Source organism: Pectobacterium artocarpous, assembly GCF_046159765.1.
Lineage (GTDB): Bacteria > Pseudomonadota > Gammaproteobacteria > Enterobacterales > Enterobacteriaceae > Pectobacterium.
In genome coordinates this window covers 1-57,671 of the sequence record NZ_JBJXVK010000012.1, presented here as the reverse complement: position 1 = coordinate 57,671, position 57,671 = coordinate 1, and the positions used below count along the sequence as shown (strand labels likewise).

At 52.0% G+C, this 57,671-nt stretch carries 49 protein-coding genes and 1 pseudogene; 30 read left to right on the top strand and 20 right to left on the bottom strand.

What is annotated here, in order from left to right:
• Positions 1-130 precede the first annotated feature (130 nt).
• Both ACKQAD_RS09645 and ACKQAD_RS09640 read left to right on the top strand, forming a co-directional pair.
• Positions 131-397, top strand: a complete 267-nt coding sequence (locus tag ACKQAD_RS09645) for a helix-turn-helix domain-containing protein (RefSeq protein ID WP_409159962.1) — start codon at positions 131-133, stop codon at positions 395-397.
• Positions 397-1,717: pseudogene (locus tag ACKQAD_RS09640) on the top strand (type II toxin-antitoxin system HipA family toxin). The gene ACKQAD_RS09645 and the pseudogene ACKQAD_RS09640 overlap by 1 nt, the downstream one beginning before the upstream one ends.
• Positions 1,718-1,749: 32 nt before the next feature.
• Here ACKQAD_RS09640 and mnmE read toward each other — a convergent pair.
• The 5 genes from mnmE to rpmH all read right to left on the bottom strand — a co-directional run bounded on the left by mnmE (position 1,750) and on the right by rpmH (position 5,619).
• Positions 1,750-3,114, bottom strand: coding sequence for a tRNA uridine-5-carboxymethylaminomethyl(34) synthesis GTPase MnmE (gene mnmE, locus ACKQAD_RS09635; RefSeq protein ID WP_409159961.1), 1,365 nt, complete (start codon positions 3,112-3,114; stop codon positions 1,750-1,752).
• Between the two features lie 128 nt (positions 3,115-3,242).
• On the bottom strand, positions 3,243-4,877 hold the full coding sequence (yidC, locus tag ACKQAD_RS09630) for a membrane protein insertase YidC (RefSeq protein WP_409159960.1): 1,635 nt from the start codon (positions 4,875-4,877) through the stop codon (positions 3,243-3,245).
• A gap of 2 nt (positions 4,878-4,879) precedes the next feature.
• Positions 4,880-5,137, bottom strand: a complete 258-nt coding sequence (gene yidD / locus ACKQAD_RS09625; RefSeq protein ID WP_071821043.1) for a membrane protein insertion efficiency factor YidD — start codon at positions 5,135-5,137, stop codon at positions 4,880-4,882.
• On the bottom strand, positions 5,101-5,460 hold the full coding sequence (gene rnpA / locus ACKQAD_RS09620; RefSeq protein ID WP_071821045.1) for a ribonuclease P protein component: 360 nt from the start codon (positions 5,458-5,460) through the stop codon (positions 5,101-5,103). The genes yidD and rnpA overlap by 37 nt, the downstream gene beginning before the upstream one ends.
• Positions 5,461-5,478: 18 nt before the next feature.
• Positions 5,479-5,619, bottom strand: a complete 141-nt coding sequence (gene rpmH, locus ACKQAD_RS09615) for a 50S ribosomal protein L34 (protein ID WP_015842368.1) — start codon at positions 5,617-5,619, stop codon at positions 5,479-5,481.
• Between the two features lie 672 nt (positions 5,620-6,291).
• Here rpmH and dnaA point away from each other — a divergent pair.
• The 4 genes from dnaA to gyrB all read left to right on the top strand — a co-directional run bounded on the left by dnaA (position 6,292) and on the right by gyrB (position 12,461).
• On the top strand, positions 6,292-7,689 hold the full coding sequence (gene dnaA, locus ACKQAD_RS09610) for a chromosomal replication initiator protein DnaA (protein ID WP_409159959.1): 1,398 nt from the start codon (positions 6,292-6,294) through the stop codon (positions 7,687-7,689).
• A 4-nt stretch (positions 7,690-7,693) separates the two neighbouring features.
• Complete coding sequence (dnaN, locus tag ACKQAD_RS09605) at positions 7,694-8,794, top strand: DNA polymerase III subunit beta (protein WP_039346582.1); 1,101 nt, start codon at positions 7,694-7,696, stop codon at positions 8,792-8,794.
• A gap of 145 nt (positions 8,795-8,939) precedes the next feature.
• The gene (gene recF / locus ACKQAD_RS09600; RefSeq protein ID WP_409159958.1) at positions 8,940-10,025 is read left to right on the top strand and encodes a DNA replication/repair protein RecF; all 1,086 of its coding nucleotides are present in this window, start codon (positions 8,940-8,942) and stop codon (positions 10,023-10,025) included.
• A gap of 18 nt (positions 10,026-10,043) precedes the next feature.
• Positions 10,044-12,461: a DNA topoisomerase (ATP-hydrolyzing) subunit B gene (gene gyrB / locus ACKQAD_RS09595; RefSeq protein ID WP_409159957.1), complete on the top strand. Its 2,418-nt coding sequence runs from the start codon at positions 10,044-10,046 to the stop codon at positions 12,459-12,461.
• 139 nt (positions 12,462-12,600) lie between these two features.
• On the opposite strand, the gene ACKQAD_RS09590 is transcribed toward gyrB, so the two are convergent.
• From ACKQAD_RS09590 to ACKQAD_RS09580, 3 genes are all read right to left on the bottom strand, one after another.
• Positions 12,601-13,788 (bottom strand): MFS transporter, encoded by a 1,188-nt coding sequence (locus ACKQAD_RS09590; RefSeq protein WP_409159956.1) that lies wholly within the window; start codon positions 13,786-13,788, stop codon positions 12,601-12,603.
• 201 nt (positions 13,789-13,989) lie between these two features.
• Positions 13,990-15,177 carry a mannonate dehydratase gene (gene uxuA, locus ACKQAD_RS09585; protein WP_409159955.1) on the bottom strand — a complete coding sequence of 396 codons (1,188 nt, stop codon included), beginning with the start codon at positions 15,175-15,177 and terminating at the stop codon, positions 13,990-13,992.
• A gap of 43 nt (positions 15,178-15,220) precedes the next feature.
• Positions 15,221-16,528 carry an MFS transporter gene (locus ACKQAD_RS09580; protein WP_409159954.1) on the bottom strand — a complete coding sequence of 436 codons (1,308 nt, stop codon included), beginning with the start codon at positions 16,526-16,528 and terminating at the stop codon, positions 15,221-15,223.
• 275 nt (positions 16,529-16,803) lie between these two features.
• Between ACKQAD_RS09580 and ACKQAD_RS09575 the strand changes: the two genes are divergently transcribed.
• The gene (locus tag ACKQAD_RS09575) at positions 16,804-17,493 is read left to right on the top strand and encodes a FadR/GntR family transcriptional regulator (RefSeq protein WP_409159953.1); all 690 of its coding nucleotides are present in this window, start codon (positions 16,804-16,806) and stop codon (positions 17,491-17,493) included.
• A gap of 52 nt (positions 17,494-17,545) precedes the next feature.
• Here the strand turns inward: ACKQAD_RS09575 and ACKQAD_RS09570 are convergent, their stop codons facing one another.
• On the bottom strand, positions 17,546-19,549 hold the full coding sequence (locus ACKQAD_RS09570; protein ID WP_409159952.1) for a methyl-accepting chemotaxis protein: 2,004 nt from the start codon (positions 19,547-19,549) through the stop codon (positions 17,546-17,548).
• Between the two features lie 264 nt (positions 19,550-19,813).
• A complete protein-coding gene (locus ACKQAD_RS09565; RefSeq protein ID WP_409160015.1) occupies positions 19,814-20,827 on the bottom strand; it encodes a LacI family DNA-binding transcriptional regulator in 1,014 nt (337 codons plus the stop codon).
• A 209-nt stretch (positions 20,828-21,036) separates the two neighbouring features.
• Between ACKQAD_RS09565 and ACKQAD_RS09560 the strand changes: the two genes are divergently transcribed.
• The 5 genes from ACKQAD_RS09560 (at position 21,037) to yidA (ending at position 25,438) form a co-directional block, all read left to right on the top strand.
• Complete coding sequence (locus ACKQAD_RS09560; RefSeq protein ID WP_409159951.1) at positions 21,037-21,342, top strand: PTS sugar transporter subunit IIB; 306 nt, start codon at positions 21,037-21,039, stop codon at positions 21,340-21,342.
• A gap of 16 nt (positions 21,343-21,358) precedes the next feature.
• Positions 21,359-22,672, top strand: a complete 1,314-nt coding sequence (locus tag ACKQAD_RS09555; protein WP_409159950.1) for a PTS sugar transporter subunit IIC — start codon at positions 21,359-21,361, stop codon at positions 22,670-22,672.
• Positions 22,659-22,991 (top strand): PTS lactose/cellobiose transporter subunit IIA, encoded by a 333-nt coding sequence (locus tag ACKQAD_RS09550; protein ID WP_409159949.1) that lies wholly within the window; start codon positions 22,659-22,661, stop codon positions 22,989-22,991. The genes ACKQAD_RS09555 and ACKQAD_RS09550 overlap by 14 nt, the downstream gene beginning before the upstream one ends.
• Positions 22,992-23,024: 33 nt before the next feature.
• Positions 23,025-24,467 carry a 6-phospho-beta-glucosidase gene (locus ACKQAD_RS09545; RefSeq protein WP_409159948.1) on the top strand — a complete coding sequence of 481 codons (1,443 nt, stop codon included), beginning with the start codon at positions 23,025-23,027 and terminating at the stop codon, positions 24,465-24,467.
• A gap of 155 nt (positions 24,468-24,622) precedes the next feature.
• Entirely contained in the window at positions 24,623-25,438 is an 816-nt protein-coding gene (gene yidA, locus ACKQAD_RS09540; RefSeq protein WP_409159947.1) for a sugar-phosphatase, read from the top strand.
• 143 nt (positions 25,439-25,581) lie between these two features.
• Here the strand turns inward: yidA and ACKQAD_RS09535 are convergent, their stop codons facing one another.
• Positions 25,582-26,478 (bottom strand): LysR substrate-binding domain-containing protein, encoded by an 897-nt coding sequence (locus tag ACKQAD_RS09535; protein ID WP_409159946.1) that lies wholly within the window; start codon positions 26,476-26,478, stop codon positions 25,582-25,584.
• Positions 26,479-26,620: 142 nt separating this feature from the next.
• Between ACKQAD_RS09535 and ACKQAD_RS09530 the strand changes: the two genes are divergently transcribed.
• From ACKQAD_RS09530 to ACKQAD_RS09500, 7 genes are all read left to right on the top strand, one after another.
• On the top strand, positions 26,621-28,171 hold the full coding sequence (locus tag ACKQAD_RS09530) for an ABC transporter substrate-binding protein (RefSeq protein ID WP_409159945.1): 1,551 nt from the start codon (positions 26,621-26,623) through the stop codon (positions 28,169-28,171).
• Between the two features lie 69 nt (positions 28,172-28,240).
• Complete coding sequence (locus tag ACKQAD_RS09525; RefSeq protein ID WP_409159944.1) at positions 28,241-29,125, top strand: dihydrodipicolinate synthase family protein; 885 nt, start codon at positions 28,241-28,243, stop codon at positions 29,123-29,125.
• Between the two features lie 93 nt (positions 29,126-29,218).
• Positions 29,219-30,172 (top strand): nucleoside hydrolase, encoded by a 954-nt coding sequence (locus tag ACKQAD_RS09520; protein ID WP_409159943.1) that lies wholly within the window; start codon positions 29,219-29,221, stop codon positions 30,170-30,172.
• 1 nt (position 30,173) lies between these two features.
• Positions 30,174-31,181 (top strand): nucleoside hydrolase, encoded by a 1,008-nt coding sequence (locus ACKQAD_RS09515; RefSeq protein ID WP_409159942.1) that lies wholly within the window; start codon positions 30,174-30,176, stop codon positions 31,179-31,181.
• Entirely contained in the window at positions 31,181-32,158 is a 978-nt protein-coding gene (locus tag ACKQAD_RS09510; RefSeq protein WP_409159941.1) for an ABC transporter permease, read from the top strand. Before ACKQAD_RS09515 ends, ACKQAD_RS09510 begins: the two co-directional genes overlap by 1 nt.
• Positions 32,155-33,063: an ABC transporter permease gene (locus ACKQAD_RS09505; protein WP_409159940.1), complete on the top strand. Its 909-nt coding sequence runs from the start codon at positions 32,155-32,157 to the stop codon at positions 33,061-33,063. Before ACKQAD_RS09510 ends, ACKQAD_RS09505 begins: the two co-directional genes overlap by 4 nt.
• 39 nt (positions 33,064-33,102) lie before the next feature.
• Positions 33,103-34,911: an ABC transporter ATP-binding protein gene (locus ACKQAD_RS09500; protein ID WP_409159939.1), complete on the top strand. Its 1,809-nt coding sequence runs from the start codon at positions 33,103-33,105 to the stop codon at positions 34,909-34,911.
• A 76-nt stretch (positions 34,912-34,987) separates the two neighbouring features.
• Here the strand turns inward: ACKQAD_RS09500 and bhsA (ACKQAD_RS09495) are convergent, their stop codons facing one another.
• Together bhsA (ACKQAD_RS09495) and ACKQAD_RS09490 are read right to left on the bottom strand one after the other, a co-directional pair.
• The gene (gene bhsA / locus ACKQAD_RS09495; RefSeq protein ID WP_409159938.1) at positions 34,988-35,245 is read right to left on the bottom strand and encodes a multiple stress resistance protein BhsA; all 258 of its coding nucleotides are present in this window, start codon (positions 35,243-35,245) and stop codon (positions 34,988-34,990) included.
• A 211-nt stretch (positions 35,246-35,456) separates the two neighbouring features.
• Positions 35,457-36,443 (bottom strand): AraC-like ligand-binding domain-containing protein, encoded by a 987-nt coding sequence (locus ACKQAD_RS09490; protein WP_409159937.1) that lies wholly within the window; start codon positions 36,441-36,443, stop codon positions 35,457-35,459.
• Between the two features lie 152 nt (positions 36,444-36,595).
• Here ACKQAD_RS09490 and ACKQAD_RS09485 point away from each other — a divergent pair, with 152 nt between their 5' ends.
• From ACKQAD_RS09485 to ACKQAD_RS09475, 3 genes are read left to right on the top strand one after another with little or no spacing between them, the layout of a single operon-like run.
• A complete protein-coding gene (locus ACKQAD_RS09485) occupies positions 36,596-37,594 on the top strand; it encodes a carbon-nitrogen hydrolase family protein (protein WP_409159936.1) in 999 nt (332 codons plus the stop codon).
• 2 nt (positions 37,595-37,596) lie between these two features.
• A complete protein-coding gene (locus tag ACKQAD_RS09480) occupies positions 37,597-38,646 on the top strand; it encodes a phenylacetaldoxime dehydratase family protein (protein ID WP_409159935.1) in 1,050 nt (349 codons plus the stop codon).
• The gene (locus tag ACKQAD_RS09475; protein ID WP_409159934.1) at positions 38,643-39,518 is read left to right on the top strand and encodes a transporter; all 876 of its coding nucleotides are present in this window, start codon (positions 38,643-38,645) and stop codon (positions 39,516-39,518) included. Before ACKQAD_RS09480 ends, ACKQAD_RS09475 begins: the two co-directional genes overlap by 4 nt.
• A gap of 91 nt (positions 39,519-39,609) precedes the next feature.
• Here ACKQAD_RS09475 and ssuB read toward each other — a convergent pair whose 3' ends face one another.
• From ssuB to bhsA (ACKQAD_RS09450), 5 genes are all read right to left on the bottom strand, one after another.
• Entirely contained in the window at positions 39,610-40,425 is an 816-nt protein-coding gene (ssuB, locus tag ACKQAD_RS09470) for an aliphatic sulfonates ABC transporter ATP-binding protein (RefSeq protein WP_409159933.1), read from the bottom strand.
• Positions 40,422-41,216, bottom strand: a complete 795-nt coding sequence (gene ssuC, locus ACKQAD_RS09465) for an aliphatic sulfonate ABC transporter permease SsuC (RefSeq protein ID WP_409159932.1) — start codon at positions 41,214-41,216, stop codon at positions 40,422-40,424. The genes ssuB and ssuC overlap by 4 nt, the downstream gene beginning before the upstream one ends.
• 10 nt (positions 41,217-41,226) lie before the next feature.
• The gene (gene ssuD, locus ACKQAD_RS09460) at positions 41,227-42,369 is read right to left on the bottom strand and encodes an FMNH2-dependent alkanesulfonate monooxygenase (RefSeq protein WP_409159931.1); all 1,143 of its coding nucleotides are present in this window, start codon (positions 42,367-42,369) and stop codon (positions 41,227-41,229) included.
• A gap of 57 nt (positions 42,370-42,426) precedes the next feature.
• Positions 42,427-43,449: a sulfonate ABC transporter substrate-binding protein gene (locus tag ACKQAD_RS09455; RefSeq protein WP_409159930.1), complete on the bottom strand. Its 1,023-nt coding sequence runs from the start codon at positions 43,447-43,449 to the stop codon at positions 42,427-42,429.
• Between the two features lie 496 nt (positions 43,450-43,945).
• Positions 43,946-44,203, bottom strand: a complete 258-nt coding sequence (gene bhsA, locus ACKQAD_RS09450; protein ID WP_409159929.1) for a multiple stress resistance protein BhsA — start codon at positions 44,201-44,203, stop codon at positions 43,946-43,948.
• Positions 44,204-44,438: 235 nt separating this feature from the next.
• Between bhsA (ACKQAD_RS09450) and ACKQAD_RS09445 the strand changes: the two genes are divergently transcribed.
• Positions 44,439-45,719, top strand: a complete 1,281-nt coding sequence (locus ACKQAD_RS09445) for a YidR family protein (protein ID WP_409159928.1) — start codon at positions 44,439-44,441, stop codon at positions 45,717-45,719.
• A 38-nt stretch (positions 45,720-45,757) separates the two neighbouring features.
• On the opposite strand, the gene ACKQAD_RS09440 is transcribed toward ACKQAD_RS09445, so the two are convergent.
• Positions 45,758-46,165 (bottom strand): YceK/YidQ family lipoprotein, encoded by a 408-nt coding sequence (locus tag ACKQAD_RS09440; protein WP_409159927.1) that lies wholly within the window; start codon positions 46,163-46,165, stop codon positions 45,758-45,760.
• A 327-nt stretch (positions 46,166-46,492) separates the two neighbouring features.
• Here ACKQAD_RS09440 and ibpA point away from each other — a divergent pair, with 327 nt between their 5' ends.
• The 7 genes from ibpA to ACKQAD_RS09405 all read left to right on the top strand — a co-directional run bounded on the left by ibpA (position 46,493) and on the right by ACKQAD_RS09405 (position 54,871).
• Complete coding sequence (gene ibpA / locus ACKQAD_RS09435; RefSeq protein ID WP_409159926.1) at positions 46,493-46,906, top strand: small heat shock chaperone IbpA; 414 nt, start codon at positions 46,493-46,495, stop codon at positions 46,904-46,906.
• A 156-nt stretch (positions 46,907-47,062) separates the two neighbouring features.
• Complete coding sequence (gene ibpB, locus ACKQAD_RS09430) at positions 47,063-47,515, top strand: small heat shock chaperone IbpB (RefSeq protein WP_409159925.1); 453 nt, start codon at positions 47,063-47,065, stop codon at positions 47,513-47,515.
• Between the two features lie 173 nt (positions 47,516-47,688).
• Positions 47,689-49,347, top strand: a complete 1,659-nt coding sequence (locus ACKQAD_RS09425; RefSeq protein ID WP_409159924.1) for a putative transporter — start codon at positions 47,689-47,691, stop codon at positions 49,345-49,347.
• A gap of 581 nt (positions 49,348-49,928) precedes the next feature.
• The gene (locus tag ACKQAD_RS09420; protein WP_409159923.1) at positions 49,929-51,341 is read left to right on the top strand and encodes a DASS family sodium-coupled anion symporter; all 1,413 of its coding nucleotides are present in this window, start codon (positions 49,929-49,931) and stop codon (positions 51,339-51,341) included.
• Positions 51,342-51,531: 190 nt separating this feature from the next.
• Positions 51,532-53,160, top strand: coding sequence for a sensor histidine kinase (locus ACKQAD_RS09415; protein WP_409159922.1), 1,629 nt, complete (start codon positions 51,532-51,534; stop codon positions 53,158-53,160).
• Positions 53,153-53,875, top strand: coding sequence for a two-component system response regulator DcuR (dcuR, locus tag ACKQAD_RS09410; RefSeq protein WP_409159921.1), 723 nt, complete (start codon positions 53,153-53,155; stop codon positions 53,873-53,875). The genes ACKQAD_RS09415 and dcuR overlap by 8 nt, the downstream gene beginning before the upstream one ends.
• A 102-nt stretch (positions 53,876-53,977) precedes the next feature.
• Positions 53,978-54,871: a hypothetical protein gene (locus ACKQAD_RS09405; RefSeq protein ID WP_409159920.1), complete on the top strand. Its 894-nt coding sequence runs from the start codon at positions 53,978-53,980 to the stop codon at positions 54,869-54,871.
• Positions 54,872-55,256: 385 nt separating this feature from the next.
• Here ACKQAD_RS09405 and ACKQAD_RS09400 read toward each other — a convergent pair whose 3' ends face one another.
• Complete coding sequence (locus tag ACKQAD_RS09400; protein ID WP_409159919.1) at positions 55,257-56,600, bottom strand: 2-hydroxycarboxylate transporter family protein; 1,344 nt, start codon at positions 56,598-56,600, stop codon at positions 55,257-55,259.
• Positions 56,601-57,671 lie beyond the last annotated feature (1,071 nt).

Below are 57,671 nucleotides of genomic sequence, written 5' to 3'. Positions count from 1 at the left end.
TATTGCTTATATTCTATTTACACGCCATAGCAGGTAAATACACATTTAACGGCTATAGCGTGTAATTCTTGTTTTACCTGTTAAAGCGTGTAATATTTATTCTACCGTCTATAACCGGTAGGATAAGAGAATGAAGGTCACCAACAGCCAGCAGCTTAGCAGCTATCTGAAAGATGTTCGTATCACGCAGAAGCTTTCACAAGGGAAAGTGGCCAGTAAAGTGGGTATTCGTCAGGATACGGTATCCAGCTTCGAGCAACATCCTGATTCCACCAAGCTGGAAACCTTCTTTAAAATTCTGTCGGCATTGAACTTAGAACTTACTGTTACGCCCAGGAATGTGGATACCGCCAATAATGAAGCCTCTGTTGCATCATCCTGGAAGGAAGAATGGTAATGGCTGCGCTCGATGTTTACATGAACGGCTATCGGGTGGGGATTCTGACCAAAACGGGCAGTGGGGCACATCATTATTTCCTATGATGCGAACTGGCTAGGGTTGCCGGGGAGTCGCCCTATCTCGCTCTCGATGCCGATGCGTCATCAGCCCTATCAAGGTGATGAAGTTTATAATTTCTTCGACAATTTGTTGCCGGATAACCCGGATATCAGAAGACGTATTGTCGCCAGACATCACGCTGACTCCACCCAGCCGTTTGATCTGCTGGCTAAAGTGGGGCAAGACAGTGTCGGTGCGTTGCAATTGGTGCCGCAGGGTACACCTGTTCGCGATATAAAAAATATAGAATACAAAATATTATCCGAGAAACAGCTTGAAAACATACTGGCGGGATACCTGTCCGATGCCCCGCTCGGGATGATTGATGCAGAAGATGATTTTCGTATCTCTATCGCGGGGGCACAGGAAAAGACGGCACTGCTTTATCTGGATGATCGCTGGTGTCTGCCCCTCAATACCACACCCACTACCCACATCATCAAGCTACCGATTGGTAAAATCGAGAGTCACTCTTACTCAATTGATATGTCTGACAGCGTTGAAAATGAGTATCTGTGCATGCTCATTGCCAAGGCATTTGGGATGCCAGTGCCGCACAGTTTTATGATCAAAGTTGGCAAGATAAAGGCGCTGGCGGTGGAACGTTTTGATCGCAAATACGCCTCGGATGTCAGTTGGATTATGCGGTTGCCGCAGGAGGATTTTTGTCAGGTATTAAACGTTCCTTCCGCACTGAAATATGAAAATCATGGTGGACCGGGTATTTCCGCCATTATGTCGTTTCTATTGGGTTCGGTTGAGCCAGAAAGGGATCGTTATCGCTTTATGCAGGCTCAGGTACTGTTTTGGTTATTGGCTGCAACGGATGGTCATGCGAAAAACTTTTCCCTGTTTATTGAATCTGAGGGGCGATATCGACTCACGCCTTTCTATGACATTATCTCTATGTATCCGGCGATGGGCGGACGGGGAATTGGCCGCAGAGAGGCCAAACTGGCGATGGGATTGACTGGCTCAAGAGGCAAGGAATATGCGGTTGAGCAAATCTTTCCCCGGCATTTTTTCCAGACGGCGAAGGCCGTTGGATTTGCCAGAGAATCAATGGGAAACATTCTGGCGGAGTTTTCACAAACCGTTGATACCGTCATTACGACGGTTGGAAGTCAACTGCCTGTGGATTTTCCTACTCATATCAGTGATGCAATCCTGACCGGATTGCAGGCTGGGTCGAGACAGCTCATGAGCGGATGGGAGTAATTTCCCCGACGAAAAATATCGGGGAGAGCGAATCACTTCCCAATACAGAAGCTCGAAAAGATACGCCCCAGCAGGTCGTCAGAGGTGAATTCCCCCGTAATTTCACTCAAAGCTTGTTGCGCCAGCCGCAGTTCTTCTGCCAGCAGTTCCCCTGCATAGGCGCTGACCAGCTGTTCTTTACCCTGAATTAGATGCTGGGCCGCCAGCTCCAGTGCTTGCAGGTGGCGACGTCGTGCCAGAAAACCACCTTCTGTGTTGCTGGTGAAACCCATAGTTTGCTTAAGATGGTCGCGCAGTGTGTCCACGCCTTCACCCGTGCGGGCGGAAAGACGGATAAGTGAGTGAGTATTCACATCTTCGAGGCCAAGCGTTTCGCCAGTGATGTCAGCTTTGTTGCGCACCACGGTAATTGGCAGCGTTTTCGGCAGGCGTGCCATAAATTCGGGCCAGATTTGCTCAGGTTCAGTTGCCTGCGTAGTGGTACCGTCCACCATGAATAGCACACGGTCGGCCTGCTCGATTTCCTGCCAGGCACGCTCAATACCAATGCGTTCGACTTCGTCGCTGGCATCGCGTAGTCCGGCGGTGTCGATGATATGCAGCGGCATGCCGTCGATGTGGATATGTTCACGTAATACGTCGCGTGTGGTTCCCGCAATATCCGTGACAATTGCCGCATCACGACCCGCTAATGCATTGAGTAAGCTCGATTTACCAGCGTTAGGGCGACCTGCAATCACGACCTTCATTCCTTCACGCAGCAGGCTACCTTGATGTGCTTCGGCTCTGACGGCATCCAGATCGGCCATTACGCCATTGAGCTGTGCTTCAATTTTGCCATCGGAGAGAAAGTCGATCTCTTCATCCGGGAAGTCGATGGCAGCCTCGACGTAGATTCGCAGGTGAGTAAGTGCTTCCACTAACTGATTTATACGGGTGGAAAATACGCCTTGCAGGGAGTTCAGCGCTGAGCGGGCGGCCTGTTCCGAGCTGGCGTCAATCAGATCGGCAATGGCTTCCGCCTGTGCGAGATCGAGTTTGTCGTTCAGGAAGGCGCGTTCAGAGAATTCGCCAGGGCGTGCGATGCGCACGTTGGGCAGTGTCAGAATGCGTTTCAGAAGCAAATCAAGAATAACCGGGCCGCCGTGCCCCTGAAGCTCCAGCACGTCTTCGCCGGTAAAGGAATTCGGACCGGGAAACCAGAGGGCGATACCCTGATCAAGTGTAGTACCGTCGGCATCGCGGAACGGCAGATAATCCGCATAACGGGGCTTAGGGCGTTTACCCAGCACAGCCTGTGCGACCTCGGCGGCTGCCTGTCCTGAAACGCGCAAAATACCCACACCTCCGCGTCCCGGTGGCGTGGCTTGGGCGACGATGGTGTCGGTATTACTCATGATGTTCTCTCTGCATTGATGCCTGTCTGGCAGGCTATTTTACGTGTCGCTGGCTGATAAAGCAGCTGCTAAAAAATAAGGCGGTCAATGACCGCCTTACGCTTTCTATCGGTTAGCCATCAACCGGATTATTTTTTCTCGCGGCTATGCAAACCACGTTTTTCCAGGCCGCGATAGATCAGCTGCTGCTGGAGGATGGTAACCAGGTTGCTGACGATGTAGTACATAACCAAACCTGACGGGAACCACAGGAAGAAGACTGTAAAGATGACCGGCATGTAGGTCATGATCTTCTGCTGCATTGGGTCGGTCACGGTGGTTGGCGACATCTTCTGGATGAAGAACATCGTCACGCCCATCAGGATCGGCAGAATGTAGTACGGGTCTTGTGCAGACAGGTCATGAATCCACAGGGCGAACGGCGCATGACGCAGTTCAACAGAACCCATCAGCATGTAATACAGCGCCAGGAAGATTGGCATCTGAATCAGCAGCGGGAAGCAGCCACCCAACGGGTTCACTTTCTCTGACTTGTACAGCGCCATCATTTCCTGACTCATGCGCTGTTTGTCATCACCAATACGCTCGCGCATCGCCTGCAATTTAGGTTGCAGTAAGCGCATTTTCGCCATTGAGGTGTATTGCGCTTTCGTCAGCGGATACATGATACCGCGCACGATAAAGGTGATGGCAATGATGGAGAAGCCCCAGTTGCCGATAAAGCTATGCAGGAATTTCAGCAACTTAAACAGCGGCTGAGAAATAAACCACAGCCAGCCGTAATCTACGGTCAGATCCAGATGCGGTGCGACAGCAGCCATCTTGTCCTGAATCTCCGGGCCGACCCACAGCGTCGCGTTCAGGTTCTGTTGGCTACCCGCGGCAACCACAACCGGTGCAGCTTTGAAGCCAATAGCGGCCTGGCCGTTACCCAGTTTACTGGTATAGAAGGTGTTAGCGCCTGCCGTCGTTGGAATCCATGCGGTGGCGAAATACTGTTGCAGCATCGCTACCCAGCCACCGTTGGTGGTGATGTTCAGGTTTTCGTCCATGTCGCTGAAGCTATACTTTTTGTACTTGTCTTCGCTGGAGGAGAACGCTGCGCCACGATACGTGTGTAGTGCAAAGTTGCTGCTGCCGGTATCACGGTGCTTAGGCAGATCGATAGACTGCTTTAACTGGCCGAACAGCGTAAGCTCCAGAGGCTGAGCGCTGGTGTTGTTGACGCTATAGTCAACGTTCAGTGCATAACCGCCACGTTTCAGAACAAACGTTTTGGTGTAAACCACGCCGTCAGCAGCGGTGTAGGTCATCGGAATACGCAGTTCTTCCTGACCCTCAGCCAACTCGAAGCTATCTTGCGTGGTGGTAAACAGCGGACGTGGGCCGTTAGCCGGGTTGTCTGGGCCGTTTTTGCCAGTTAAACCGCTCTGAGCCTGATACACAAACTCCGAGGTGGTTTCCAGCAGATGGAAAGGTTTATCTGAACCCAGTGTGTCCGGGTAAGCCAGCAGGTGCGCTTGCTCGACATCGCCGCCACGCGTATTGATTGTCAGCGACAGTACGTCGGTTTTCACCGTGATCAGCTTGCCTTGACCGCTGGCTGGTACGCCCTGGTTGTTAGCATCACCGGTCACTGCGTTCGTCGCCTGCTGTATGGCCTGCGTGGTGGTTGGCGGATTTTTATCCGTTTCCCAAGCCTGCCAAAGCATAAAGGTTACGAATAGCAGAGCGATGAGAAGAAGATTGCGTTGCGAATCCATCGTTAATGTTCTCTGTTATTGTCGGTTTTTGGCGGTACGGGATCATCACCACCAGGGTTCAAAGGATGGCATTTTAATACGCGTTTAAGCGTCAACCAACAGCCTTTTATCATGCCGAACCTGCGTATTGCTTCAATCCCGTATTGCGAACACGTTGGCCGGAACCGGCAATGTGGTCCGAGTAACGGGCTGATAACAAGTTGATAACCGCGTATCAACCCGATCAGGAGTCGGGAGCCAAACGACGGTGCCGACGCCATAGTTTTTCCAATGCTTCCGTCAGGGTGCGGTTATCCAGCTCAGACACCCCTTTTTTCACGAGCACCACAAAATCCATTGCAGGCAATGAATGTTGATGCAGGCGAAAGCTTTCGCGCGTCAGGCGTTTAATCCGATTGCGTTCATGAGCACGTTTTACATGCTTTTTGGCGACGGTAAGACCGATGCGGGGATGCCCCAGCGAGTTCAGGCGGCCGAGAATGGTAATTTGCGGCGTGCCAGCCCGTTGCGGTTGCTGGAAGACGAAAGTGAAATGACTGGGAGTTAACAAACGTAACTCCCTGGGAAATGCGAGCTTAACCACTCGGTGGGTTAGCTTTTATTACTTAGAAACAGACAGACGAGCACGGCCTTTCGCACGACGGCGGGCCAGAACTTGACGACCATTCTTGGTGGCCATACGAGCACGGAAACCATGGCTACGGTTACGCTTCAGTACGGACGGTTGGAAAGTGCGTTTCATGGCGATTTCTACCTAAACTTGGAAAATTATAACTTCACAGTAAACGCGTTTGGCTGTTCGGCGTGAAAATGACCGACGCCTCAATCGCATATCACAGTCTATATAACGGAAAGAGGCAGGATTGTAATAATTGTGCAGTCCTGAGTCAATTAACATCACACTTCACACGCCAGCCATTCCGACTATTTTTGGAATTTCTGCCTGTCAGAGCACAGAAAAGGCGTAGACGCGCGGGCAGGGAATTATACGGACTCTGTTGCAAAGCGCAAGGATCCTCCTACGATCTGTCCGGCAAGATCATGATCGATATCACCGTAACAATTGTGTGTACGAGGGTATGTTTGAGTGCGTTTCACAAGGAGGGGATAAAACGCATACCTGCCGCCCATTTGGCGTGCCGCAGGGAGCCGCGATAAGAATAGCCTGTGGATAAAAAGGATCGAAACTGTGCAGAAGGGGAAGATCTCTTTGGCGGATTAGGTTATGATCCGCGGTCCCGTCAGCGATCCTTTTGATGGATCGTCGGGGTAAATCGCCGCGCTATGTGGTGTGTCTGCTATCTGAATTGTGAATGAAGCAAGTGTGGATAACGCAGGCGCCAAAAATCATGAGTTACATAAATAACGTCTTATTCTTTTCTTTTTGATCGTTCTTGTTCGAGTGGAGTCCGCCGTGTCGCTTTCGCTTTGGCAGCAGTGTCTTGCCCGTTTGCAGGATGAGTTACCTGCCACAGAATTCAGTATGTGGATACGCCCGTTGCAGGCGGAGCTGAGTGATAACACTCTGGCGCTCTACGCCCCCAATCGCTTTGTGCTGGATTGGGTTCGTGATAAATACTTAAATAATATTAATGGTCTGCTGAATGATTTCTGCGGAATGGATGCCCCTTCACTGCGTTTTGAAGTAGGGAGTAAACCGCTGGTTCAGACTATCAGCCAGCCTGAGCAGCCGCATCATAAGCAGGTCAGTGTTACACCTCAGCAGCAGGTACGTTCAGCACCGGTACGTCCAAGCTGGGATAATTCCCCTGCGCAGGCGGAGCATACCTACCGTTCCAATGTGAACCCCAAGCATACGTTTGATAACTTCGTTGAGGGTAAATCGAACCAGTTAGCACGTGCGGCGGCGCGTCAGGTGGCCGATAACCCCGGCGGCGCCTATAACCCGCTGTTTCTTTATGGCGGCACTGGTTTGGGTAAAACGCACCTGTTGCACGCGGTGGGAAATGGCATTATTGCCCGCAAGCCCAACGCGAAAGTGGTCTACATGCACTCCGAGCGTTTCGTGCAGGATATGGTAAAGGCGTTGCAGAACAACGCGATTGAAGAGTTCAAACGCTACTACCGTTCTGTTGATGCACTGCTTATTGACGATATTCAATTTTTCGCGAATAAAGAGCGTTCGCAGGAAGAGTTCTTCCATACCTTCAACGCGCTGCTGGAAGGCAACCAGCAAATCATTCTGACGTCTGACCGCTACCCGAAAGAGATCAACGGCGTGGAAGATCGCCTGAAATCCCGCTTCGGCTGGGGGTTAACTGTCGCCATTGAACCGCCAGAGCTGGAAACCCGCGTGGCGATTCTGATGAAAAAGGCAGATGAAAATGATATTCGCCTGCCAGGCGAGGTAGCCTTCTTTATTGCTAAGCGACTGCGTTCTAATGTGCGTGAGTTGGAAGGCGCACTGAACCGCGTCATCGCGAATGCTAATTTTACCGGCCGCTCGATCACCATTGATTTTGTGCGCGAAGCGCTGCGCGATTTGCTGGCGTTGCAGGAAAAACTGGTTACTATCGACAATATTCAAAAGACCGTGGCGGAATACTATAAAATCAAGGTAGCCGACCTGCTGTCTAAACGTCGTTCCCGCTCGGTGGCGCGTCCGCGCCAGATGGCGATGGCGTTGGCGAAAGAACTGACGAATCACAGCCTGCCGGAAATCGGCGATGCCTTTGGCGGGCGTGACCATACGACGGTGTTGCATGCCTGCCGCAAGATTGAGCAGTTGCGTGAAGAAAGCCACGACATCAAAGAAGATTTTTCCAATTTAATCAGAACTCTATCGTCATAACACTATGAAATTTATTGTTGAACGCGAACGTCTGTTAAAGCCATTACAACAGGTCAGCAGCCCGCTAGGCGGCCGGCCGACTTTACCGATTCTGGGCAACCTGCTGATTCAGGTGACGGAAGGTGCGCTGTCGCTGACCGGTACCGATCTGGAAATGGAGATGGTGGCGAAAGTGGCGCTGACGCAGCCGCATGAGCCGGGTGCCACGACCGTTCCTGCCCGCAAACTGTTTGATATTTGCCGCGGGCTGCCGGAAGGCGCGGAAATCACCATTATGCTGGATGGCGATCGCATGTTGGTGCGCTCTGGTCGCAGCCGTTTCTCGCTGTCTACGCTCCCCGCAGCGGATTTCCCGAATCTGGATGACTGGCAGAGCGACGTTGAATTTTCGTTGCCGCAGGCGACGATGAAGCGTTTGATCGAGGCGACGCAGTTTTCGATGGCGCATCAGGATGTTCGCTACTACCTCAACGGTATGCTGTTTGAAACCGAAGGCGAAGAGCTGCGCACGGTCGCGACCGACGGTCACCGCCTGGCAGTCTGCTCCATGCCGGTTGGTCAATCTTTACCATCACATTCGGTGATCGTGCCGCGTAAAGGCGTGATGGAGTTGGTGCGTTTGCTGGATGGCGGCGATACACCGCTACAACTGCAAATCGGCAGCAACAACATTCGCGCGCATGTCGGCGACTTTATTTTCACGTCGAAGCTGGTTGATGGTCGTTTCCCTGATTATCGTCGCGTCTTGCCGAAGAACCCGGATAAAACGCTGGAGGCCAGTTGCGATCTGCTCAAGCAGGCTTTCTCCCGTGCGGCGATTTTGTCGAATGAGAAATTTCGCGGCGTGCGCCTGCACCTGATTCAGAACCAGCTTAAAATTACTGCCAACAACCCAGAGCAGGAAGAAGCGGAAGAGATTCTGGATGTGCAGTACGACGGCACTGAGATGGAAATCGGCTTTAACGTCAGCTATGTACTGGATGTGCTGAACGCGCTGAAGTGCGACGGTGTGCGTTTGCTGTTGACCGATTCCGTTTCCAGCGTGCAGATCGAAGATAGCGCCAGCCGGGCGGCGGCTTATGTCGTCATGCCAATGCGGTTGTAGAATTATCGGGCTATTTTACTTGCCCATTTGCGATTGGGCAGTGCTCGCAATCCTCACGTACTCTTTGTACGATCCGGTTGCTGTGCGCTGGCCGCACGCAACTGGCCTGCGACAATAACGCCCTCCCATATAAGATATCTGCAACATGGCCCTTACTCGTCTTCTCATTAAAGATTTCCGCAATATCGAAGCGGCCGATCTGGCGCTGGTTCCCGGTTTTAACTTTTTAGTGGGTGCCAACGGCAGCGGTAAAACCAGCGTGCTGGAAGCGATTTATACGCTAGGGCACGGGCGGGCGTTTCGCAGTATTCAGGCGGGGCGCGTAATTCGTCATGATCAGCCGGAGTTTGTGCTGCATGGCCGTATTGACGGTACGGAAACGGAACGTTCTGTCGGGTTAAGCAAAAACCGTCAGGGCGACAGCAAGGTGCGGATTGACGGTAGTGACGGTCATAAAGTGGCTGAACTGGCGCAACTGCTGCCGATACAGCTGATCACGCCGGAAGGGTTTACCCTGCTCAACGGCGGGCCGAAGTTTCGGCGCGCCTTTCTCGACTGGGGGTGTTTCCATAACGAACCCGGCTTTTTCGTGGCCTGGAGCAACATGAAGCGTGTGTTGCGCCAGCGTAATGCGGCGCTGCGTCAGGTGAGTCACTATGGACAGCTTCGAGCCTGGGATCAGGAATTGGTACCGCTGGCGGAACGTATCAGCGAATGGCGCGCGCAGTACAGCACGGCGATTGCTAATGATATCGCCACGACCTGTACACAATTTTTGCCTGAATTTTCTCTCAGTTTCTCTTTCCAGCGCGGCTGGGATAAAGAAAGTGAGTATGCTGAACTGCTGGAACGGCAGTTCGAACGCGACCGTATGTTAGGTTATACGGCGCTGGGGCCGCATAAAGCCGATTTCCGCATCCGCGCCAGCGGCGTGGCGGTCGAGGATATGCTGTCCCGTGGTCAGCTCAAGCTGCTGATGTGTGCGCTGAGGCTGGCTCAGGGTGAATTTCTCACCCGTCAGAACGGACTGCGCTGTCTGTATCTGATCGATGATTTTGCTTCCGAACTGGATAGTACCCGCCGCCGTTTGCTGGCTGAACGGTTGAAAGCCACCCATGCACAGGTTTTTGTCAGTGCGGTTAGCGCTGAACAGATAGAAGACATGGTTGGTGAAAAGGGCAAGATGTTCCGCGTGGAACAGGGTAAAATAACGGTTCAATCACAGGACTAAAATGAGCGAGAAACGTTGATGTCGAATTCTTATGACTCCTCAAGTATCAAGGTATTGAAAGGACTGGATGCGGTACGTAAACGCCCAGGTATGTATATCGGCGATACGGACGACGGTACCGGCCTGCATCACATGGTATTCGAGGTTGTGGACAACGCTATCGACGAAGCGCTCGCTGGCTATTGTAAAGACATTATCATCACCATCCATGCTGATAACTCGGTATCGGTGCAGGATGATGGCCGTGGTATTCCGACGGGGATTCACCCGGAAGAGGGGGTGTCTGCGGCTGAAGTGATCATGACCGTTCTTCATGCTGGCGGTAAGTTCGATGATAACTCGTATAAAGTCTCCGGGGGTCTGCACGGCGTTGGGGTTTCCGTGGTTAACGCCCTGTCGGAAAAACTGACGCTGGTTATCCACCGCGATGGAAAACTCCACGAGCAGACTTACAAACACGGCGTGCCGCAGGCACCGCTGGCGGTGACGGGTGAAACGAATCGAACCGGTACGACGGTGCGTTTCTGGCCGAGTCATGAAACGTTCACCAACGTGGTGGAGTTCGAATATGAGATTCTGGCTAAGCGCTTGCGTGAGCTGTCGTTCCTGAACTCCGGTGTCTCTATTCGCTTGATCGACGAGCGTGAGAAAGATAAAGCCGATCACTACCATTATGACGGCGGCATCAAGGCGTTCGTTGATTACCTGAACCGTAACAAAACGCCAATTCACCCGAACGTGTTTTATTTTTCGACGATGAAAGATGACATTGGCGTGGAAGTGGCATTGCAGTGGAATGATGGTTTCCAGGAAAACATTTACTGCTTTACCAACAACATTCCACAACGTGACGGGGGGACGCATCTGGCCGGTTTCCGTGCCGCGATGACGCGTACGCTAAATACCTACATGGATAAAGAAGGCTACAGCAAGAAAGCCAAAGTCAGCGCCACCGGTGATGACGCGCGTGAAGGGCTGATTGCCGTGGTTTCCGTAAAAGTGCCAGATCCGAAATTCTCCTCGCAGACTAAAGACAAGCTGGTTTCTTCCGAAGTGAAAACTGTTGTTGAATCGCTGATGAACGAGAAGCTGGTGGATTACCTGATGGAAAACCCGTCAGACGCCAAAATTGTGGTCGGTAAAATTATTGATGCTGCACGTGCCCGCGAAGCGGCGCGTAAAGCCCGTGATATGACACGCCGTAAAGGCGCGCTCGATCTGGCTGGTCTGCCGGGCAAACTGGCGGACTGTCAGGAACGTGACCCGGCACTGTCTGAACTGTACCTGGTGGAAGGGGACTCAGCGGGCGGCTCTGCCAAGCAGGGGCGTAACCGTAAGAATCAGGCGATTCTGCCGTTGAAGGGTAAAATCCTGAACGTGGAGAAAGCCCGTTTCGACAAGATGCTGTCCTCGCAGGAAGTCGCGACACTGATCACTGCGCTGGGCTGCGGCATTGGCCGCGATGAGTACAACCCGGACAAACTGCGCTATCACAACATCATCATCATGACCGATGCGGACGTGGATGGTTCACACATCCGTACCCTGTTGTTGACGTTCTTCTACCGTCAGCTGCCTGAAATTGTTGAGCGTGGCCACGTGTATATTGCGCAGCCGCCGCTGTACAAAGTGAAAAAAGGCAAGCAAGAACAGTACATCAAAGATGATGAAGCGATGGATCAGTACCAGATTATGCTGGCACTGGACGGCGCGACGCTGCACACCAATGCTCAGGCACCTGCTTTGGCCGGTGAACCGCTGGAGAAGCTGGTTTCTGAACACTATGCGGTACAGAAGCTGATTGGTCGTATGGAACGTCGCTTCCCGCGTGCGTTGTTGAACCGCCTGATCTATCAACCGACGCTGTCAGCAGACGATTTGAACGAGCGTGAAAACGTGCAGGCGTGGTCGGAATCGCTGGTTAGCAGCCTGAACGAAAACGAAGTGCACGGTAGCACCTACAGCTTTGTTATTCACCATGATGAAGAACGCAGCGTATTTGAACCGGCGCTACGCGTGCGTACGCACGGTGTGGATACCGATTATCCGCTGGGCACAGGCTTCGTCGCGGGTAGCGAATATCGCAAATTGAATCAGTTGGGTGAAAAACTGCGCGGCCTAATCGAAGAAGATGCGTACATCGAACGTGGTGAGCGTCGTCAACCGGTTGCCAGCTTTGAGCAGGCGCTGGAGTGGCTGGTGAAAGAGTCCCGTCGTGGTCTGACCGTACAGCGTTATAAAGGTCTGGGTGAAATGAACCCGGAACAATTGTGGGAAACCACGATGGATCCGACCAGCCGTCGTATGATGCGTGTGACGGTGAAAGACGCGATTGCCGCTGATGAGCTGTTCACAACCTTGATGGGGGATGCGGTTGAACCGCGCCGTGCGTTTATCGAAGAGAACGCCCTGAAAGCGATGAACATCGATATCTGATTCGGTCTACGTTGTTATTTTTATCTAAGCCAGCTCACTGTGGAGCTGGCTTTTTTATGGCGAGCTTCCTGCTCGCCACTCTTTGGGCCGACATCAAGCGATGTTGAAAAACGTTCCCTACGTTTTTTTATTCTTTTTATCAGGCTAATGTACGCCGCTTGGCGCTGCGCATTTCCTGTAGCAGCGTGATAAAAGCCGTGATGAGCATAAAGATGACGGCAGACCAGAAAATGGCGTGAGGGTGACCGTGATCCAGCAGCCAGCCGAACAGCACCGGCCCCGCGGCACCACCAATGTTGAAACCGGTGGAGACAATTCCAAACACCCGTCCTTCCGCCCCCGGCGGTGAAGCGGCGCGTACCAGCATATCCCGCGAAGGGGCGATCATGCCGGAAAGGAAACCGGCAGCGGCCAGCAACGGTACTAGCACGATAGTTGGTAAGGAATACAGGGCAACAATACTGACCAAAACGGCTGTCATGGCCAGCGCTGCTGTTGCCACCAGCCCGTGGCGCTTGGTTTTATCCGCCAGTGCGCCGCCAGCCAGTACGCCAAAGGCGCTGGCGAACAGGAACGCGGTAAGTGCCACGTTAGCCTGTGACAGCGGCAAATCGTATCCCGTGACTAACGCCGTCACCGAGAAGTTCTGGATTGAGCCCGTACTTAAATTCAGCAGCAGGAAGAGAATCAGGAGCGCCAGAATTGGTAGCGTGAACACAGGCGCACGCGATTTGCCCGGCTGGGTGCTTGCCGCCGCCGCAGGCTTCACTCGGCTCGGTTCATCGCGATCGGTCAGAAGCAGCGGTATTGTCAGTAAGCCTATGATGCCGGAAACGATGAAGGCGCTATTGATGCCGGAAAAAGCGGCAATGGACAGTAGAATCCCTGGCGCAATAGCGGTGCCAAGAAAGCCGGAGAAGGTATGTACCGAGAACGCGCGGCCCATACGTTTTTCATCAATCCCGCGTGACAGTAAGGCATAGTCTGCTGGGTGATAAACCGCGTTTGCCACGCCAGCCAACCCCATCGCGGCGACCAGCCAGACATAGCTGCCTGAGAAGCCGAGTGAGAGAAAACAGAGGCTTCCGAGTGCCAAACCTGCGGTTAACGTGCGGCGCGCGCCGATGCGATCCACCATGAAGCCAATCGGTGTCTGCACACAGGCGGAGACAATGTTGAATACGCTAAGCGCAAACCCGAGCTCGACAAAACTGATATCACGCTGGGCTGACAGCAGAGGAATAAGCGCAGGCAGCACCATCATATGGAAGTGACTCACCAAATGCGCTGAGGAGATTTGCGCCAATAATGGAATGTGTATCTTCATTGGGTTACTCATGAAAGGGGAGGAAAGCGCGTCTGTTCTTAATCTTATGCGTCATGAGCTTAGCATACGTTTATATGCTTTAGATCGGTGGGATAAGACAAGCGGTTTGACAAGATGGCAGGCGACGTTTGTGACAATGTGGTGGAGGAAAAGCCGACCTTGCGGAGATCGCAAGGTCGGCTAATTGAGTGACGTTAACAGCTAGTCTTGTGAGAAGAACGTCTTTTTCAATGCCACTTCGACGCCACGGACTTCAGCAAGCCCACGCAGACGACCGATCGCAGAGTAACCCGGATTGGTCCTTTTCTTCAGGTCATCGAGCATTTGGTGACCGTGGTCGGGACGCATCGGAATGGCGCGTTGATTCCCCTTACGGCGGCGTTTTTGTTCTTCTGCGAGCACAGCTTTCACCACGCCAACCATATCGACATCGCCATCCAGATGGTCGGCTTCATGGAAACTGTTTGGATTGGCTTCACGTTTAGTGGCACGCAGATGCATAAAGTGAATGCGGTCAGCGTAGGTTTCCGTCATTTTTACCAGATCGTTATCCGCGCGTACACCGTATGAACCGGTACACAGCGTAAAGCCATTGTGGATACTATCGACGGTTTCTTTTAGCCACTGCATGTCTTCAATCGTTGAGACAATACGCGGTAGCCCCAAAATTGGGCGCGGTGGATCGTCCGGGTGAACAGCCAGTACGATGCCTGCTTTTTCGGCCACGGGTACGATGGCTTTCAGGAAGTAAGCCATATTTTCCCGCAGCTTAGTGTGATCGATACCCTTATAACGGTCTAACTGCGCCTGAAATTGATCGAGCGTATAGCCTTCTTCCGCTCCAGGCAGACCCGCAATAATATTACGGGTCAGCGTATCAATATCCTGCGCGCTCATGGACGCAAAATAGGCGCTTGCCTCTGCACGTTCAGCGTCATTGTAGTCCTGTTCTGCGCCGGGACGTTTGAGGATGTGCAATTCGAACGCGGCGAATGCAATGTGATCAAACCGCAGGGCGCGGGAACCATCCGGCATCGGGTATGCCAGATCGGTACGTGTCCAGTCCAATATCGGCATGAAGTTATAGCAGACCGTGTCAATGCCGCAGCCTCCGAGATTACGCAGTGATTGCTGGTAGTTGGCGATATATTCCTGATAGCGACCTGTGTGCGTCTTGATTTCTTCGTGTACGGGAATGCTCTCAACCACAGACCAGACCAAGCCTTTTTCGGCCAGGAGTGCCTGCCGTTTTTGGATTTCTTCTACCGGCCATACTTCGCCATTCGGGATATGATGCAGTGCAGTGACAATACCGACCGCTCCTGCCTGACGAGCGTCATCTAGTGATACGGGGTCGTTAGGGCCGTACCAGCGCCATGTATGTTCCATAATGTTACTCCTTGCTACTGAATATCGAAAATAGGTGGCGATGTTATGCTTCTGGGGCTTCTTCTATAGGGTCTTTCACGATAAAGAAGTAAGCCAGTGCCCCTGCAAAAGTCACACACGAGCACACCACAAGTGCCAGATTAAATGAGTGCGTTTTGTCCACGACCCAGCCGGTGACGATAGGGGCGAAGGACGCGAAAATGAAGCTACCGAAATTCTGGATGCTGCTGACTGAAGCAACCATACGCGAGGGGGCCATCACCTGTACCAAACCCCACGCTGATGTTCCCGCGAAGTGGACAAAAAATAGCGCCAGACTGATAAACGCGACAGCCATTGACGTGGATGTCGATTGAACAACCAGCAGCGTACATGCCGCAGAGCACACCAGACCCAGACAGATGAGTGCCTTACGGCTTTTAGCAAGGGAGTAGCCTCTGCGCGCCAGCCGATCCGCCACGGTGCCATTGATGAGCATGCCGATAGAACCAAAAAGGAAGGGAATGGCAGCAACCCATCCGGTGTTTGCCAGACTCAGGCCGCGTTCAGCCTGAAGGTAACCCGGTAGCCAGGAGAGATACAACCAGCCGGTGTAGTTGACACCGCTAAAGCCAAGGATCATCCCCCATACGGTGCGGCGTTTAAACAATGCGCCCCATTCTGTTAGCGTAACCCGTGTTTGCGATGCGGGTTTGGTGCCCGCATTGAGGTAGTCTTTCTCTTCCTGAGTCAGCGCGAATTTGTCACGGTTGCGATACCAGGCATACCAGCACAATGCGATGGCGATACCCGCGACACCAATGATGACAAACATCATACGCCAGCCAAATGCCAGCATCAGCGCGACCAGGATCGGTGGTGCGAAAGCCTGGCCGATTGTGGTCGATGAATTGAAGATCCCCATTGGCAGGCCGCGTTCTTTTGCGGTGAACCAATCGTTGATCACTTTTACGCCACTGGGCATAAAAGGGGCTTCACCGATCCCCAAACCAATACGCAACATGATGAAATGTGAGAAATTATTCACCATTCCAGCCAGCGCCTGCATACTTGACCAGAACAGCAAACCGGCACCCAGTACAACGCGAGGGCCAAAGCGGTCGAGTAACAGCCCGCTGGGTAACTGCGAAATGCCATAGGAGAGTGAAAAAGCGGAGAGAAGCACGCCAAATTCCGTGGCAGACAGTCCCAGATCGGCACGAATGGCTTCGTTTGCAATTGACAACGAACCGCGATCGAGAAAATTGATGATCCCTGCAAGAAACAGTAAAAGCAAAGAAACAGTCTGGATACGTTTAAGCCGTTCAGTACGCTGCGCTGTCGGCGAGTGATCCAATGAGGTGGTAGACATTATTTTTATCCTCAACAGCAATCAGAATCTTTTAGAACCCTGGAATATTTTATGGAGCAATATTGTTGGGGTGGATTAATGGTCTGGTGGTCAGGCCACCAGACCTTGAAAAGTATTTCGTAAGATGACGTTCATTACTGTGATGTATTTCTCATTATCTTTTGTTGTGCGTCATGGTCACCGTAGATGAAAGAGGCGAGCGAACTCTCCGCATATGTTAAGATTCGCCTCAGAATCGTACAGCCCACGCAAGCCTGAAGTCGGTTGGAGGAGTTATGGATTTACCCGCGCTCAAAGTGGAGCGTTTGTACCGTCAAATATCAAATCTGCTGATTAACTGCATTCAGAATGGGCAGTTTTTACCGGGAGATATGCTGCCCTCAGAGCGGGATTTGGCTAAACAGCTCAATGTAAGTCGTTCTTCGATCCGTGAAGCATTGATTGCACTAGAAATTACCGGGTGGGTCGAGATTCGCACGGGGAACGGCGTGTTTGTCAGCAACCCATTGCCTCTGGCTGCGCAGTCGCAACCAGAGGAGGAATTCAGCCTTAAATCATTGATTCTGGCTCGTCAGGCTTTTGAAGGGTTATTGGCGGAAATGGCGGCGCGCAACGGTAGCGAAGATCAACGAACCGAGCTAATGGAGATTATGCAGGATCTCGCAAAGCTCAATGCTAACGATGAAAAATTTCTGAGCGAAGATAAGCGCTTTCATTTGCTGATTGGTGAAATGAGCGGTAATGAAGTGCTACGTGACATGGTGGAAAACTTGTGGAACAAACGCACAAGTTCACGCTTTGTCCGGCTGGAAAGCCACTACGCGCAGGAGGATTTTCCCGTAGCGTTACAGCAAGATCACCATGATATCGCCATGGCGATTGTGGAGCGTGATCCCGTGCGTGCGCGTGCTTGCATGGAGCGCCATCTACAGCATGTTTATGATCGGCTGTTTAGCAACGCCTAAACCTCGACACCTACCGCACTGCCTGGCGTGGTAGGTGTTGGGACGGCACGGGTTAAGAGAGTTTAAATACCAGCACGGTTTGCGCAAGCTGTCTGGCTTGTTCTTCCAGCGATGCGGCGGCAGCCGTCGCTTCCTGCACCAGTGCGGCGTTCTGCTGGGTGACGCCGTCCATCTCGTGAACGGCCTGCGTCACTTGACTGATTCCGCGCGATTGTTCATCCGATGCGGAGACGATCTCATCCATGATGTCTTTTACCGACGTTACTGCACGGAGCATGTCCTGCATGGTCTCACCGGCGCTCTGAACCAGCGTAACGCCGCTGTCGACGCGGCTGGCGGATTCCGTAATCAGCGCAGTGATATCTTTTACGGCACTGGCGCTACGCTGCGCGAGGTTGCGCACTTCGTTGGCAACAACGGCAAAACCACGCCCTTGTTCGCCCGCTCTGGCGGCTTCTACCGCTGCGTTGAGTGCCAGAATATTAGTCTGAAACGCAATACCGTTTATGATGCTGGTAATATCGGCAATCTTCTTCGAACTATCGTCGATTTCCCCCATGATTTGAACAACCTGACCGACAATCTTGTCGCCTTTCTGAGCGATGTGGGCCGCGTTTTGCGCCAGCGTTGTGGCGTTATGGGCGTTATCCGCATTCTGTTTCACCGTCGCCGTAATCTGTTCCATGCTGGCGGCAGTCTCTTCCAGAGCTGCTGCCTGCTGCTCGGTACGTGAGGCCAAATCGGTGTTGCCTGCCGCAATTTCCGTCGCACCGTGGCTGACGGATTCACTGGTGCTAATCAACTGCTCGGCGATATCCCTCAACTGCGCCTGCATAGCGTTCATGGCATAAAAAATACTGCTGTCGTCCTTCGATTGTACGGGGATGATCTGCGTCAGATCACCCTGTGCGACGGACAGGGCGATCTGTGCCGCCTGAGAAGGTTCCCCACCGATAGGGCGAGCGACCTTGCGATTAAAGATGACACCCAGTACGCCGGAAACCACCACGATACTTAACACCATTAGCAGCAACGCCACGTTACGCTGTTGCACCGTTTCCGCCATCACCACATTAACGGGGGCAGACAGGCCGAGCATCCAGGGTGTGCCAGTATTACCGATGGTGACTGGCACATACACGTTAAACGCGGACGTGTTCAGCACGGGACTGTCACGTTCAATCTGATAAGGCTGCCCTGTGGTGACATGCTCAAGCAGAGTTGGATCGTTTTCAATTTTTTTGGTCACCCGCGCTTTATCGGGGTGAGCAATGTAGGCACCAGAGTGGGACAGCAATTGGGCGTAGCCCGTTCCCTCATAGGGTTTTATGTTGTTGGTAAGCTGTTGCAGCGTATCCAGCGCAAAATCCGCGGTGACGGAACCGTAAAACTTATTGTTGATGATGATGGGCACGGCAATGGAGGTCAGCAGGACATCAACGCCGTTGTAAGGGTAGCTATACGGTTCCAGAATTACTTCTTTCTGGAGTTTCTTCGGCAGCAGATAGTAATCACCGCTGCCGGGTGTTTCATAATCCACCAGATTATGCAGTGCAATGTTGCCTGCGGTATCGCGGTCAACATAGCGGACGAAGCGACCCTGCGGATCCTGATCGGGCTGGCCAGCGTACTCCCGATCTTTGCCGTCGAACGCATCAGGTTCCCATGCCAGCGACATCGAAAGGAAATCAGGGTGACTTTTCAGCGCATTCTTCAGCAGTGTTTCTGCGGTTTTCCGGTCGGCGTTTCCCGCTTCTTGCAGGCTGACAACGCTCTGCACCAGATTGCGTGCCGCATGTAGCGCGTCATCCAGTTTCTGCTGAATCAGATAGCTGTTGGTATACGCCGTTTGCTCAAGATACTGCTGTGCGATGGTCTTTTGTTGCTGGCCGGATTGCCAGATCAGTAGGCCGATAGTGACAATAAAACCGAGGGCGATAGTGGTGACCCCCGCCAGGAGCATCAGCATCTGTGTACTGAGTTTTCTTTTTGACGCGCTTAGTGAGGAGTAGATGGATGGGGTGCTATGATGAGTCGATGGCAGTGTTGTTGACATATGCGTAATATCCCCTGAGATATAAGCGCCGAAAGGCGACTTTTTCATAAAATAATCAATACATTAAAATCCTTTGTTTTTATGGGGCATTCCTTTATATGACTCATGTTTTTGTAATTTAAATCACAATTTAATTATCGGCGGGAAAAAAGGTCTCTTTAGGCTGTTCACGAAAATGTCACAAATCAGCGCGGTCATAAACGGGCATCAATGTGATAACGGATGCGAGGTGAGGCGTGACACCTCACCGAGTGAGTGGGGAGGTTAAGCGGCAGGGCCTTTGCTGACGGAATCGCGGATAATCAATTCGCCCTTGAAGTCAGGCACAGGCACGACGGTTTCACCCTCCAGGCGGCACAGCAGTTTCTCAAGGGTATAGTTAATCATCTCGGCGACGGGGACGTGTACGGTAGTGAGCGGCGGGTAGAACCATGAGGCCATCGGCAAATCGTCGAACCCTAGCAGTGAAACATCCTGCGGAATCGTCAGGCCGTGTTCGCGCAACGCTTTTGCCGCGCCAATCGCCATATCGTCATTGCTGGCGATCAGTGCGCTGAAAGCGGTCGCCTGTTGCAGCAGGATTTTTGCTGCCGTATAGCCGCTGTCATGGGTCCAGTCGCCAGATGCCACCAACCTGTCGCTATAGGGAATGCCGTTTTCTTCCAGCGCCTGCCGGTATCCCGCCAGTCGACTCGCGCCGGTGGGAGAATTCGCCGATCCGCAGATAAACGCAATATCACGGTGACCCTGCGCAATCAGGTAATTGACGGCATTATGGCAGTGTTGCTGGTGGTCGGCGCAGATGCCATTATCACTGTGTTGATGTAGCGTGCGGTTAACAACCATGATCGGCTGTTCATGCTGTTCGATAATGCTTTCCAGCGCATCGATAGAAAGAAAGCGCGGATAGATAATGACGGCATCGCAGCGTAAATCGAGCAGGAACTGAATCGCTTCCTGTTCTTCTTCGGCACTGTGTTTGCCATCCGCCATGATGAGCTGCCGACCATATTTTTCCGTCATCGTCGCCGTTTGGAACAACAATTCGCTGAAATAGGGGCCGCTGTATAGCGTATTGGTCACGACCAAACCAATGATTTGCGATTTGCTCGTGGCGAGCTGGCGCGCCAGCAGGTTGGGCCGGTAGCCAATCTCTTCGATCGCCTGGAATACCCGATCCCGTGTAGTTTTACTGACGTAGTTATTCCCTGTCAGCACGCGTGATACGGTGGCTTTGGAGACACCGGCTTTTTTCGCTACATCGAGCATGGTTACCATCGCACTTTCCCGTTCTCCTGTACTGCCTGATGTCGTCATTATAGGGATATCTCCTCCTTTTTATCATCAATAGAGATTATGGGGATAAAAATATTCCCTGATTTCGCTATTTATGATCGCCTTCAAAAAACAGTAAAAACAATATGAAACCGGTTGCATATTATTTTTCGTCTTGCTTGAATAATAAAAAACGGACGGTGAGGTGCAGTATGAATAAGATTTTACTCTGTTGCGCAGCAGGAATGTCTACCAGCATGCTGGTACAGCGGATGGAAAAGATCGCCGAGCAAAAAGCGATCGCTGTTGAGATAAAAGCCGTGGGTTTTGAAGAGTTTAATGAACTGATTGATCAATATGACTGTTGCCTTCTTGGCCCGCAAATTAAGTATAAGCTTCCTGAATTCAAAGCAATAGCTGACGAGAAAGCGAAGCCGATTGCGGTTATTAATATGGTTGATTACGGCATGATGAATGGGGAGAAAGTCCTTAACGATGCTCTGGCGATGATCAACTAATATAACGGGAGGGATAATGAGTAAATTAACTGAATCATTATTCAACGTTATTGAAAACCGTATTAGCCCGGTTGCGGCGAAACTTTCCAGTCAGCGTCATGTTGTGGCAATTAAGGATGGATTCATTGCCTCCATGCCTTTCTTAATTGTCGGCTCTTTTATGATGTTATTCGCTCATCCGCCTTTTAGCCCGAATAGTGAATGGGCTTTTGCGCAGTGGTGGCTGGGGATGGTGGAACGCCACGGCGAACAAATCATGATGCCCTACAATATGACGATGGGTATTATGGCGGTATATATCACCAGCGCCATCGCTTATAATCTGGCGCAGAGCTATAAAATGAACGGTTTTATGGCGGCCAGTCTGGCGCTGATGTCGTTTATGGTGGTAGCGGCACCGCAAATCGACAAAAGCCTGCCAGTTGGGTCGCTGGGCGGCGAAGGGATTTTCACCGCGATTATTGTGGCGATCTATTCGACGGAGCTGATGCATTTTTTGCAGAAGCACAATATTGGCATCCGCTTGCCGGAACAAGTACCGCCGAAAATACGCCAGTCTTTTGATTTGCTGATCCCGATTCTTGCTATCTTCCTGACGCTTTTCCCGCTTAGCCTGTTTATGCAGAGCCAGTTCGGCATGCTGCTACCGCAGGCGATTATGGCCATCTTTGCGCCGATTATTTCGGCATCTGATTCGTTGCCTGCCATCCTGATCGCGGTGCTGCTCTGCCACCTGCTGTGGTTTGCCGGGATTCACGGTGCCGTTATCGTCGGCGGCATTTTGCAGGCGTTCTGGCTGACCAACTTAGGGATCAATCAGGAAGCGTTTAACGCGGGCGCACCGATCACCAAAATCTTTATTGAACCCTTCTGGCAGTTTTTCATCACAGTAGGCGGCTCGGGAGCGACCATGGGGCTGGTCTTTCTCTATCTGCGCAGTCGTTCTGCTCACCTGCGCTCCATCGGTAAGCTGGCCGTGGTGCCGAGCATGTTTAACATCAATGAACCGGTGATTTTTGGTTCACCCGTCGTGATGAACCCGCTGCTGTTTATCCCGTTTATTACTGCGCCGTTGGTGAACGCCACCCTTGCCTATATCGCGTTAAAAACCGATTTGGTGCATCGCGTCATTTCTCTTGCTCCCTGGACAACGCCGGGCCCGATTGGCGCAGCCTGGTCTACGGGATGGGACTGGCGTGCGGTAGTGCTGGTGGGGGTACTGATTGTCGTCTCGTCCTTAATTTATTACCCCTTCTTCAAAATGTATGAACGTCAGCTGATCGAACAAGAAGCGGGCACAGCAGAGGAGGCCGTCAATGGTGATCGATGAAACCACGATAATGGAACTAATTATCTATGCGGGAGAGGCACGCTCTAGCTCAATGGAGGCGCTGAGCGCCGCCAGAAAATATGACTGGGACAAGGCTGAGGAACTGCTGAACACGGCTTCCGTTGCGGCGCGCAAAGCCCATCAAATCCAGACGGCCTTGATTGGTGCCGATGAGGGCAGCGGGAAAATCCCGGTCAACCTGATTCTGGTTCACGCGCAAGATCACCTGATGAACGCCATGCTATGTCATGAACTGGTGGAAGAGATGATTCAACTGCATCGGGAAATAGCCTCCCTGAAAAATCTTATAAATGAATAACATGTAAATCTGAACTAACGAAAAGGAAACAAGATGTCTGTTGAACAATTACCGAAAGACTTTCTGTGGGGCGGCGCGGTAGCGGCGCATCAAGTTGAAGGTGGTTGGGATCAAGGCGGAAAAGGCGTCAGTATCTGCGATGTCCTGTCCGGCGGCGCTCACGGCGTTGATCGTGTGATTACGGATGGCGTACAGCCTGGTGTTAGCTATCCGAATCATCAGGCGGTGGAGTTCTATTCCCACTATAAGCAGGATGTCGCCCTGTTCGCTGAAATGGGCTTCAAATGCTTTCGTACCTCGATTGCCTGGACACGTATTTTCCCTAATGGTGATGAGCTGGAGCCGAATGAAGCGGGTCTGCAATTCTATGACGATCTGTTCGATGAATTACTGAAATACAACATCGAGCCAGTGATTACGCTGTCCCACTTCGAGATGCCGTATCATCTGGTTAAGCAGTACGGCGGCTGGCTGAACCGTAAAGTGGTGGATTTCTTTGTGCGCTACAGCGAAGTGGTCATGAAGCGTTATCAGTCCAAAGTGAAATACTGGATGACCTTCAATGAGATCAACAACCAGCGTAATTGGCAATATCCGCTGTTTGGCTACTGCTGTTCCGGCGTGATTTTCACCGATCACGATAAGCCAGAGCAGGCGATGTACCAAACGCTGCACCACCAGTTTGTCGCCAGTGCGAAAGTGGTAAAGCTGGGTCATGAGATTAACCCGAACTTCAAAATTGGTTGCATGCTGGCGCTGGTGCCGATCTATCCGTGGTCATGCCATCCGGATGACGTGATGTTTGCACAGGAAGCGATGCGTGAGCGCCACCTGTTCGGTGATGTGCAACTGCGTGGTTACTATCCGTCTTACATCCTGAAAGAGTGGGCGCGCAAAGGCTATCAGATTGATATGCAGCCGGAAGATGAACAGACGCTGCGTGAAGGCTGCACGGATTATCTGGGCTTTAGCTACTATATGAGCAGCGCGGTGCAGTTGGCGGCAAAAGGCCAGAAAAAAGAAGATGCAATTACGGGCTTTGACGGCGGCGTGAAAAACCCGCATGTGAAGGCATCGGAATGGGGCTGGCAGATCGACCCGGTTGGCCTGCGCTATACGCTGAACAGCTTCTACGAGCGTTATCAGAAACCGATGTTCATCGTCGAAAACGGTTTTGGCGCAGTAGACAAGGCGGAAGCTGACGGCAGTATTAACGATGATTACCGCATCGAATACCTCAAAGCACATATCGAGCAGATGAAGAAAGCTGTCATGGAAGACGGCGTGGAACTGATGGGCTATACCCCGTGGGGCTGTATCGACTGTGTGTCGTTTACGACTGGTCAGTACAACAAGCGCTATGGTTTTATCTACGTGGATAAACACGATGATGGCACTGGCACGTTCAAGCGCTCGAAGAAAAAGAGCTTTGACTGGTATAAGAAAGTGATCGCCAGCAACGGTACCGAACTATAACGGCGATTGCAGGAAACGTTGGTCACAGGGCCGTGCTTAACCGCACGGCTTTTTACGTTGCGTGTCATATGCCTGTCACCCTGCCGTATTTCACTAACGACTTCATCACTGAATCGGGTTAGCATGAAAACAGATAACCTGATGCTGGAAAAACTATGTCTGTAAAACTGATCGCTATTGATATGGACGGGACGTTACTGACGCCCCAAAACCACATTTCGCCTGCGGTAAAAGCCGCGATTGCCGCCGCCAGAGGGAAAGGCGTACAGGTGGTGCTGGCTACTGGCCGCCCCTACATCGGCGTTGAGCGCTATTTGATGGAGCTGGATTTGCAGCAGGAAGGCTGTTACTGCATCACCAACAACGGTGCGCTGGTGCAGCGTACGGTCAACGGTGACTGCGTAGCGCAAACCGCGCTGAGCTTCGACGACTATCTCTATTTCGAAGCGCTGGCCTGCAAACTTGGCGTCCATTTCCACGCGCTGGATTTCAATTTTGTCTACACCGCCAATAAAGACATCAGTCCTTATACCATCCATGAATCCCACCTGACCGGGATGCCGTTGAAGTATCGTGCGGTGGAAGAAATGGATCGCAGCCTGACGTTCCCGAAAGTGATGATGATTGATGAACCAGAGATTCTGGATCGCGCCATTAGCCAGGTTCCACCGGAAGCCTTTGAACGCTATACCATCATGAAAAGCGCCGAATACTATCTGGAAATTTTGGATAAGCGCGTCAACAAAGGTGAAGGCGTGAAGATGCTGGCGAAGCACCTCGGTATTCCACGCGAAAGCGTCATGACGCTGGGCGACCAGCAGAACGATCTGGCGATGATTCGCTATGCGGGTATCGGCGTCGCGATGGGCAACGCCATCGACGAAGTGAAAGAAGCCAGCCAGTTCGTTACTAAAACTAACATGGAAGACGGCGTCGCTTACGCGATTGAGAAATTTGTGCTGAATACCTGATTAGAGAGATATAACGCTGAATAGCCATCATTGATGGCTATTTTTATTAAATTAATCATATTGTCATTTATTTTTTATAAATCCATTCCCCAATCGTCATTATTCAATAAATACATTAATAAAATAACAGCTTTGGCTGGCAGTTATTTTAATTCCAGACTATTCGTTATTTTTTCTTTCATAACCTGCGTGATGTGATTTACCACCTGGCTGCGAGGAATTTGGGGGGGATAAACCGCGCAATACGCCATTTTTATATCAGGATTGAAAGGCTTAACGATAACGGGGGACTGGCTGTTTAGCGCGGTAATAAAATCCACCACGCCGATGCCGACGTTTCTTGACGCCAGCGTGCAGCAGTTAGCCATCGAGGTTTCGATAGGGTTATGCAGATAAATTTGCTCTTTTCTGGCGGAGATATCGATCTGCGCCCGCAGCGGCGTGGTTCTGCCTGGCAGAATCGCGCGCGTACCAGCCAGATCGGCAAGTGTAATTTCATCCGCTGTGGCAAGTGGGTGATTCATCGCTAACACCGCGACAGCGCTGGCGTCCGCCAGGGGTTCGGCCTCCAGACCTTTAATGCCCGGCTGGCCAAAAATAAAACCCACGTCATAGTGATTTTCAGAAATGGCATTCGTAATGCAACTGCTGCTTTCGATGTCTAAAAACAGGGAAAGATCGGGGTACTTCTTGAGTAAGGTAGGGACAACCTGATCAGAACAAAGAAACGAGAACGCCTGGACGGCGGCGATGCGCAGGACGCTGCCCTTGGCGTGGCGAATTTCATCGGCAATCAGCCCGATTTGATCCAGCCCAAAGTAAAGACGTTCGACTTCCCGATATAGCTTCATCGCCTCGGCGCGTGGAATCAGGCCACGTCCGTCTCTGTCAAACAGCTTCAGATTCAACGCATCTTCAAAGTCTTTAATGAGCCGACTGACCGCGGGCTGGGTGATGTACATCATGTTGGCGGCAGCCGTGATGCCCCCGGTGAGGATGACTTTATGAAAGGCTTCAACCTGACGGGGATTGATACGCATGCTCGTCACCTTTAAACATAACATTTAGTTATCAATTTAACACAAAATGCAATTTTTCATTATCCAATCTGGCGCATAGACTCACAATCATAAGATTTAATACACTTCATCAGTACTCAATCATGGAATAGAGGGTTAGTGAATGAAGAAATCAACGCTGGCGTTATTGTTTACCGTTTTATTTTCATCTTCACCTTTGGTTTATAGCGCCGACCTGAATATCGGTTTAGCGTCCTCCACCACTTCCATGGATCCGCAGTTTTATGTGGGTGGAGCGAATAGCGCAATGGCGCGCAATATTTTTGACGGTTTGGTTGTACAGGATGAAAAACAGCAGATTGCACCTGCCCTGGCAACCAGTTGGAAAGTGATTGACGACAAGACGTGGGAATTTGTATTGCGTCCTGGCGTCAAGTTTCACGACGGCAGTGATTTTACGGCTAAAGATGTGATTGCCAGCATTAAACGTATTGCGCTGGCATCGAAAAACAGCCCTAGCTCTTACGCACCTTACGTCAGCGACATTGCTGACGTAACAGAAATTAATCCTTTAACGGTGCGGATTAAGACAAAAGAGGCGTCGCCGCTGCTGCTGAATAATTTAAGTCGGATTTCGATTTTACCAGCCCGACTTGAGAACGTCCCGACGGAAACGTTGAATTCAGGAAAAGATGTGATTGGTACAGGGCCATTCAAATTTGTTTCCTGGGTGCCGGACGACCGGGTAGTCCTTGCACGTAACGATGATTACTGGGGAGGAAAAGCAGAGTGGGACAACGTTACTGTCCGTGTATTTAAAAACAGTAGTGCACGAGTAGCAGCCGTATTATCCGGTGATGTGGACATGATTGAAAACGTTCCAACAGCCGACAGTAGTAATATTGAAAAAAATCAGCAGTTAAAAACGATTTCAACACCAGGGAATCGTGTTATTTACCTTCACATGGACCAGCAGCGAGATGAATCACCGTTCGCCAAAGGTCCTGATGGTAAAAACCCATTACTAAAAAAAGAAGTGCGCCAGGCGATGTCTTTAGCGATTAATCGCCAGGCAATCGTCGACCGTGTGATGGAGGGGCAGGCTGTTGTTGCCTCTCAGCTTGTACCGAAGGGGTATCCAGGCTATTCCGCCTCCATTCCTGCGCCGGTTTATAATCCGGAGAAAGCCAAACAGGAACTGGCGGCGGCGGGTTACCCCAACGGCTTCACGCTGACTTTCCACGCGTCGAACGATCGTTATCCTAATGATTCTAAAATTGCTCAGGCCATTGGCCAAATGTTCACACGCGCCGGCATCAAAACCGAAGTGGTCACGATGCCCGGCAGTGTGTACTTCTCACGTGCGTCTCGTCAGGAATTTAGCTTGATCATGGGCGGGGCCGCGATTGAAACCGGGGAAGCTTCTGGCGTATTGGGGCCATTGTTGGAAACCTTTGGCCCCAATGCGGGACAAGGTAATCGTGGTCGCTATTCCAGTCCTGTCTTTGATAAAACGCTGAACGAAGCGCGTCTCACTCTGGATGAAACCAAACGTGATGCGTTGCTGGCTGAGGCGATGAACATTGGCATGAACGATCTGGGTGTCATTCCGGTGATGTTCCTGTCCAACACCTGGGCGATGAAAAAGCAGTATACTTATGTGGGCCGTTCTGATGCCTACACGCTGCCGTACTTCGTCCGTTCCGCAAAATAGTTACCTTTCAGTCATGACCCAAAAGGGGTGAGGTTTTCACCCCTTATTACCGATAACAAGGAGAGCGGTGTGAATACATTTAGCGGTGTTTTTCCCTATTTGGTGTCACCCGTCAGGCCCGATGGTCAGGTCGATAAGCCCGTTCTGGCGCAGCTCACTGAACATCTTATTCAATGCGGTGTACATGGCGTCGTACCGTTAGGCAGCACCGGCGAATTTGCCTATCTCTCTGCGGCTCAGCGTCTGGATGTGGTCAAAACGGTGATCGAGACAACGGCAGGCCGTGTGCCGGTTATCGCTGGTGTCGCCTCTACCACCATTCAGGATGCCGTTGAGCAAACAAAACGCTACGTCGAACTGGGTGCGAATGGCATTCTTGCCGTGCTGGAAGCCTATTTTCCCCTGAAAGACGAAGGCGTCGAACAGTATTTCCGCGCCATTGCCGAAGCCGCACAGGGTAAACCGGTGGTGCTTTACACCAATCCGCAGTTCCAGCGCTCCGATTTGAGTTTGCCCGTCATCGAACGTCTGAGCCATGTCAGCAATATTAGCTACATCAAAGACGCCTCGACCAATACCGGGCGCTTGCTGTCCATTATCGAACGTACCCGTGGCCGGATGGAGGTCTTCTCTGCGTCCGCGCATATTCCCGCCTGCGTGATGCTGATTGGCGGCGTGGGCTGGATGGCTGGCCCGGCGTGTATCGTTCCCAAACAGAGTATTGCTTTGTATGAGGCTGCCCGCGCGGGTGACTGGAACAAAGCAATGGAGCTTCAGCGTCCGCTGTGGCGCATCAATGAAATCTTTGCCCGTTATTCCATTGCTGGCTGTATTAAAGCGGCGCTGCAATTGCAGGGATTTGCGGTAGGCGATCCGTTGCCGCCTCAACTGCCGCTGGATGAAAAAGCGCGTAAGGAGATCGCTGACGTTCTGGCGTCTGTCGATTCCCTCTGATAAACACATTTGTTATTTTCACGCTGTAGAGGTGGGGGCTGCACCTTGACGCTTTGCTGTACCTATTAAAAAGAGAAAAGGAATCACCGAGGGATGAGTGCGTTACCTATTATTATTGATTGTGATCCGGGGATAGATGACGCGATTGCGCTATTAAGTGCATTTGTGGCACCAGAGTTGGATATTCGCGGTATTTGCACGGTGTGCGGTAACCAGCCGTTGGAAAAGACAGTGCATAATGCGTTGCAAATTGTTGAATTAGGTCAGCGGACGGATATCCCGGTCTTTGCCGGTTGCCACCGGCCGTTGTTGCGTGCACCGATCCACGGCCAGTTCCACGGCGAAAGCGGATTGGGCCAGACGGTGCTGCCTGTGCCGCAAAAGCAGGCCGAAACGCAGCATGCGGTGAATTTTATTATCGAGCAGTGTCGGCGGGCGATCGCTGACGGTACACCGATCACGCTGTGTACGTTAGGGCCATTAACCAATGTGGCGATGGCGCTGCGTATGACGCCTGAGATTGCCGACGGTATTGCGCGCATTGTGATGATGGGCGGCGCATATCGGGAAGCGGGCAACCGTAGCCTGACATCTGAATTTAATATGATCGCCGATCCGCAGGCGGCGAAGGTGGTGTTTGATTCATCGATTGCCCTCGTTGCACTCCCGCTGGATGTGACGCATCAGGTGATTTTGACGCCGGAATTAGTGGCGCGTTTTCTTGCATTATCTGGACGCATTTCTGCGCCGTTAGGTGAAATGATGGCGTTTTGGGATCGCAATGACATCCGTCGCTATGGTTCACGCGGCGGCCCGCTACATGATCCGTTGGTCATTGCCTGGGTGCTGGCGCCGCACTGCTTCACGACGGAAAAAGCCAGCGTTTACATTGAGCAGGAAAGCGAGCTGTGCATGGGGCAGACCGTTGCCGACTGGTACGGAAAAACTGACCGTCAGCCGAATGTGGATGTGGTGACGGGGGTTAATGCCAAACAGGTTGTCGAGCTGTTTGCTGACCTATTGAGCCGCTATGGAGAGGGTGTCTGACATGGTTCGAGAACGCATTATTATTGATACCGATCCCGGCGTTGACGATGCGATAGCCATCTGGCTGGCATTGGCTTCGCCTGAACTGGACGTTCTTGGTATCACCGCTGTGGCGGGTAATGTGCCGCTTGCCGCCACGCTACAGAACGCCTGCAACGTGGTTGCCCTGACGGGCAGAATCGATGTGCCCATTTTTGCAGGTGCCTCACGCCCGCTCATTCGCGAACAGGTTTTTGGTAAATACGCCCATATTGGCACATTTTCCTCTGACTGGGTGCCGGAAAGTACGCTGTCGCCGGAACAGGAACACGCTGTCGATTTTCTGGTGCGGATGACGCGCCAGGCCGCAGCCGACAATAATCCAATCACCCTTTGTTCGATCGGCCCGATGACCAATCTGGCGTTGGCGCTGTGCTTCCACCCTGATGTCGCGCGCGGCATCAAACAAATTGTGTCCATGAGCTGCGCCTTTACCGCAATGGGGAATCGCGTACCGTGGGCTGATTTCAACGTCTATGCCGATCCCCATGCGGCGGAAATTGTTTTTTCTTCCGGCGTTCCCGTTGTCATCATGCCGCTGGATATGACCTTTCAGGCGCTGATTCAGACGGAACAGGTTGATGAGATCGAACGTCGCGGTGGTGCGCCGGGCAAGGCGATGGCGGCGCTGTTGCGTACGTTTGACCGTAGCGAAGTGGAACGTTTTGGCCGTGAAGGCGGACCGATTCATGATGCGACCGTTATTGCGTGGTTGCTAAAGCCAGCGCTCTTCACGTCAAAACGTGCTCACGTAGGCGTAGAAGTTGCCGGTAAGACGGCGGGTTACGCGTTTGCCGATTTCTATGACAAATTGGGTGAACCGGAAAATGCGCTGGTCATGCGGGAAATCGACGAACAAGGGTTTCTCGGGCTACTTGCCGAGCGCCTTAGCCATTATGCTTCTGAAGAAGGAAACGCTTCTGAAGACCTCAAGGGTTCTGAAGAACTAAACGGTTCCGGGGGGCGCTAATGGTAGCCTACCTGCTAAGCCGAATCGGACAAACGCTGCTGACGCTGGCTGTTATGTCGGTGCTGGTGTTTGTAGGGGTTTATCTGGTCGGTAATCCGGTCGATATGCTGTTGGGCGCGACGGCCACGCCAGCGGAACGGCTGGCGGTGATTCAGTCCTTCGGTCTGGATAAGCCTGTCTGGGAACAGTACGGGCTGTTTGTCTGGAACGCCTTGCAGGGCGACATGGGCAACTCTTTTATCTTTAACCAACCCGCGTTGACGCTGATTTTTCAGCGCATGCCTGCCACGCTCGAACTGGCGATGGTGGCGTTCGTTATGGCGCTGGTTGTCGGTATCCCATTGGGGATTTACGCGGGTCTAAAGCCGGACAGCGTGGTGTCCAAATCCATCATGACTTTCTCCATCCTCGGCTTTAGCCTGCCTACGTTCTGGATTGGGTTGGTGATGATCATGCTGTTCAGCGTGAAGCTGGGTTGGCTGCCGTCGTCAGGCCGGGGCGATACCGATGAACTGTTCGGTATTCCATTCAGTTTTCTGACCCGCGATGGTTTAGAACACCTGCTTTTGCCTGCGTTTAACCTCGCGCTGTTTAAAATCTCGCTGGTTATCCGCCTGATGCGCGCGGGTGTGATGGAGTGTCTGCAACAGGACTATGTGCAGTTTGCCCGTGCGAAAGGGCTGTCGGAAACCCGCATCGTACTGGTTCATGTGCTGCGCAATACGCTCATTCCGCTGATTACCGTGCTGGGGCTGGAACTGGGGTCGTTGATCGCGTTCGCCGTGGTGACGGAAACCATTTATGCCTGGCCAGGCATGGGCAAGCTGATTATCGATTCGATCGCCGTGCTCGACCGTCCGGTTATCCTGGCTTATCTGATGATTACCGTCGTGATGTTCAGCGTGATCAACCTGCTGGTCGATTTGCTGTATGTGCTGGTCGATCCGCGCGTGCGGCTGGGAGGAGACAAGGGATGACGGGGAATACGATACACCAGCCCGCTGCCGTGCAAAAAAATGCTCACCCGGTAATGCGCGTTGTGATGGCGCTGCTCAACGATCGGCTGGCGCTGTGCGGATTGATTATGCTGGCGGTTTTCGTGCTGCTGGCAATGCTTGCCCCGCTTCTGTCGCCGCAGAATCCCTACGATCTGATGCAGCTCGATATCATGGATGGTCGACTCGCCCCGGGTGCGCAGAGCATGGCGGGCATGACCTATTGGCTGGGGACGGACGATCAAGGGCGCGACCTGTTCAGCGCCATTCTGTACGGCACCCGCATCAGCCTGATGGTGGGCTTCTCCAGTGCGGTGTTTGCGCTGCTGATTGGTGCTTCGCTCGGGTTGATTAGCGCCTATGTCGGCGGAAAAACGGATGCGACGATCATGCGTATCGTCGATATCCAGCTCAGTTTCCCGCCCATCCTGATCGCGCTGATTCTGCTGGCGGTGTTGGGGCAAGGGGTTGATAAGATCATCATGGCGCTGGTGGTGACGCAGTGGGCTTACTACGCGCGCACGATTCGCGGTTCGGCGCTGGTGGAACGTCGCCGCAGCTACGTGGACGCGGCGCGCAGCATGGCGCTGCCCAACCGCCGCATCCTGTTTCGCCATATTTTACCGAACTGTCTGGCACCGCTGATCGTGGTGGCAACGATGCGCATCGCCTACGCCATCATGCTGGAAGCCACGCTTTCGTTTCTGGGGATTGGGCTGCCCGTGACGGAGCCGTCGCTGGGGCTGCTGATCGCTAACGGTTTTGAATACCTGATGTCGGGCGACTATTGGATCAGCTTCTTTCCGGGGCTGACACTGCTGCTGCTGATTGTGGCGATCAATCTGGTCGGGGATGCGCTACGCGACATCCTCAACCCGCGGAATTAATCTGTGGGAACGCCCATAGGAATGAGGGGTAACGAACACATGACAGCGCCGATTATGTCCGTTGCGCATCTGACCACCGCCTTTCAGGTGAACGGCGAGTGGATGAACGTGGTGCGGGATTTATCTTTCACTATTGGCGAGAAAGAGACGGTCGCCGTGGTGGGGGAATCCGGTTCAGGGAAAAGCGTGATGGCGAAATCCATCATGCGTTTGCTGCCGCCCGGCCAAAGCCGGATTGAAGGGCAGATTCATTTCGGCGATACCGAACTGCTGTCGCTTCCCAATAAAGCGATGCAGGATGTGCGTGGCAACCGCATTGCCATGATTTTTCAAGAGCCGATGACCAGCCTGAATCCGGTCTTGCCGATTGGCTATCAAATTACGGAAGTGCTGCGTCGTCATCGTGGCATGGGGAAAGCGGAAGCGCGCGCCGAAGCGGTACGCCTGCTGGAAAAAGTACGCATTCCGGCGGCCAAATCACGGCTGAACGAGTACCCGCAGAGCTTCTCCGGCGGGATGCGTCAGCGCGTGGTGATTGCGATTGCGCTGGCCTGTCACCCGAAGCTGCTGATTGCCGATGAACCGACGACGGCGCTGGACGTCACGATTCAGGCGCAAATTCTGACGCTGATAAAAACCCTTCAGGAAGAAGAAGGGATGTCGGTACTGTTTATCACCCATGACATGGGGGTGGTGGCGGAAGTCTCCGACCGCACGCTGGTGATGTATCAAGGCGAAATGGTGGAAAATGCCGTCACACGGGAAATCTTCCATCATCCGCAACAGCCCTATACCCGCATGCTGCTGTCTGCGGTGCCTAAGCTCGGATCGATGTCCGGCAGCACATGGCCGCAGCGTTTCCCGCTGATCGATCTCAAGACGGGCGAGCGCCAACCCGTGCCGGACGAGGTGAATACCGTGTCGGGTGAGGAGCCAGTGCTGACGGTAAAAAATCTGGTTACTCGATTTGATATCCGATCAGGGTTTTTCCGTCGTCTGTCCGGGCGAGTTCACGCGGTGGAGAATGTTTCGTTCGATCTCTGGCAGGGAGAAACGCTCGCGCTGGTCGGGGAGTCGGGCTGTGGGAAATCCACCACCGGTCGGTCGATTATTCGCCTCAACGATGTGGTCAGCGGCGACATTCAACTGCTGGGAAAAAATATCCTCACGGCGGATAAGCGTGAGCTGACGGATTCGCGGCGGCAGATTCAAATGGTGTTTCAGGACCCGTATGAAAGCCTGAATCCGCGTATGCGGGTGGGGGAAGCCATCGCCGAACCGATGCTGCTGCACGGCCTGGCGACCCGACAGAATGTGAATGCGAGAGTGAGCGAACTGCTGGAACAGGTGGGATTATCCGGCGATATGGCCTCACGTTTCCCACATCAGTTTTCCGGTGGGCAGCGGCAGCGTGTGTGTATTGCGCGTGCGTTGGCGTTGGAACCCAAAGTGATTATTGCCGATGAGTCGGTATCGGCGCTGGATGTGTCCGTCAAAGCGCAGGTGATCAACCTGATGCTGGATCTCCAGCAGAAACTGGGGCTGTCATTCCTGTTTATCTCGCACGATATGGCGGTTGTCGAGCGTATCAGCCATCGTGTGGCGGTGATGTATCTCGGCGAAATGGTGGAGATTGGGCCACGTGCGGCGATCTTCGACAATCCGCAGCATGATTACACCCGGCGTCTGATTTCTGCGGTACCAGTGCCTGACCCGGATACCCGCCCGGTGCGTAATATCACCAATGATGAGCTGCGCAGCCCGGTACGCGCACCCGATTTCCATCCCCCCACACGCCGCTATAAGCAGGTCGGGGAAGGGCATTTTGTGTTGGAACAGGCGGTGTAACGCGGAATGTAAAAACGGACTTTCCTCTTGAGTGAGGAAAGTCCGTTTAATTTTTTGATTGTCTTTTTATGCGCATTTATTTGTAGATAATAGCGGTGCCGCGCAGTTGGTTGTCACCGGTTGCAGACGTAATGGTGAATGCGTTGGCACCGGCTTTTTCTGCTTTCTGAGCCAACTGCGCTTGCAGTGAATCCAGGCTGCGGGCAGTAGCGCTAACGACCCCCACTTTTTCCAGACTCTGCGCCTGTTGTGAAGAGACCTGATCGGCAGCGAAAGCACCGAAGGACAGAGTAGAAAGTACGACAGCAGCGGCGAAGAATTTTACGTTTTTCATGTGGTGTATCCTATTCAATGTTGTTTGGAGTGAAAGGTCATTTCCTTTCGATGAAGAGGATATTACGCCGATGCTGTGAGAAGGAAAAACGGAGTGTTTTGAGGATGTCTGTCAGTATTTTTGATTGTTTGTTAGCCTGTCGTTCGACTGTTGAGCACACCAGCAGCCTGGTTGGGGCTGGGGGCACTTTTCTGTTGGGCAGGGCCTATATTCAACGCTGTCCTGGACCCGCACTCAGCCGCTGCGCTGCCGGTAACGTATCACCAGATTGATGCCGATATTCCGTTGGTGAGCAACCGAATTTCGTTTTGAATGCGCGGGAAAAATACGGCATGTCGGTGAATCCAAAATGCCAGGCTATCTGGCTGATGGGGGTCGCTGAATGAAGCGGTGACAGCAACGCTTCCGCCGATTTTGCCAGCCGTTGGTCAAGCACATATCTTCCAAAAGACGTGCCATCATTGTGTAACAGCATGTTCAGATAGCGTGTTGAGATACCAAATGATTCAGCAATAGTGGCCGCTGACAGCGTGGTATCCGAAAGGCGCTGGTCGATCATGATTTTAATCTGGAACAGTAACCCCTGATGGGTCTTGCCAGATCTTTTTGCGCCGGATTCGTCGGAGATAATGACGGCCAGGAGTTCAAGGAATTGACCGTATAAGACGGAAGCATGCTGGCATGCCATATCCTCCGGCTGCGTCATCAGATTGTTCAATAGCATCTGAAGAAAAGGCATCAAGGCATGCTGCTTACCAAACGCATGTGCAACAAGATGCTCTGTTTTTCCCAGCCTTAGCCCCAAATGCTCAGTGGGGATTTGCACCACATGTTGTCGCGTTTCACTATGAAGGTGCAATTCGTAAGGGAAGCGCGTGTCGTAAAGTCCGAACTCCCCTTGCCCGAGACAGGCATGATTCCCCGCCTGAAGTACGGATGTTTTTCCGTGGTTGATAAAGCTCAACAACACCAGATTGTCAGCATGGTTGCTAGCCCCCTTGCGGCATCTTATGACGTCCTGAGCACTGCAACTGACTTCTGATAGCCGCAAGTCTCCCCATAGGCCAGATCTGATAAATCCGCGCCGTTCACTGTCGGAAAACGTACTTTCCAGCGGAACGAATGTGCGGCTGATGGCATGACGCCAGTAATCTCCCCGTTCGGCATACGAAATATCAGCGGTGTTATAAGTATCCATGTCAGCATCCTCAGGACTGATTAGGTCGTTTGATGCAAATTTCAAACCAGTTCCTTCCCAGACAAGCATTCCTTCCTTCTTGTCATAACGTCGCCCGTGCCGGAGACGGTATATCTGTTACCCGCAGTGTTATTTCACCAGGAGACAGAAACATGATGAATAAACCTATTACCGTGGCCTGCGTACAGGCAGCACCGGTCTTTATGGATCTCGACGGCACAGTAGATAAAACCATTAAGCTGATTGATGAGGCCGCACAAAAAGGCGCAGACCTGATTGCTTTTCCAGAAACCTGGATACCTGGCTACCCGTGGTTTCTGTGGTTAAATTCACCCGCCGCGAATATGCCTCTGGTTTATGCGTACCATCAGCACTCTTTGGTATTGGACAGTATCCAAGCCCGACGTATTGCGGATGCAGCGAAGCAAAATAATATCGTTGTGGCGCTGGGTTTCAGTGAGCGTGACCATGGCAGCCTCTATATTTCACAGTGGATTATCGGCAGTGACGGGGAAACCATTGGTACCCGCCGGAAACTCAAAGCCACACACGTGGAGCGTACGCTATTCGGAGAAAGTGATGGCTCGTCGCTGACAACCTGGGAGACCCCGCTGGGCAACATCGGGGCACTGTGCTGCTGGGAACACCTTCAGCCGCTTTCTCGTTACGCCATGTATTCGCAGCATGAAGAGATCCACATCGCCGCCTGGCCAAGCTTTAGCCTCTACACCAGTGCAACGGCAGCATTGGGCCCAGAGGTCAATACTGCCGCTTCGCGCCTGTATGCCGCAGAAGGGCAGTGTTTTGTTATTGCGCCTTGCGCGGTGGTCTCTGCCGAGATGATGGCGTTCCTTTGCCCGGATGAGGAGCGCAAAGCACTCCTTAGCGCCGGAGGCGGACACGCCCGTATTTATGGCCCAGATGGACGAGATCTTGTCGCACCGCTCGGTGAGGATGAAGAGGGGCTACTCATCGCTGAACTGGATCCTGCTGCCATTACTTTTGCCAAATTGGCCGCCGATCCGGTAGGCCACTATTCCCGTCCAGACGTCACTCGGCTCCTTTTCAATCCTTCAGCTAATACGCCTGTAGTGAAAAAGGAGTCATCCCCTGAGATTCCCAGTGAGTCGTTTACCGAAGAGGAAGAATAGACATGGAATCTGCCATTCCGGAGCATTTGCGTATGCCGCGCACATGTCCTGTTGCCATGCCTGCCGATCATGAGCCACCTTTTCCGGCATGGACGGCGCGGTTTTCGCCTCTAAGCGGCCAGATGGTCATGGCGTACTTTGGGGTTCAGGGACAGGAATGTCCTGCATTTTCGGTTTTGGATGACGTGACACGCCGTTTTTCGTTCGCGGACGGCCCCGCTCACTGGGATATGGCGTCATACAGGGATGGAGCGGGGTACCACAACCTGATCGCCATCGCTTATTGGTCATCTGTTGAACAGTTTGAACAATGGAAACTGAGCAGCGAGTTCTCCTTATGGTGGCACTCGTCTGAGAGGGAAAGCGCGGAATATGGCTTCTTTCTGGAAATTGTCAGCCCACAGGCTGGGCATTTTGAAACCATCTTTTCCAACCGGGAATCGCAAGAAGGCGTTGCCCATCTGGCAGAAGAGATGAGTGGCGAAATGCGTGAGCACGGTTACTGGGGGAGCGCCCGGGATCGTCTGCCAGCCGCGCAGAGCCATCCGCTCCAGGGTTCTAGTGAAACCCAGACGCGAGAAATAGCCGGGAAACGTATCGTCCTGTCAGGTAGCGAAAACCTTTGTCTCATCCGCTCAGGGCAGGATTGGTCCGACACACAGGAAGCGGAAAGACAGAAATACCTGACGGAAGTGGAACCTGTGCTGCGTGAAGGGATGCATTTTCTCAGCGAGCAGGGGCACACCATCGGCTGCCTGAGCTGCCGTTATATGCAGGTGATTGACCCGATCTCATATGCGATGACGGAAAAAACATTTGGCTTGGCGCATTTTACTGATATGGCAGCCCTTGAGCTCTGGGCGAAAAGTCACCCTACACATGTGGCGATATTCGGCGGTTTTATGCGTTATGTGAAAGCGCTGAACTTCAAGATCGCACTCCGGCTGTGGCACGAAATCGTCGTGGTTCCGGCCAGTGCCCAATATTTTGAATACATCAACTGCCATCCAGACACGGGGCTTTTGCGGCAGAACAGCGGAGAATCTTCATGAAAAAAATATATGGTAGTACCGGATTTCTTCTCGCAGCGTCTCTCTGCGTGCCAGCCCACGCGCTTGAGTTCGCACCAGGGGATTATGAAATGCTGCCGGCAGATAAAAACCTGGCGTTGGCTTATTTTCAGTATTCTCACAGCGATGCGTTTTTCTCGCAGGATAAAAAAGTCGCTGGCGATTATCGATTACGGACAGAAGCCACGCTACTGCGCTTTATTCATGGATTTCGCCCAGCGGAAGATATCAGCATCGAGCCGCAGATGATTATTTCGTTTGCCAAGGCTGATGCGATGGGGGATGCCAGTTCACTCGGAAACGCTTCCGGTATGGGAGATATCATCCTGGGTGTGCCTTTCAAGTTCAGGGTGAATAATTCAGGCGCGGATATTCTTGCTCTGGCACCGTTTATTTATGCCCCAACCGGAGCCTACGATAATGAACAAGCCGTCAATGTTGGCGAAAATCGCTGGCGTTATCTGTTACAGGGGGTATGGATCCATCATTTCTCCGATTCCTGGGCTTTTGATACCGGTGTTGATGTCTCCTGGACGACGGCAAATGATGAATACGGAGCAAATAAAACCACGCTCAAGCAAAGCCCACGCTATGAATATCAGGCGTACCTTCGCTATAACCTGACACCCGCCACCCAGTTTGGGTTCGGCGGCGGGTGGGTAACGGGAGCGGAAAGCCGTATTAATGGCGTGAGTCAGGATGACCGTCTCGACAGTACTTATGTCCGTCTCTCTGCGTCTCATTTCATTACGCCAGCCATTCAGCTTCAGCTATCAGGTGGTCGGGATCTTTCCGTCGAACAGGGATTCAAACAGGATACCAACCTCAACCTGAGGCTTGGCTTTCTTTTCTGAGATTAACCTAGTGAGATACATAGCAATTAAACCGCTGTGTATCTCAGGATATTGAATCATGCCTCCTTCTTTTTCACGATAACGCCCAGCGCTACGATGACCTCGCCATCGCTGGCGGTGTGACAGAAAGTGATGTGGTTGACGGGGTGAGAACGCGTTCCAGTACGCGGGCTTCCAGTTCCGCCAGCTTTGCCGAACCGCGACGCCGGGGCCGGGGTAAATCGACCGTGATATCCAGCCCTACACGACCTTCTTCGATCAGAATCACCCTGTCAGCCAGTGCAATGGCTTCGGAGACATCGTGCGTAACCAGCAATACGGTGAACCCGTGCTGGAGCCACAGATTTTCGATCAGGCTTTGCATCTCGATGCGGGTTAAGGCATCCAGCGCCCCTAGCGGTTCATCCAGCAGCAGTAAACGCGGATGATGAATGAGCGCGCGTGCCAGCGCGACGCGCTGTTTCTGACCACCGGACAGCGCCGATGGCCAGTCGTTCGCGCGATCCGCCAGTCCGACAGCGGCCAGTGCCTCCTGCGCTTTCTCACGCCAGTTACCGCGCATCCCCAGTCCGACATTATCAATCACCTTTTTCCACGGCAGCAGACGCGCTTCCTGAAACATCAGGCGTGTGTCGTCTTTCGCGCTGCTGAGCGGTGCGGTGCCGGTCAGCAGTTCGCCGCTACTGGCAGCTTCCAGCCCGGCGAGCAGGCGCAGCAGGGTGCTTTTGCCGCAGCCGCTGCGGCCGACGATGGCAACAAATTGCCCTGAAGGAATGCGCAACTGCACCTCATTCAGCACGGTGCGGTGGCCGTAGTGTTTGGTGATGGCATCCAGCGTCAGCGGTGTCCCCTTGGTCAGCGGCGACGGTGAATGCGCGTGCGTTGCAGAATCAGTAAAAACGGTCATGATGCATCCCCCGATGAAGTTTGATAAGCCGGATTCCAACGCAGCCAAATACGTTCCAGCCCCTGCGCGCTGATATCAGCCAGTTTGCCGAGCAGCGCGTAAAGGATGATGGCGACCACCACCACGTCCGTTTGCAGGAACTCGCGGGCGTTCATGGCGAGATAGCCGATGCCGGAGTTGGCAGAAATGGTTTCCGCGACGATGAGCGTCAGCCACATAAAGCCCAGCGCAAAACGAATGCCGACCATGATGGATGGCAGCGCACCGGGCAGCACCACCTGAGAGAACAGTCTCAGGCCGGACAGCCCGTAGCTGCGCGCCATCTCCAGCAGGCTGCGATCGATGTTTTTAATGCCATGATAGGTGTTGAGATACACCGGGAACAGCGTGCCCAGCGCCACCAGAAAGATCTTGGCCGCCTCATCAATGCCGAACCACAGAATTACCAACGGAATCAGCGCCAGATGAGGCACGTTGCGGATCATTTGCACTGAGCTGTCCAGCAGTCGCTCGCCCCAGCGCGACAGCCCGGTGATAAAACCGAGCACCAATCCGATACTGCCGCCGATAGCAAACCCGATCAGGGCACGCCAGCCGCTAATCGCCAGGTGCTGCCACAGCTCGCCGCTGGCGATGAGCGACCAGCCTGCGGTAATCACCGAACTGGGCGCAGGCAGAATCCGGTTGGATAACCAACCAAATTCGACGGAGGCCTGCCACGCGACCAGCAGCGTCACAGGGAGTAGGAAAGGTGCAAACCGCGGTGTCAGTGAAGAGAGCGTTCTTGCCATGATCGGTTCCTCAGCTTTGTGAGACTTTGCGCGGCACATAGCGGTTTGCCACCACTTCTCCCGCATTGTTCACCGCATGCAGAGGCGTGGGCTGCTGTGCCAGATCGAGGTGTGGGAACAGCAGTTCGCCCACGCGATACGCCTCTTCCAGATGTGGATAGCCGGACAGAATAAAGGTATCAATCCCGAGATCGGCGTATTCCTGAATGCGTTCGGCCACCGTTGGGCCATCGCCAACCAGCGCTGTGCCTGCGCCGCCGCGTACCAGACCGATGCCTGCCCACAGATTCGGGCTGATCTCCAACTTGTCCTTTTTGCCGCCGTGCAGGGCTGCCATGCGCTGCTGACCGACGGAATCGAAACGCGCCAGCGCCGCCTGTGCATCGGCGATGGTCTGGTCATCCAGATGAGAAATCAGCCGATCGGCGGCTTTCCAGGCTTCTTCGGTGGTTTCCCGCACGATAACGTGCAGGCGAATACCGAAGCGAACCTCACGTCCCTGTGCCGCCGCTTTGGCGCGGACTCCCGCCAGCTTTTCTTTCACCTGTTCAGGCGGCTCACCCCATGTCAGGTAGAGATCGACCTGTTCTGCCGCCAGATTCTGCGCTGCCTCGGACGATCCACCAAAGTAGAGTGGCGGACGTGGTTGTTGTACAGGGGAATAAAGCAACTTGGCGTCTTTGACCTGAATGTGTTTTCCGTCGAAATCGACGGTTTCACCTTCCAGCAATCTGCGCCAGATATGGGTGAATTCCGCCGAGGCTTCATAGCGTTCTTCATGGCTGAGGAATAGCCCTTCGGCGGCCAGCTCTTCCGGATCGCCACCAGTCACCAGATTGAACAGCGCCCGACCATTGGACAGCCTGTCCAGCGTGGCGGCCTGGCGTGCAGCGATGGTCGGGGAAATCACACCGGGGCGCAGGGCGACGAGAAATTTTAGCCGCTGCGTCACCGGAATGAGCGAGGCTGCCACCAGCCAGGAATCCTCGCAGGAGCGGCCCGTCGGCAGCAGCACGCCGCCAAACCCTTGCCGTTCGGCGGCCTGTGCCACCTGTTGCAAATAGCTGTAGTCAACATGACGTGCGCCCTCGGCGCTACCGAGATAGCGACCATCTCCGTGGGTGGGCAGAAACCAGAATACGTTAAGACTCATGGTGTGAACTCCTTCAACAGTCTTGTTTGGGGTAAGCAAAATGGTGTGGCGAGCGGATTACGGCGTTTGGGGATGCCAGACGCGCTCTGCGATATTGACCTTCACTGGCACCAGCCGATTTTCATAGAACAGGTCAGCGGTGGATTGCTGTGCCTTGATCGTGGCGACATCCAGCGGTTCGATAGTGGTCGGCGGGCGATGATCTAGCGTGGTTTCAATCACTTTTTCCGGCAGCCCTACCGCGTTTGCCAACAGCGTGACGCTTTGCGCTCGCTCGCTGAGGGTTAACGCATCAGCCTTGGTCAGCACGTCCAGTACCTGACGAATAAAGGTGCCGTGTGCTTCGGTATAAGGGCGGGAAGCGAGGTAGAAAGAACCGGTTTTATTCAGCCCGCTGCTGTCAACCAGTACGCGGGCGCCGCCTTCCAGTAGTGCGGCGGAATAGTAGGGATCCCAAATGGCCCATGCATCGACATTGCCTTGCTGGAAGGCCGCACGGGCGTCAGCAGGAGTCAGGTAGGTCGGTTTGATATCGGTGAATTTCAGCCCTTCACGTTGCAGCGCGCGCAGCAGCGTATTATGCGCGCTGGAGCCTTTCTGGAAGGCGACTTTACGGCCTTTTAAATCGGCGACAGTTTTCACCGGGCTGTCTTCCCGCACCAGAATCACCTCGGCTTCGGGTTTAGGCGGTTCTACGCCGACATACAGCAGGTCAGCGCCAGCGGCCTGCGCAAAAATCGGCGGGATATCGCCGGTACCGCCCAGATCGATGCTGCCAACGTTGAGCGCTTCCAGCATCTGCGGACCGGCGGGGAACTCAACCCAGCTGATTTTGGTGTTGGGGAACTGTTTTTCCAGCAGTTGGTGTGATTTTGCCAGCACCAGACTGATCGAGCCTTTCTGATAGCCGACACGTAGCTGCGTCGGCACGCTATCTTGCGCATGAGCGTTGGACATAAGCAGTACGGCACCAGCGGCCAGAATCGCGGGGAACTGACGCAGTCGCGTCGTCATGCTATTCCATAGTCGCGCGCTTTCTCCACACCTTTCCATGACTGATTTTTTCATCATCAATGACATGCCTATGACCTCTCCCTTATAACGAAAAGTTAAAATACAGTGAGAAAATGCAACATCAGGTGATAAACATAGCAGGGGGAGGGCGGGTTTTTTAAATCTCAATTTGTCGTTTTTATAGCCAAAAGTAGAAAATGCCTGAAATCAGCACACTTAGCGTAATAAGCGCAGCAATAGTGGGTTTTACCTGTTTTTCACGTCTGAAATACGTTTTACATGACCTGTCTCACATTGATGCTTTTACTGATGACGTTTTTTTATTCATAACGTATGTTCGACGAGGTATTGAAAATGAAAAGGATCATGTTTTGTTGTTCCGCTGGGATGTCTACCCGTCTTTTAATGAAAAAGATGAAGGAGACGGCCCGTAGGGTGACGGACAAGGATATCCGTCATAAAAAAACCGGCTTGCCCTGATGAGGAGGCAAGCCGGAAAGAGGGTAATACGTGATGTCTTACAGGATAGCTAACTGGGATTGAAACTCAGGGTAAACAACGATTAGTTGAAGATTACCGCAGAGCCACGCAGCAGATCGTTACCGGTCGCAGACGTGATGGTATAAGCTTTAGCACCGGCTTTTTCTGCTTTCGCGGCGAGCTGTGCCTGTAGTGAGCTGAGGTCTTGAGCAGTCGCGGTGACGACGCCTGCTTTTTCTAGGTTCTGCGCCTGTGAAGGAGACACATATTCAGCAGCAGAAGCACCGAAAGTCATGGTAGCGAGGACAACAGCAGCGGCGATGGTTTTTACGTTTTTCATGATGTCTTATCCTTTTCTGATTGATAGGTGAAAGGGGGCTGCCCTTTCGATAGGAAGCATGTTACGCCGATGCTAATAAATTAAAAAACGGATGTTATTGAGATAGTCTTTCTATTTTTTTGAATAATTTAATTGGTTGTTGTTTGTTTTTTTTAAATAAAAAACAATTGGTTATACATAAATCTGAAATTTATTTACAAAATGCTGACGTTTATTTTATGAGTGGGGTGATGTTTTGCCTGTGGAATATCAACTAACGTTTAATGCTAATGAACATCAACTTACCAATATTAATTGCTGGTCTTGTGATGGGAATTGGCTGGTTTATGACATAAGACCCTATGGATCTTTATTCACAGGACTGACAATTGAGCGAGTACACCTGAAAAGCCGGGAAACCGAAGTGATTTACCGGGCGACGGCGGGGGCGCATGTGGGCGTGGTGACCTGTAGCCCGCAGGAACCGCTGCGCTATGTCTTTATCCACGGGCCGGAAAATCCAGATAGTGAGTGGCAGTATGATTTTCACCATCGCCGTGGAACGATAGTGGCGGATCGACAGCGCGATGAGGCTATCACGCTCGATGCCTTCTCTATTACGCCGCCTTATCAGGCCGGAGCGCTACGCGGCGGTACACATGTTCACGTTTTCAGTCCGGATGCCAGCCGCCTGAGCTTTACTTATAACGACCATGTGCTGCATGAGTGCGATCCGGCATTGAACTTGCGCAATGTGGGCGTGGCTGTGCCGCTACAGGCCGTCACCGTTGGGAAACGCCATCCGCGTGAATATGACGGCAGCCACTATTGTGTGCTGGTCAGCAGAACGACGCCGCAGCCTCAGCCCGGCAGCGATGAAATCAACCGCGCCTATGAAGAAGGATGGGTAGGAACTGCGGGCTATGTCCGGCAGGACGGCTCGCGCCAGCGCTGGGCGCTGACGTTTATCGGTGATACGCGTGCAGCGGATGGGGCAACGGTGCCCGAGATCTTTATTGTCGACTTGCCGGACGTGCTGGAAGATTACGCCAAAGAGGGCGATAGGCCACTGGCCGGAACGAGGACATCAATGCCTGCACCACCTGCGGACGTGCAACAGCGGCGTTTAACCTTTACGCACTCGCATCGTTATCCTGGCCTGGTGAATCAGCCGCGCCATTGGCTGCGAACCTCTCCCGATGGCAGTGAGATTGCTTTCCTGATGCGCGATGAAGCGGGCGTGGTGCAATTGTGGACGCTTTCCCCGAATGGCGGAGAGCCAAGACAGGTCACGCGAACAGAACACGGCGTACAGTCTGCTTTTAACTGGCACCCGAGTGGACGCTCTCTGGCGTTTGTGTGTGACAACAGTATCATGCTGTGTGATGCGCAAAGCGGTGAGCTTGTTCGGCTGACGACACGGACGGACAGCCCACCGAGTGCGGATGCCGTGGTTTTTTCCCCAGATGGGAAACACATTGCATATATGCGGGAGATTAACGGCTTTAATCAGCTTTTTGTCGTGACTACCGAGTAACCCCGGTACGCACGAGTTCATGATGAGCACGGCTGTTATTAAAGCTGATTATGAGGCGTGTTGTTATTAGGCATTGTGTTGTGATGAGACATAGTGTTGTGATGAGGCATAGTGGCAAGCTGTGAACTGGCGGTCTGGTTTTGCTCTTCGCTGTGCGAAATGCGTTCGCGCGTCGACAGTTTGTTCTTATCGCTGCCCGCGTGGTAGTAGTCGTAGGGCAGCAACAGCGTGTCGGCAACCGCCGAAAACGGCAGGTCAATCGCCACCAGCGGCATCATCGCCCAACTGGTGTCGTCATCACGCAGCATATCCACACTGGCTCGCGTGCCGGAATAGTAGCCCTGATCGCCTCCAGTACGCGTCATGACGCTGGAGCAGCCGCTGGTTGCCAGCGCGCCGCTACCAGTAATGATGAAAAAGAACAATGCGCTTTTCAGTAAAGTCATATTACCTGCCCATTAATAACCTGCTGCCAGAACGGGATCAAAGTCTAATACTGGTTACTTAAGCCCGTGTATCTCGATGCTTAAACGATCGGCATTAGGTCAAAGCCTGCCTATCTTGAGTGTATGTGATAACGCCCGCAGTGCGAGTGAATATTGCATGAAACGTAGCGATTTTTCCTTTTTGCCTCTTGAAAGTCTGAGTAGGGTCACCATATTGATGATAAGCCGGAAGAAAACGATACGCCGTCAGGGTATCTGTCCCGGCTGTGGGTCTGTCCTTAGGGAAGGTAAAAATAAATCCTCGCTGCAAGTTTAGGAGGCTGTTTTATGCGTAACCCCGATTTTTCTCCACTGTACCGTTCCGCTATTGGTTTTGATCGCCTGTTCAATCTATTAGAAACCGGCCAGACTCAGAGTAACGGCGGCTATCCTCCCTATAACGTCGAACTGGTTGACGAGAACCAATACCGTATTGCGATTGCCGTAGCCGGCTTCGCCGAGCAGGAACTGGACATCACGGCGCACGACAATTTATTGAGTGTAAAAGGCGCCCACACCGGTGAGCAGGTTGCCCGCAACTACCTGTATCAGGGCATTGCCGAGCGCAACTTCGAGCGTAAATTCCAACTGGCCGAACATATTCAGGTAAAAGGCGCCAATCTGGAAAACGGGCTGTTGTACATCGATCTCGAGCGCATCGTGCCGGAAGCCATGAAGCCGCGCCGGATTGAAATCAAGTAAATCAATATCAAATCCATTGCGCATTGCCTGAAACGGTAATGCCATGAATGAACATCTCGTCTGCCGAATGGGGACGACGCCAGCTATGGCATCGTGGCTGGCATAAAGTACGCCCGCATGGGCATCTTAATCTCGCTTCTTAGAAGGAGTCATATCATGCGTAACTACGACTTATCACCTTTACTGCGTCAGTGGATCGGTTTTGACAAATTAGCCAGCTCAATGCAAGGCAGCCAGGAACCGATTGATTTTCCGCCGTATAACATTGAGAAGAAAGACGACAACCACTATCGCATCACGCTTGCGCTGGCGGGTTTCCGACAGAGCGATCTGGATATTGAAGTAGAAGGTCCGCGCCTGACCGTAAAAGGCAGCCCGGCACAGCCCAATAAAGCGGTGGAATATCTGCATCAGGGGCTGGTGTTCAAGCCTTTCACGCTGAGTTTTACGCTGGCTGAACATTTGCATGTGTCCGATGCGCACTTTGAAAATGGCCTGTTGCACATCGATTTGGTGCGTAACGTACCGGAAGCCTTGCAGCCACAGCGTATCGCCATCGGCGGTTGCCGCCCGGCATTGAACCAGCAGCCTGCTGAAGATGCGCCATAACGCGACATCCGTGTTATTCATCTGCGTGCCATTAACCTGGTAATTAGCCGCGCCCGTATCATTACGGGCGCGGTTTTGTGTTGCCCGCCACGTTTCATTATCCAGCGTTCTGCCAGAATAAAAACTTGCAGCAGTGACATTTCCCAATAAAAACGTCCGCAAAGGATACGGGTATGAGTGATATCGCACTTACCGTGAGTATGCTGGCGCTGGTTGCGGTTCTGGGGTTATGGATCGGCAACTGGCGGATTTATGGCGTCGGTTTAGGGATTGGCGGGGTCCTGTTCGGTGGGATCATCGTCGGGCATGTTGCCCATCAGTATCAAATTCAACTGAATGATGACATGTTGAACGTCATTCAGGAGTTCGGGCTGATTCTGTTTGTCTATACCATTGGCATTCAGGTCGGGCCGGGTTTCTTTTCCTCTCTGCGCGTGTCTGGCCTGCGCCTCAATGTGTTCGCCCTGCTGACGGTGTTCCTCGGCTGTGTGGTGACTGTCCTGCTGCATAAACTGCTCAGTATTCCTTTGCCCATTATTCTCGGTATTTTTTCCGGTGCGGTGACCAACACGCCATCGCTGGGCGCGGGTCAGCAGATTCTGACCGATCTCGGTTTGAGCGCAGTAGTGGTCAACCAAATGGGGACGGGATACGCGATGGCGTATCCGCTGGGGATCTGTGGCATTTTATTGGTGATGTGGCTGATGCGCGTCCTGTTCCGCGTGGCGGTGGAAAACGAGGCAAAGCAGTTTGAGGTCAGCAACGGTCAGCACCATGAACAACTGCACACGATGAATGTGTCAGTGACGAATACCAATCTGCAAGGGCTGGCGATTCAGGATGTGCCGATTCTGAACCGCGACACCATTGTCTGCTCGCGTTTAAAGCGTGGTGATGAGCTGATGGTGCCATCGCCGCAGACGCGGATCCAATTGGGCGACTATCTGCATCTGGTGGGGGCAAAAAGCGATCTGGAGCAGGCGCGGCTGGTCATCGGCAATGAAGTGGAAACGTCGCTCTCGACGCGCGGCACGGATCTGCACGTTGAACGCGTGGTGGTGACGAATGAGAAGGTGTTGGGACGCAAGATTCGTGAACTCAATCTGAAGCAAAATTACGACGTCGTGATTTCACGCCTGAACCGCGCGGGCGTCGAGCTGGTTGCCAGCAGTCAGGCCAGTCTACAATTTGGCGATATTCTGAATCTGGTGGGGCGGAAAACGGCGATTGATGCCGTGGCGGATATTGTGGGAAACGCACAGCAGAAGCTCCAGCAGGTGCAGATGCTGCCCGTCTTTATCGGCATAGGGCTAGGCGTACTGCTGGGCTCAGTGCCGCTGATGATTCCCGGCTTTCCCGTCGCGCTGCGGCTCGGGCTGGCTGGCGGGCCGCTGGTGGTGGCGTTGGTTCTGGGGCGCATCGGCGGTATCGGTAAACTGTACTGGTTTATGCCACCCAGTGCGAATCTCGCGCTGCGCGAGCTTGGCATTGTGCTGTTTTTATCGGTAGTGGGATTGAAATCCGGCGGTGATTTCATTGATACGTTATTGAACGGCGACGGGGTGTGGTGGATGGGTTACGGTGCGCTGATTACCATTGTGCCGCTGTTGCTGGTTGGCATACTGGCACGAACCCTGGGTAAGATGAACTATCTGACGCTGTGCGGCATGCTGGCGGGGTCCATGACCGATCCCCCCGCGTTGGCGTTTGCCAATGGACTACACCCAACCAGCGGTGCAGCGGCGCTGTCTTATGCCACGGTTTATCCGCTGGCGATGTTTCTGCGCATTATGTCGCCGCAGCTATTAGCTGTGCTTTTCCTCACGTTGTAAATGTTATCAGCTGGATAAAAAATAATATTTTTTCGCCGGAAAAGGGTTATTTATTTTTTTTATTTATGAATGAGGGAATACCTGAGTAGATAAATAAGGAATGGATAACTGACTGTCTGGAAAAGAATTATATTACCATCATTAGGTATAAGGTTTTTTTATTATCTCACTGTTGTTAATTTCGTTAATTTTATGTTCCGTGAATGTCAAATATTATTGAATTCAAACGTTTTTTATCGGGAAATTAAAACCATGATAGTTTCTTAAATAAATTAATGAACCACTTTAGTAACTAAAGTAACGCTATTTTACAGGCGCATTATAATACTATTTCTTCATTAATCACTTGATTTTATAAGACGAGAGAAGCAGCCTGGCCTCTTGTTTTCTCGTCTTTTTTCCGCAGATGGTTCCTGTTGCGTTGTTTTCAGCAGGGTGACGAAGGAAGAATAACGAAATACCCACTCCTCCGCACGGGACATCCGTCGTGAATATCTCCTAAATAATTCGAGTGCAGTACAAACTCGGCTTGAATTATGACGGGAAATACAGAATCCGTTTTAATGAAGAGTGGTGTTCTTATGTCTGCGAATAATAGCAGGTTGCTAAAGCTTCTAGTTATCCTTTGTATTGCCGGTGGCTTATGGTTATTGCCGGTTCCCGATGGGGTTAAACCCGATGCCTGGCATCTGATGGCGATTTTCATTGCCACGGTTGTCGGTCTGATTCTCTCTCCTTACCCGCTTGGCGCGATGGCGATGTTCAGCCTGACCTCGGTCGCCATATTAGGGTTATTATCCATTAAGGACGTGCTGGCGGGCTTTAGCGATCCCACTATTTGGATGATCGCCTGCGCCTTCTTTATCTCTCGCGGCTTTATCAAAACCGGCTTTGGTCGGCGTATTGGTCTGCTGTTTATCAGCAAGCTGGGGAATAGCTCTCTCGGTCTGGCGTATGGTCTGGTATTTACCGACCTGCTGTTCGCCCCAGCGATGCCTTCCACATCTGCACGCTGTGGTGGGATTATCACACCGCTGTTCCGCTCTATTGCTGAAGCCTACGATTCCACGCCGGAAAAAGGCACACAGCGCCGCATTGGTGCGTTTTTGGTGCAATCCATTTTCCAGTGTAACGCCGTGACTTCTGCGATGTTCATGACCTCCATGGCGGGCAACCCGATGGTGGCGAAGCTGGCTTCCCAGTTCGGTATCCACATTAGTTGGACGGACTGGGCATTAGCGACACTTCTGCCAGGCTTTCTGTCTCTGGCGCTGATTCCTTATCTGATCTATCGCTTCTACCCGCCTGAACTAAAGAAAACGTCAGAAATGCGCGCTATCGCCGTCGAAAGACTGCGTGAAATGGGAAGCATGACCCGTGACGAGTGGGTGGTATTGGGCGTGTTTCTGGGGCTGGTGACCTTCTGGGTGCTGGGCTCCACGCTGAAGATCGACGCGACCCTGACTGCACTGGCTGGCCTGAGCGTGCTGTTGCTCAGCCGTGCGCTGAGCTGGGACGACGTGGTGGGTGAGAAAGAAGCCTGGCACACCGTGGTATGGTTTGCTGTGCTGATGACGCTGGCGGGTCAGCTTAACAAAATGGGCCTGATTGCCTGGCTGGGCGGTCTGGCTGGTAGTGCGGTAAGCGGAATGCACTGGCTGCCGATGCTGGGTCTTCTGCTGCTGGTTTACTATTACAGCCACTACCTGATGGCGAGTGCAATTGCCCATATCAGCGCTATGTATGCGATTTTCGTCTCTATCGCGCTAGCCGCTGGTGCGCCACCGATGCTGACCGTACTGGTATTCGGTATCTTCAGTAACCTGTTTATGTCCACAACGCACTACTCCAGTGGTCCGGCGCCGATTCTGTTCGGTACAGGCTACATGCCTCTGGGAACCTGGTGGAAGATCGGTTTCTCCATCAGTCTGGTCATCATCCCTATCTGGCTGGGTGTTGGCAGCATGTGGTGGAAAGTCCTCGGCTTCTGGTAAACGCGGTACTGCTGGTTTTACAGATGCGAAACATTCCTGACACAAAAAATGTAGCGCAGTACGTAAAGCCGAATTTCCTTTCTTCAAGCCGACGCCCTGTCCCTGTGACGGGGCGTCGGCATCACGACACGCTAAACGCGACGAAACAGTATAAGATAACGGTGTGATGATGTTTGTTTCGGAGAGTGACATGGGCAAGAAAAAGGCACCGTTAAAGCTGGGAACATCGGTATTTCTGATGGTGTCAGTGGTGCTTGGTGCGGTGTTGCTGGTGGTCTATTCCTTACTGTTTTTTCGCATTAATCAGCTTTCAGAAGATCATCTGCGAGAAAAAGCCTTTGCCATTGCTCGTACATTTGCAGCTTCTCCCGTGGTGATTGATGAACTTAAAGGGATTGGCCGACCAGAAGAAGTGCAGATTGCCGCAGAGACGATTCGCCAGCGTAATCAGTTGCTCTTCGTCACGGTGACTGACATGGATACGGTGCGCCATAGCCACCCTGAACCGGAGCGGATTGGCGAGCATTTTGCTGGTCGGGACATCTACCCGGCGCTGTTGGGGATGGAAAATACCGCCATTAACCGGGGAACGCTCGATCCCGCGCTACGGGTCTTCACGCCGGTTTTCGACAACAACCATAAGCAAGTTGGCGTTGTCGCGCTGGGAATTGCGTTAACCAGCGTGCAGAAGGTCATCAGTGATAACCGCTGGATGATCCCCTGGACGCTATTGGCGGGAGCACTGGTCGGCTGGTTGGGCACGCTGATTTTGGTGAAGGTGCTCAAGCGCATCATGCTGGGGTTCGAGCCGTTTGAGATTTCGAACCTGTTTGAACAGCGCAACGCGATGCTCAAACACATCAAAGAAGGGGTTATCGCGGTCGATCAACAGGGTCGTATTACGGTAATCAATGATGAGGCGCGACGGCTTTTCCGGCAGAATAAACCACAGGGAAGTGAAACGCCGGGCTTGAAGCCAGCCGAACGCGTCAGTGAACAATGGCTTGAGCATTTGCACCTGAAGCAGGTGTTGGAGAGCGGCACGCCACGGCGTGATGAAGAGATTAACTTCAACGGCCACCTGTTACTGACTAACACCGTTCCGGTCTTTGTGAAGGGCGATATTATCGGCGCGATTGCGACGTTCCGTGATAAAACAGAGATTAGCCAACTGCTGCAACGGTTGAGTGGGATGTCCTACTACGCGGATGCGCTGCGTGCGCAGTCGCACGAGTTTATGAACAAGCTGCACGTCATCCTGGGGATGCTGCACTTAAAGTATTACTCGCAGCTGGAAGATTATATTCTTAAGACCGCCAATAATTATCAGGCGGAAATTGGCTCGATTATTCGTAAAGTGAAATCGCCAGTGATTGCCGGCTTCCTGTTGGGTAAAATCAACCGCGCGCGCGATCTGGGCATTACGCTCTCCATCAGCGAGGAGAGTCTGCTGCCGGATACTGATGATGTCGATGCCACAAATGAATTGATTACCGTATTGGGTAATCTGATTGAGAATGCGATGGACGCGATTGATGGGCAGGAAAACTGCGAAATCAGCGTGAGTTTCCATCATCAGAATGGCCGCCTTCACTGTACCGTGGGGGATGACGGCCCCGGCATTTCGCCGGAAAGTCAGGCGCGCATTTATGAACAGGGATTCTCTACCAAAGGCAGCGGGCGCGGTATCGGCCTGTACCTGACCAAACAGAGTCTGGAGAAGATTGGCGGCACTATCGAGTTTGAATCAGAACCTGAGGTGTACACCCAGTTTTTCGTTACTATTCCTTATCAAGCAAGGCTGTTTGACCATGATTAATGTACTGATTGTTGATGACGATGCCATGGTTGCAGAGCTTAACAAATCTTATCTGAACCAGGTTTCTGGATTTAGCTGCTACGCGACTGTGCCCACATTGCAGCAGGCGCGAAACCTGCTGATGCAACCTGACTCGGAAATCGATTTGGTACTTCTGGACATTTATATGCAGCAGGATAATGGACTGGATTTGCTGCCGACAATCCGTGAATTCAGTGAAAAGACGGACGTCATCATCATCTCTTCTGCCAGCGATGTGTATACCATCAAAAAAGCGCTGCACTACGGTGTTGTGGATTATCTGATTAAGCCGTTCCAGTTCTCGCGTTTCGAGCAGGCGCTGACCGCCTATCGCGAAGAAGCAAACTTGTTCAAGCACCGCGATTTTGTTGGGCAGTCGGATATTGATAACCTGATCCGCCGTACCAGCAGTAGCACAGCCAGCGAACGTAAGAAATTGCCGAAAGGACTGACCAGCCTGACGCTGCGTACCGTCTGCGAGTGGATTGAGGGTAATCAGGGTATTGAGTTCTCTACAGAGATGTTGGCGAATGCGATTGGTATTTCTCGCGTCTCCTGCCGTAAATACCTGATCTACCTGTCCGACACCGGTATTCTGACCACCAATATCCTGTACGGCTCTACTGGCCGACCGGTTTACCTGTATCGTCTGCTGCCGGAAAAGCATGACTCGCTGCGTCAATACTGCGAATAAAACGCGGCGAATAAGGTAAATAAAAAGAGAAACAAGGCGGGAGCGATCCCGCTTTGTGCTATACACCATTCAGTGACGATGAAATCAAATGGAGTTGGTTTAGTGGAACACAATAAATTTATGCAGTACGGCCGTGGGTTAGGGCTGTGGCGGAATCCACGGGAAAATATTAAGCCTGAACCAGAAAATTACTTCAGGGATGACCCGATTTACCTCACGCCCTCAAAAGGGGAATGGGTTAATCAAATTCAAGAGTGCAAAAAAGAAAATAACCCGTTAGAGAACGGTGTATTTATCTGGACAGAAATTAAGGGGACAGGCCACACCTTTGTCTCTGTGCATGAAGGTAATAATGCTTCTGTGTTCACTTATGGTCGATTCGGTAGACGGTCTGGTGTTGCCGGGGCTGTCGGTGATGGCATCTTAAATTTTTTGCGATTTGACGATGCCAGGACATATTACCGAGAAGAGCTGTACAAGATGGAAGCGAAGGCATTCGTCATTACAGATGCAGATCCTACGATTGCCCGATTGTACTTTGAAAAGCTATGGCGCTCAGGTGGCAAGGTGAAAGAAACCATCAAGATGGGGGAAAGCACTAAAAGAAACGGTCGAACAATCGATCAATATGATGTTACTGGCGTGAACTGTACAACCCATGCAACAAAAGGCGTGAAGATTGCGGGATCACAGGTATTTGAGGGAGGATATACGATTAACTCTCAGATACAGATTAATTACGAAGAAGATTTCGCCGTTCCGGTATCGCTACAGCGGTATTTAGAACGAAAAAACACTGAATCATCGATGCTTGTTATTGATATGACCAGTGAATTTAGAAAGCAGTACCCGAATACCGATAACTACACATCGATAAGCGAAGATACTGCGTTAAGAGTCGTCTCCGAGGTTGTTTCTGGTATAGGTAAAGTTTCACCTTATTCTGGTGGTACTATCGGTGGGTTATTGGATGGGGCACACGATGTTAACAAGTAAATGCAAGACGTTTATTCGATGGTTGAGTATTTGCCTTGTCTCTTTTCTTTATTTGATAAGCATTGCTCTTTTTTCTTTTGGACATGTTCAAGACAAGGAAAGAATGGCTTTTTTATCTGATAAAACAGTGTCAGTTGAATACCATTTTGCGATACTGGCTGATATGAGAGAGTCTATGGATTCCATGTATTCAGCCACACTAATTGGTTTCCCAATTAGTGTGATCCTTATTCTGATCATTTTCAAAAAGGTTAGGTAGTTGAGGTAAGCTAAACCGTTACCAATGGCTGCTGCTGGAAAAGCAGGACTCTCTGCGCCAATACTGTGAATAAAAACGCCACGGCAATCACCGTGGCGTTTTTGTTAGTGGTGAAGCGTGGTCGGATTAGACAACCCAGCCCAGCAGCAGCGTGGCGGCGATAACGGTAGACGCGCCGCCGATACGGGTAGCGATCTGTGCGAATGGCATCAGAGACATACGGTTAGAAGCAGACAAAATCGCGACGTCACCTGTTCCGCCCAGCCCGCTGTGGCACGTGGTCACGATGGAAGCCTCAATCGGGTACATGTTCAGGTAAGGCGCGATCAGGAAGCTCACCAGCGCCATGGACAGTACCACCGAACCGCAGACGATGACGTAACCTACAGAGAATACCGCGACGACGCTCTCCAGCGGGATATACAGCATGCCAAGCCCGATCATCAGCGGCCATACCAGAGAACTGGAGACGAACTTGTAAACGCTGTGCGCACCGGTTTCCATGACGGCAGGAATCACGCGACCATATTTGCAGAACACGGCGATCAGAATCATCAACACCGGGCCAGGGATGTGTACCAGTTTTTCAAACAGACCGCCGACGATGAAGAAGGCGCAAATCATCAACAATCCGCCGCCCATCAGGTGAAAATCGACCGGTTTTGGTGCTTCGTTTACGGCAAACATCGCGTTGTCTTCATCGCTGCGAACCAGACGGCCTTCACCGTTCAGATCTTTGCGGCGCATACCCAGACGGGACAGCACGCCAGCACACAGAATTGCAAAGATGTTGCCGACGACGGCTGCGGGTGCTAACTGAGCCACATAAACGTCCGGGCTTTGTCCCAGAATGGCAGAATAGGCGAGGGATAATGGCAGGATGCCTTCGCCAATACCGCCACCGATGATTGGCACGATAATGAAGAAGAAGGTGTGATAGAAACTGTAGCCGCACAGTTTACCGACCAGAAGACCAGTCGCCAGCGCCGTTGCGGTACCGATGACCAGTGGGACGAACATACGAACCATCCCCTGAATCAGGATCTTGCGGTTCATACCCAGGATACTGCCGACCACCAGACAGGCGATGACGAAATACAGGAAATTAGCCTCTTTCATCAACAGGTGGACAGTTTTCATGGTGTTGTCATTGAATAAATTAAAATACACCATCACGGAAGGCACCATCAGGCATAGAATCGCCGGGCCGCCGATATCTTTGAACACGGGAATGTTGCTGCCAATATGTGCCAGTAAAAAACCCATTGTCATGATGACGGCGAAACCGCCAATCATATTTTTCGGCAAATATCCTTCGTAGGCAGCGATAGCGACAATGGCGGCAATCGCTATAAAAAGTGCAATGGGAACGGAGCCGATCTTCTTTTTAAACAAGCCGCCGATAAACGATGACTGTGTTTCCAGAGCGAGATCGTTCTCACATAGAATATCAGTTTCAATTTTTTTCATTATATTCACCCTGCTAGGACAGTTGGTACAGAAAGAAGTGATATACCTGCCGCGTAATGTTGTTTCGATATCGGTATGTTTATCGAACGTTATTAATGCCAATAGCAGCGGGATGTTTATTATTAAAAAAGCAGAAAGTCCGTTTTTTTGTTTTTTATCAGTTAGTAACAAAAAGTAATAAAGCGTGTTTGTTATTTAAAAACGAATCATGTTGGAGGGTAATCTATCATGAGGGAATGTTAAAAATAATACGTTAATTACGTATTTGTGAACTTATCAGCAACTCCATTTTAAATAACTTATATTGTTTTTTTGTAATTAAAATAATTTTTTGAGTGTGTTGGGGAAAATTAAAAGAGGGGGGAAGTAAATCACAGAGTGAAAATACCACGTCGTGGGAATAAGTAAATAGTGCACTTTCATTTCAGTGAAAATATTTATTTAACTAAAATAGCCAATAATTATTGAAAAATACCATAGCCTCTCGTGTCATCGCTCTGATGACGCAACAGCGGGCAGAATGGGTCATCAATTCTGCGTCAGCCGCCTTTTTATCTATGCTTTTTCTGTAGTGCAGAGTTTTTTTCTGTAGCGTAGATAGTCAAATTCCTGCTTATGATGGTGTGGAAGATATCAGAATTTCTTATTATCTTTCAGGATTTTCACCTATTGTTAACGTTTTTAACAAAAAATAGTGCTCAAATCTTGGACATGTAAGACCAGATGACTATAGTTTTTTTAATGGTGATAATTTCTTTATTTCGGCAATGTGTTGGGTTTTATCGCTATTTTTTAAAAAAAATCCAAAATATCCACCTTTTGTAATGTGATAATATTGTATTTTATCTTTTAAGAAAATGTAAGGAAATTTTGTAAATCCTTACTGCTTATATTGACGTCACCGCCATCTGTTGAGAAATTGAGGGCGTCATAGGGATATAAGGAGGAAAGCAGCGGCTTGTCTGAATGATTCTACGTCTTCATTCAGCATCCGTGAGCGGGTTGTGGCGCGTCAAGGGGCTTTGTTGAATAAATCAGGTTTGGGGTAAACATCCTTGCAACGAGTTGTTG

Coding starts and splice junctions, on each gene's coding strand:
- yidC (WP_409159960.1), bottom strand. CDS start 4,877: ATGGATTCGCAACGCAATCTTCTTCTCATCGCTCTGCTATTCGTAACC.
- ACKQAD_RS09485 (WP_409159936.1), top strand. CDS start 36,596: ATGATGAATAAACCTATTACCGTGGCCTGCGTACAGGCAGCACCGGTC.
- ACKQAD_RS09645 (WP_409159962.1), top strand. CDS start 131: ATGAAGGTCACCAACAGCCAGCAGCTTAGCAGCTATCTGAAAGATGTT.
- ACKQAD_RS09515 (WP_409159942.1), top strand. CDS start 30,174: ATGGTTCGAGAACGCATTATTATTGATACCGATCCCGGCGTTGACGAT.
- ACKQAD_RS09490 (WP_409159937.1), bottom strand. CDS start 36,443: ATGGATACTTATAACACCGCTGATATTTCGTATGCCGAACGGGGAGAT.
- ACKQAD_RS09565 (WP_409160015.1), bottom strand. CDS start 20,827: ATGGTAACCATGCTCGATGTAGCGAAAAAAGCCGGTGTCTCCAAAGCC.
- ACKQAD_RS09575 (WP_409159953.1), top strand. CDS start 16,804: ATGGATTTACCCGCGCTCAAAGTGGAGCGTTTGTACCGTCAAATATCA.
- ACKQAD_RS09480 (WP_409159935.1), top strand. CDS start 37,597: ATGGAATCTGCCATTCCGGAGCATTTGCGTATGCCGCGCACATGTCCT.
- ACKQAD_RS09400 (WP_409159919.1), bottom strand. CDS start 56,600: ATGAAAAAAATTGAAACTGATATTCTATGTGAGAACGATCTCGCTCTG.
- ibpA (WP_409159926.1), top strand. CDS start 46,493: ATGCGTAACCCCGATTTTTCTCCACTGTACCGTTCCGCTATTGGTTTT.
- ACKQAD_RS09580 (WP_409159954.1), bottom strand. CDS start 16,528: ATGTCTACCACCTCATTGGATCACTCGCCGACAGCGCAGCGTACTGAA.
- ssuC (WP_409159932.1), bottom strand. CDS start 41,216: ATGGCAAGAACGCTCTCTTCACTGACACCGCGGTTTGCACCTTTCCTA.
- ACKQAD_RS09425 (WP_409159924.1), top strand. CDS start 47,689: ATGAGTGATATCGCACTTACCGTGAGTATGCTGGCGCTGGTTGCGGTT.
- rpmH (WP_015842368.1), bottom strand. CDS start 5,619: ATGAAACGCACTTTCCAACCGTCCGTACTGAAGCGTAACCGTAGCCAT.
- gyrB (WP_409159957.1), top strand. CDS start 10,044: ATGTCGAATTCTTATGACTCCTCAAGTATCAAGGTATTGAAAGGACTG.
- ACKQAD_RS09420 (WP_409159923.1), top strand. CDS start 49,929: ATGTCTGCGAATAATAGCAGGTTGCTAAAGCTTCTAGTTATCCTTTGT.
- ACKQAD_RS09530 (WP_409159945.1), top strand. CDS start 26,621: ATGAAGAAATCAACGCTGGCGTTATTGTTTACCGTTTTATTTTCATCT.
- ACKQAD_RS09535 (WP_409159946.1), bottom strand. CDS start 26,478: ATGCGTATCAATCCCCGTCAGGTTGAAGCCTTTCATAAAGTCATCCTC.
- ACKQAD_RS09505 (WP_409159940.1), top strand. CDS start 32,155: ATGACGGGGAATACGATACACCAGCCCGCTGCCGTGCAAAAAAATGCT.
- ACKQAD_RS09545 (WP_409159948.1), top strand. CDS start 23,025: ATGTCTGTTGAACAATTACCGAAAGACTTTCTGTGGGGCGGCGCGGTA.
- yidA (WP_409159947.1), top strand. CDS start 24,623: ATGTCTGTAAAACTGATCGCTATTGATATGGACGGGACGTTACTGACG.
- ACKQAD_RS09570 (WP_409159952.1), bottom strand. CDS start 19,549: ATGTCAACAACACTGCCATCGACTCATCATAGCACCCCATCCATCTAC.
- bhsA (WP_409159938.1), bottom strand. CDS start 35,245: ATGAAAAACGTAAAATTCTTCGCCGCTGCTGTCGTACTTTCTACTCTG.
- ACKQAD_RS09590 (WP_409159956.1), bottom strand. CDS start 13,788: ATGAAGATACACATTCCATTATTGGCGCAAATCTCCTCAGCGCATTTG.
- ssuD (WP_409159931.1), bottom strand. CDS start 42,369: ATGAGTCTTAACGTATTCTGGTTTCTGCCCACCCACGGAGATGGTCGC.
- ibpB (WP_409159925.1), top strand. CDS start 47,063: ATGCGTAACTACGACTTATCACCTTTACTGCGTCAGTGGATCGGTTTT.
- ACKQAD_RS09555 (WP_409159950.1), top strand. CDS start 21,359: ATGAGTAAATTAACTGAATCATTATTCAACGTTATTGAAAACCGTATT.
- bhsA (WP_409159929.1), bottom strand. CDS start 44,203: ATGAAAAACGTAAAAACCATCGCCGCTGCTGTTGTCCTCGCTACCATG.
- uxuA (WP_409159955.1), bottom strand. CDS start 15,177: ATGGAACATACATGGCGCTGGTACGGCCCTAACGACCCCGTATCACTA.
- recF (WP_409159958.1), top strand. CDS start 8,940: ATGGCCCTTACTCGTCTTCTCATTAAAGATTTCCGCAATATCGAAGCG.
- ACKQAD_RS09475 (WP_409159934.1), top strand. CDS start 38,643: ATGAAAAAAATATATGGTAGTACCGGATTTCTTCTCGCAGCGTCTCTC.
- ACKQAD_RS09510 (WP_409159941.1), top strand. CDS start 31,181: ATGGTAGCCTACCTGCTAAGCCGAATCGGACAAACGCTGCTGACGCTG.
- ACKQAD_RS09550 (WP_409159949.1), top strand. CDS start 22,659: ATGGTGATCGATGAAACCACGATAATGGAACTAATTATCTATGCGGGA.
- mnmE (WP_409159961.1), bottom strand. CDS start 3,114: ATGAGTAATACCGACACCATCGTCGCCCAAGCCACGCCACCGGGACGC.
- ACKQAD_RS09440 (WP_409159927.1), bottom strand. CDS start 46,165: ATGACTTTACTGAAAAGCGCATTGTTCTTTTTCATCATTACTGGTAGC.
- ACKQAD_RS09560 (WP_409159951.1), top strand. CDS start 21,037: ATGAATAAGATTTTACTCTGTTGCGCAGCAGGAATGTCTACCAGCATG.
- dcuR (WP_409159921.1), top strand. CDS start 53,153: ATGATTAATGTACTGATTGTTGATGACGATGCCATGGTTGCAGAGCTT.
- yidD (WP_071821043.1), bottom strand. CDS start 5,137: ATGGCGTCGGCACCGTCGTTTGGCTCCCGACTCCTGATCGGGTTGATA.
- ACKQAD_RS09500 (WP_409159939.1), top strand. CDS start 33,103: ATGACAGCGCCGATTATGTCCGTTGCGCATCTGACCACCGCCTTTCAG.
- ACKQAD_RS09520 (WP_409159943.1), top strand. CDS start 29,219: ATGAGTGCGTTACCTATTATTATTGATTGTGATCCGGGGATAGATGAC.
- ssuB (WP_409159933.1), bottom strand. CDS start 40,425: ATGACCGTTTTTACTGATTCTGCAACGCACGCGCATTCACCGTCGCCG.
- ACKQAD_RS09455 (WP_409159930.1), bottom strand. CDS start 43,449: ATGTCATTGATGATGAAAAAATCAGTCATGGAAAGGTGTGGAGAAAGC.
- dnaN (WP_039346582.1), top strand. CDS start 7,694: ATGAAATTTATTGTTGAACGCGAACGTCTGTTAAAGCCATTACAACAG.
- ACKQAD_RS09415 (WP_409159922.1), top strand. CDS start 51,532: ATGGGCAAGAAAAAGGCACCGTTAAAGCTGGGAACATCGGTATTTCTG.